Raw genomic sequence first — 57671 nt, 5'->3', positions numbered from 1 at the left:
CGTAGTAGTCGCGGCCCCAGCCGACACCAGCCCGTTGATGCGCTTACAAGGTGCCGCCTATGCCACAACTATAGCCGAATATTTTCGTGGTCAGGGCAAGCATGTATTGCTAATTATGGATTCGCTCACCCGTTATGCCATGGCGCAACGTGAAATTGCACTGGCTATTGGCGAGCCACCCGCTACCAAGGGTTACCCGCCATCGGTATTTGCCAAGCTGCCGCAGTTAGTAGAGCGTGCCGGTAACGGCGCAGAAGGCGGTGGCTCTATCACAGCATTTTATACTGTACTAACCGAAGGCGATGACCAACAAGATCCAATCGCCGATAGCGCACGCGCCATATTGGATGGCCATATCGTGTTATCGCGCCGCTTGGCTGAGCAAGGTCATTACCCAGCCATAGACATTGAAGCATCTATTAGTCGAGCTATGAGTAGCCTTGTTTCAGAACAGCATTTCACTCTGGTACACCGTTTCAAACATCTGTATGCACATTACCAACGTAACCATGATTTGATCAGCGTCGGCGCATATGTCAGTGGCAGTGATCCGTTATTGGATGAAGGGCTTGCGCTCTATCCTTATATGGAGGGCTTCCTTAAGCAAGGCATGTTTGAACGTGAATCATACTCTAGTGGCGTCGCCGCCTTTAGCCATCTATTTGAAAATAAGCACTGAGGCAATTAAACCATGACCAAAACATTTTCAATGCAACCGCTAGTACATTTAGCACATCAAAAAAACGATGATGCCACCCGAAAATTCGGCCAGATAATCCAGCAACAGCAGGCCGCACAAAACAAGCTGCAAACCTTGGAGCAATATCGCGACGACTATCAGACACGCTTGCAGCAAGCAGTAAAAGACGGCATTAATCAAATTAGTTTGCGAAATTTTCAAGATTTTATACGTCGTTTAGACGAAGCAGTTGCACAGCAACGCCTTGCCATTGAACAAATACACCTCTCTATGCGCGCTGGACGGAACGCACTGGTAGATACACAGCGAAAAATGAAATCCTTCGATACGTTGGCACAACGTCATCTAGAAGGCGAAAGAAAATTGGAAGAAAAACTAGAACAGCGGCAACAGGACGAACACACAGGTCGCTACTCTGCACTCAAAGCCATGGCCGCAAAAGACGAAAGCTAACCTCAGGAGACATCATGCAAAATATAGTCATCCCAGTGTCTGCGCCTACTGTGTCGGCACCTACGGCCGCTGTAGCGGGCAAAAATTCAGCACCAACAAAGCCTTTCGGTGACATGTTAGCGCGTCAGCTTGCAGATAGTGCTCCACCTGATGAAACCAATGCTACCGACGGCGGCTTGTCGATCACTTTCACCACGGACGACAAACTGGCAGCACCTGTTACCAATGAACAGCCTGTTGAACTGCAAGTACCCAAATCGGATGATGCCAGTGCATTACCCAATAATATGCTCGCAGCTTTATTGCCAAATAACCTAGCCGAACAAATAGCAACCAACCGCTCGCAGGCTACACAATCAGACGCCGCCTCACACAATCGTACACAATCACTCACCACGAATGATTTACTCTTAAGTTACGACGAATCAGCCACTACAGCAGAAATGTTGAATGCTGGTAATAACAGCAAAAGTAAGGTGATATTGACTGAGGCACAACTCACACCCGAATTCTCCTCACAGCTCAGCGCATCACAATCAAATACAACGCCCCTGACTGCACAACAAGCTTCAGTGTCAAATTTTGCGAACGTGAATTCACCGATACCAGCTTCCATAAACACACCCGTGGCAAATCAGGCTTGGGCTGATGACTTTAGCCAGAAGATCGTGTGGGTGACATCCCAACACGGACAAAGTGCAGAACTTCGCCTGAATCCGCCTCAACTAGGCCCGCTGGAAGTATTGATAAAAGTGAGCGGTGACCAAGCCACTGCGATTTTCACTTCATCACATGCCGTTGTCCGCGATGCGATAGAACAAGCAATGCCTAAACTTCGTGAAATGCTGGCCGATAATGGGATTATGCTGGGCAATGCCACAGTAAGCGACCAATCTCCCAGAGAACAACAAACGAGACAGGCATCCCAACAGCAAATGAGGGAAGGCGGGCAAGCACAAATGGATCAGGATACCCTCGGAATCAGCACCCAAGTCAGGTATGGACACCATCATCAAGGATCAGTCGATACGTTTGCCTGATGGACAACGCATTAGTAGGGTAATTGTTCGAATACCTAATTTTAGAACGTTTGCAATTATTACGGTTTTGTCCCCGGTCTCAGAAAAAAGAGAACTGCGCTACCCAACGAGAGTGTTACTAAATGACAAGTTAGGGGGAATTCTCCGCCTTATTCCATTTATCACACAGATTGAATTTCACTGATAATTCAACTCATAAATTAAGGAATCGCAATGGCAAAACCAATATCAGCAAAAGAAGCAGCGGGTACCGCGCCAACTGAAGGAAATACAAAATCGAAAAGCAAAAAATTACTGCTTATTATCATTGGTGGTGTTTTGATGCTAGGGATAGCAGGCGGAGCAGGCTGGTATTTTAGCAAGGGCGAAAATCACAATGGCAAGGGCACCCAAAAATCTGCAAAATCAACCGCAAAGCCAATATTTATTCCATTAGAACCTTTCACGGTTAACCTGCAACGCGAGAGAACTGACCAATTTCTACAAATTGGCATCTCGCTTAAAATTTTTCAGGAAGAACTGCAAGAACAAATCAAGCAAAATTTACCCGAAATTCGTAGCCGCTTGTTGGTACTGCTGTCCGGTAAACGCCCTTCAGAATTGACTACGTCAAATGGCAAAAAAAGACTCGTCAATGAAATTATTGCTGAAACCGAATTCGTGCTTGGTCTGCGCAGAACGCCATTCCTGTCAAAATCGAATATTAATGCACATACCAAACCTAGAACTGGGTCAAGCGTGCAAGCAGAAAACCTCGCAGAAGCTGTTACAGAAGTTGAAGAAACTACACACGCACGACACCGAAATGAGGCGAAAGACAACGTCATAGGCGTTCTCTTTACCTCTTTCATCATCCAGTGATAAGACCATGAGCGATTTTCTCTCTCAGGAAGAAGTTGACTCACTACTCAAGGGAGTCAACTTTGAGCCGGATGAGGTCGCTGCGGTACCCGACCCAGCAGGCACTGTGCGCCCATATAACATGGGCTCGCAAGAACGCATTGTGCGTGGGCGCATGCCCGCGCTGGAAATCCTCAATGAGCGTTTTGCACGTTCATTCAGAATTACATTATTCAATTTAATCAGGCGCACTGCAGAAATTTCTGTGGGGCCTATTCGCGTCCAGAAATTCAGCGAATTTCTCCGTAATCTGCCTGTACCTGCCAACATCAACATCGTGCAAGCCAATCCTTTACGTGGCAATGGGCTATTTATTTTCGACCCTAACTTGATTTTTTTGGTAGTCGACAACATGTTTGGTGGTGATGGGCGCTTTCACAGCCGGGTCGAGGGACGCGAATTCACCCAAACCGAGCAGCGCATCATCCAACGATTACTGGCTGCTGTATTCGAATCGTATAACAAAGCTTGGCAAGCTATATATGCGTTGCAATTTGAGTTTGTACGTTCGGAAATGAACCCGCAATTTGCCACTATCGCCACACCAAACGAAATCGTTGTATCCACCACCTTCGACATTGAGTTTGGCGGCGTTGGCGGTGCTTTTCATGTCTTACTACCCTATTCCATGATTGAGCCCATCCGCGAGTTGCTCTGTAGCTCCATGCAAGGTGACCATACGGTTGTAGACAAACGCTGGTTACGCACGCTGTCCAAACAAGTGCAGTCCGCCGAAATTGAATTAACTGTCGTGCTTGGCCACGCTCAAATTAAATTTGAACAGGTGCTAGGAATGCGCAACGGCGATTTTATCCCGTTGGAAATAGCAGACAGCATTACGGCATTAGTGGATGAAGTGCCAGTAATACAATGCAAGTATGGCATTTTCAACAATCAGTATGCCCTTAAAGTGGAAAAAATATTGAGCGGTACAAGTGGCGATTTGGCAAATGGAGATAATGATGACTGATGAAGGTTCTGAGCAAATTAGCGCCGATGATTCGGGTTCTGCAGTAGCTGAACAGGCTGTCAGCACTCCATCCAAATCCGATAATTCGGGTGCTGCCAAGGCTGAACAGGCTATCAACACAACACCCGAAACCGATGATTGGGGTGCTGCCATGGCTGAACAGGCTGCCAGCACTACACCGGAAACCGATGATTGGGGTGCGACTGAGCCAGCTACCAGTTCACCGCCCAGCAAACCGAAACCCGCTGCTAAACCGCATACATTCGCGCAGTTTGCCGACGCAGCTGGCACAGCTGTAAACAATGATCTTGATATGATCATGGACATCCCAGTTCAACTAACGGTCGAGCTTGGACGCACCAAAATGCCAATCAAAAATCTGCTACAACTTGCACAAGGATCGGTAGTCGAACTAACTGGTCAAGCTGGCGAACCGCTCGATGTAATGATCAACGGCTTTCTGATCGCGCAAGGCGAAGTCGTCGTAGTGAACGACAAGGTCGGTATCCGCCTCACCGACGTTATCACTCCATCTGAACGTCTGCGTCGCCTCAGTCGCTAATATGAAAATTTTCGGCGACCTACTTACCAAGCCAAGATTCATCTACGCGCACCTCTGCGCCATCACCTGTTTTTTCAAACCGCTACTCGCAACAGCGCAAGATACTCGCCCTGCTTACACCCCTCCTCCACCTGTATCAATGTCGAGCGGCAGCATAATGCAAGTCATTTTCAGCTTGTTATTAGTATTGGCAGCAGTGGTTCTGGTTGCATGGATTTTAAAACGCATCAATCTGCCTCAACATGCTGCAGGTAACCTGATTAAAGTTCAAGCTACGGTAGCGGTAGGCCAACGTGAACGTATCGTATTAGTTGAAGTTAACGACACCTGGCTGGTAGTAGGTGTTGCTCCTGGACAGGTTCGAACCCTGCATAGCATGGCAAAAGCCGAATTACCTGCATCACAAGTCAATATGGATAACAGTGCAAATGGAAAATTTCAGGCCTGGCTTAAACAAATGATGGAAAAACGAAATGCATCTTAGTAATGACAAAATAACCGATGCTTCGTTTTGCAGGCTGATGGGGGGATGTAATGCCAAGTGTTTAGAGTTCAGTCTGGCTAGGCACAATACTCCCAACAGCACACCGAAATATAGAATATTTCACGTTCCCACATACCTTAGCACGCTTTTACTGACAATTCTGATATTTAGCCTGATTCCAGCAGCTTATGCGGCCGATCCAGGGCTGGCCGCATTTACCAGCACTGCAACACCAGATGGGGGACAGACCTACTCGCTTAGCTTGCAAACGTTACTGTTGCTCACTTCGTTAAGTTTCTTACCCGCCGTAGTACTGTTAATGAGCAGCTTCACCCGCATTATCATCGTGCTATCGCTGTTACGCTCCGCTCTCGGCACGCAATCATCACCGCCCAATCAGGTACTAATCGGGCTAGCCTTGTTTCTCACTTTTTTTGTTATGTCTCCAGTGCTGGATAAAATTTATACTGACGCCTACCTGCCATTCAGCGAAGATAAACTGACGCTGATACAAGCTTTCGATACTGGCAGCGTACCATTAAAGGCATTTATGCTGCGACAAACACGGGAAAAGGATCTTGCCCTCTTTGTTCAAATTTCCAATAGTGAGCCGTTGCAAAGCGCGGATCAGGTACCACTAAAAATTCTGGTGCCGGCCTATGTCATCAGCGAGCTAAAAACCGCCTTTCAGATTGGTTTCGTCATATTTATTCCGTTCCTTATTATCGACATGGTGGTGGCCAGCGTATTAATGTCCTTGGGTATGATGATGGTCTCACCAGCATTGATTTCATTACCATTCAAGATCATGCTATTCGTGTTAGCAGATGGTTGGAATCTTCTTATTGGATCGCTAGTACATAGTTTTTACACCTGAGGCAAACGACAATGACTCCAGAAACAGTAATGACACTTGGTCGCCAGGCACTGGAGTTGACTCTGGTGGTATCGGCTCCGATGCTGCTGACAGCTCTATTGATTGGACTTCTAATCAGTATTTTCCAAGCTGCTACCCAAATCAACGAAATGACCCTGTCATTCATTCCAAAATTGATCGGCATGTTCAGTGTGTTGGTCATCATTGGCCCATGGATGGTGAGCATGATGCTGGATTATATCCAGAGCCTGTTTAGTAGTATTCCTTGGTTGGTAGGGTGATGATGCTCAAAATAAGTGCATATATCTGCTTTGTAATTCGTAGTGTTTAACTATTGAAAAGACAATAGAAACAAGAATAATTAGTCAGAAAAGTATCTGTTCATCCTGAGTGTCAAAGGATAGCTTATCGAAGGATTGACGAATTTTCATCATCAGTGAGAAGTTATGAGGGGCGTTAAAAATTCAGCTCTAGACCGATCAGGGCGCGAGTAAAAAATTGATTGTCTTCACGAATTTCACATAAAGCCATTTTAATTACGATTTAAGCAATTAAATAATCATAATGATTACCATCACTAGCGCCCAGTTGTCCACTTGGCTAGCACTGTTTATCTTCCCTTTCGTGCGCATCCTGGCCATGATCGCCAGTGCTCCTATACTGGGAAATAGACAAGTTCCGGTGCGTATAAAGATCGGCCTGTCTATCATGTTAACCATAATCATTGCACCGACATTGACTATACAGCCTAATGTCGACCCAGCCACTGCACTTGGCTTTTTAATTATGTTTCAACAGATTCTCGCCGGGTTAGCAATAGGATTTACCATGCGCTTGATTTTCACCTCGATAGAAATGGCTGGAGATATTATCGGCGTTCAAATGGGTCTGGGTTTCGCTATTTTCTTTGATCCAAAGAACTCTTCCTATGTGCCAGTGGTAGCTCAATTTTTAGGTACCATCGCCCTGCTCATTTTTCTCAGCATGAATGGGCATCTCCTCATGCTGGAAGCGTTAGCAGACAGTTTCCACATTTTTCCGGTTAATAGCACAACCTCTTCGGCAATCGCGTTGCATACTCTGGTCTCATGGGGCAGTAGCATTTTCTCTAACGCATTACAACTAAGTATGCCAGTGATCGGCACGCTGTTAATTGTCAACACGGCACTTGGCATCCTAACACGTAGCGCGCCACAACTTAACATCTTAGCGGTCGGCTTCCCTATTACTCTGATAATCGGTTTTGCAATGGTGATGCTGACACTACCCTACATCGTACCGCTATTAGAAAATATCACCCGCGCCAGCCTGAACACTGTACTGCACATCATGCAATTACTTAACAAATCATAATAAGGGCTCAGGGTGCCTAAAGCAAATTCAAGTTTCAGGGTAAGACACGATAAACAAGTGCGAACGCGGCATGTAGTCGATTGAGCATGCTCTAATTTTTTAGATTTTAGCAGTATTGTGACGAAACTGGGTAAGAAGGACATTCACAAAGCGGCTGCTCGCAAATTGCCCTTCTAGAAGTGCCCTACATTCCTTTCCCCAAAATAGCCAAGTACATTTCATGCAAAGGCACTATTTTTTGTACAGCGCCCAGCTTAATGGCTTCCTTGGGCATACCAAACACAACACACGTAGCTTCATCCTGCGCCACCGTGGGAGCACCGGCATTCAGCATTTCCTTTAAGCCGCGTGCACCATCGTCACCCATGCCCGTCATGATAATGCCAGTGGCATTTTTTCCTGCACACTTGGCCACCGAACGAAACAGCACATCCACTGACGGACGGTGGCGGTTAACCAAAGGGCCATCTACCACTTCAACATGGTAGTAAGCGCCGCTGCGTTTAAGAAGCATATGTTTGCCGCCGGGCGCAATCAGAGCGAGACCTGGGATAACGCGATCGTCATTTATTGCCTCTCTCACTTCAATTCGACACAGACCGGTGAGGCGTTTGGCGAACAAAGCAGTGAATTTTTCCGGCATATGCTGCACGATAACAATGCCAGGGCAAACTCGCGGCAATACTGACAGCACAGCTTCCAGAGCCTGGGTGCCGCCGGTCGACGTGCCGATGGCAACAATACGTTCTGTGATTCGCGCCATGGAGTGCGCAGTGGCTGCAGAAAGAATAGCATCGGCATTTAGTTTTCCGGCTACTTTCGGTCGAGGTGTTACTGCTCTGACTTCGTTACTAACATTGGCTTGGGATTTGGCTTGGGCTGCGGCTCTGACTGCAGTCGCTAGATCATTAGATGATTCCTGCAAAATATTTTTCAAACTTACTTCAGGCTTGGTAATAATTTCAACTGCGCCAGCGATAAGCGCCTGCATGGTGATTTCTGCACCTTTTTCCGTTATGGCAGAACAAATCACCATCGGCGTGGGTCGTTCAGCCATAACTTTTTTAAAAAAGATAATGCCGTCCCTGCGCGGCATGTCTATGTTTAGCACGATCACATCCGGCCATTCTTTATCCAGTTTTTGCATGGCAAGAATAGGGGTGGACGCTGTTCCAATTACATAGATGTCCGGCTCTCGATCCAATCTCGCCTGTATCGTCTGCCTTACAACAGCCGAGTCATCAACTAATAAGACTTTGATTTTTGTCATTTAGGGTAGCCTATAAATCATGCCCTGGTTGTACCGAGCTTGCACACCTAGACATAACCTGTATTGATATCAAATACAATCTGCCGATGGCTATACCTGCTTATTCCATTTTTCAATGAATAAATTTGCATCGAATTGTGTATGACATCTCAAATGGCTAAGGAGCATAAAATGCACCATAAAGCTATTATCGCTTTAGAAAAAAGAACAAATCTTTGGCTGCAAACACAAATCCTTGCGAAGGAAAAAACGATCAATGGATATGCTTTACATAGATAAACTTTTGCATACACCAGCATTATTTTCACAGCCGATTAAGTCACACCTACTATTTTTTTAACACAAAGAAACATTTTGCATGGCTTCATTTACGTAACGATCATCCAGAGACGACATTGACGTCCTTTTTCGGGAGGGTTGTTGGTAGTGACAGAGGCCACCTGTCACTTTTTTAGATGCCACATAGTTATAGGAACGCCATCCGAGAAAGGGACGAATGCGAGTATTTATATCACCGAAAAATTCCTCAGCTGTAAATATATCTCAATGACATTTTTAGACTGTTTCATGGCTTGCGATATATAGATGGGGAAACCAATTTAAGAATATCGGTAATTCCATTAAGGCTTTCAGAATGGCTGACAATAAAGTAACCACCCGATTTCAAAAATGGCAATATGCGTGCAACAACTTGGCGTTTTGTCTCTCTATCGAAGTAGATCATGACATTACGTAAAAAAATAACATCAAATTCACCCATATTAGGTAACGTTGTATTTAGGTTGATACGCATGAACTGCATGTGACTACGAAGGTTGCGCTCAACCATGAACGTACCTTCTTCAGTACCGGTTCCCTTCAGGCAATGCTTAGCGAGTAACGACTGTGGAATATTGTGCGCCCGATCTATGTCATACTGCCCAGTGCGGGCTTTGTTGAGCACGCGAGTACTGATATCGGACGCGACTATTTCCCAAGACGTGCAACACAAGCCGTCGGCAAGTGTCATGGCGAGACTGTAAGGTTCCTCACCGGTCGAGCTGGCAGCACTCCACAAACGAAATTTTTTACCTGCTTGTACCTTGGGCAAAATTTGTCCTCGCAGAAAATCGAAATGTTTGGGCTCGCGAAAAAAATAGGTCTCGTTCGTGGTAAGCAGATCCAGTGCAATCTGAAATTCAGCTGCGTCGGTACGCCGAGTAATCAACCGAAAATACTCACTATAGCTGGACAATCCATGATGCTTCAGCCGTTTGGACAAGCGTCCTGCGAGCAACGCTTTCTTTGAGTCGGAGAGACTAATCCCGGTAGTAAGATGTAACCATGTGCGGAACTGGTTAAACTCATCATCGCTTAGCACTGCGGCATGCATAAATTTATGTCTACCCTTTTTTTGGAATCTTAGATCGACCAAGAGTGGAGGAATGCCGGGGTAGAGGAACTTAAGTATAGCCGACTAACGATACACCTATAAAGTAACGCAAAGCCATACCCATTCCTAATTCAGCACTGGATTGCTTTCGACAAATATTACAAACTCTTCAGCTGGCAACGGACGGCTATAATAATAACCTTGAACCTCATCACAGCCTCTTACACGCAAAAAATCCAGTTGCTCCACCGTTTCCACTCCTTCCGCGATGACCTTTAATTTGAACTGGTGGCCTAAACTAATTATGGAACGCACGATAGCCGCATCACTTGTAATGAGAAAATCTTTACCTCATTGATGAAGGTAATCCCATCTATGTCAGGCATACTCACATCGCTGATCATGAGGTAAATTTTTGCCGCTTCAGTTATGTCACTATATCCTTGTCATCGCACCGTTCAATCACGTCTTAATGCACTGCTTACGACCTGCCATACGTTGGCGGAGACGTCAATCACCCATATTTTCATCTAAAAAAATATGCAATTTGATATTTAACAGCCGAGCTGGATTTTGTTCCTCGAAAATGTGCATTTGGTCCTAGTTAGCATAGAGTGTCTTCATCTCCGTCTCTTTGACGGTCATATTTCTCAGTTCACCGGCGTAATTATTGAGGCTTCTAACTTGTTCCAACATATCGTTGCAGCTATTCATTGGCTCCCTGAGGGAATCAATTACGATGTTTAGAGATGACTCGCTTTGCGAAATTAACGCCGTTGCTTCGCCCTTTGTACTACCTACGAATTCGTTAACAGCGCTATATAAAACACTTACCGACGCTTCCAGTTTTGCGTTTATACAAACAAAACGTTTGGTCAAGTCCATGATGGCTGTTTCGGTCTGATTACAAGCGGTCTTCACTTGCCTGGAGCAGATTGGCATCACCTCTGTGCATACTTCTTCCAAACCACCTGGAATAGAATTCGCAAGCTCAATTTCAAATCTAGCATTCGCATTACCCATCTCTTTTGCTACGTCTAGCTTTAGCAAAGTACGATGGCGGCTAGCATCCCACTTTCCAACGGCCACTGATACTCCAATCAGGATTACAGCAGATACAATGTTGGCCCAATCCATCCCGCCCAGAAATAGCAACAATAAAGAGCCGACAGTGCCAATGCCCAATGCAATACCCCAACAGAATATGGCTGTCACTTTGTGTGCTTCCGCATTAAATTTGTGATCTGCTATCATTTTGCTTAATCCCCCACGTTCTATTAAGGTTTTATCTAAAATGAAATCATCAAATAGTTAGCGGATATATTTCAAAAGTCTTGAATGCTAATACGGATTTATATAACATTTAGTGACAGATAATATTATATGCAATTGATATTATTTAATTAAGTTACATTAAATATTCGTTAATCCTGAGTGTGATACTTGCTAGCAGATAGAAAGCGCTGGCAAGAAGCAGCAGGCCAGTAATATGTTAGCGTTCGTAGTGTTATTTTCGAACAATGGTCTGCCGATCACTGGCACCTTTGAGATCCATCTTGTAAATATGGATGAGACATCGTCAACGAGTATGGTGAATTCTCAGACGCGTTTTTGCTTAGCACCGGCAGAACTGTCCGATATCCCAATCTGGACAAACTCATGAGCCAACAAAAAGTGAAACGCGCCCAGATATTGGAGCTGAAGAATAAGAATAAAATCTAAACAATAGCCGTCGAAGCAAAAGGTTGTAATTACTTGCCATGTGCACCCTCTGAGTAAACGTTACAAGACGACGGCATGTTACCCTCCAAATACTGGTATGGTAATGCGCCGCAATGGTTGCATCAGTAAACTTTTGCTGCAACGTGCTAAGAGTCACCAGAAATCCATCCAGTTATTGAAAAATAAGATACGGAAAACCAGATTTATTCGTTAATTCCCATAAACAGGCTGGATTTGAGAGGATATTTTCTCCAATTAATCTATAGCTTGAACCGTAAATGCCGTAACAAGTAAAATTGGAATTGTTCTGCTACAATCGTCAACAACGAAAGTAACTGTACATATTTATAATATATTTTGTACTTACCGTTGAGCATGACTTACAGAATTAATTTTAAATTTACTTTAAATAACATATAATTAGCGACTAAACATTAGTATGCCATTTACTTGACATGTTAATAGTGGATGATTTCGAACAGCGTTGTATTCTGACGAAGTGGAATAGGCATACAAGCCACAAAGCGACTGTTCACAAAATTAGGATTTTTAGAGGGCTTTTAATTCAAAGCGTTTGAATATTTTAAATTCAAGCTCTCTGAAATGTGCTTGTCAGTTTTAATCTGCCATTATATTAGCAGCGATATATTGAAAACCTGTATCAATAGCTTGCCACTGCAATCATTATGATACCAATCATTACTACCAGCCAGAGTAACGATCCAAGTCCCAGCTTACAAGATCAAATCATGAATTCAACTGAGTTCAAAACAGAGATAAAATGTTGTATCGAATAGGCCATAGTCAGCGGGAGCTACCACTTTCAACACGCCTGATCCTAGGGCACCGTGTATGGTGACATTTCATGTCGTTGCACCAAGGTATATCAAGAAACACCTTGGCTGACACAGAATGATCGATCGACTCAGCCAAGATTTGCGCTACTGCTTTTTTAATTTAATTTATTGATTAAAAGACAGCTTTAACAGCTAAATGCGACACAGCCAAATACATCCCCATATGACAAATAATCACAATTCCTCGTACGAAGACACTGCACATCAATCGATCGAGAAAGATCCACATTATGTGACAGCTATCACAGAAATGGCGGATCATAAGGAAGTTATTGCCTCTGAGGATATATACACGTCCAATGGGGTCAAACTAATTACAAAAGATACGACTATTAATAGTAGTCAGCGTGAAGGGTTGATCAAGCACAAGCTGTGTAAACCAATTGATAAAAGCCTTATAGTCCAAGACGGTATCACGGTAGATTTCCTAGCAAAAGAAGTTACTCGTCTAATTAAGGAAAATGCCAGTCTGCAATATTTGGCTGTCTTCAATGGAGATTTACGGGCACTGCCTCAAGAGCTCGTACTTTTAGTACTATCACCGCATATGGCGTTCAAGCTTACCGTTGCCAAAGAGCAGCGTCCACATTTGTTCCAACGTCTACTGCTTGTGACCGTGATTGCTCATTACCTGGCAGTACGTAAACAACTGTCAGAAAAGGATATGAAAAATTTGCTGTGTGCGGCCCTATTTCTTGATTTGGGCGAACTTCATATCGACCCTGAATTGCTGAATTCAACAGGTAACCTCAGTGAAACCGAGCGTTGCCACATCTATGCACATCCAATTACAGGCTCACTTATTGTTCGTGAAGTGGGAGGCATTGATCCTGCCGTATCGGCCGCGATTCAACAGCACCATGAGAGGTTGGACGGCAGTGGTTATCCCCATGGGTTGCGTGACGAACAAATCGGCACTTTAGCCCGTATCGTCAGTGTTGCCGATGTCAGCGCTTCCATTTTTGCTCGTTTCGGCAGCAACGAGCGGTTGAGCACCTTTATGCGACTTAATGCAAATAAGTACGACCGTGAACTACTTTCTTTTGTTCTTGAAGGGTTTAGCCATATGGCTCATTGCACTGTTGCCAACAACAATGTCCAGCTAGCTCGACTTGAAGCGATTTCCCAACTATTTGAAACATGGGGTAAGTTTCGCGCTTCACTTAGCCTGTCGGCTACTGACAGTAGCAGCCCGACTGGAGCGCTGGATTTCATGTTCGAACGTATGGGTAATTTACGTTCATTACTATTTCAATTCGGCTTCGACTCTGGCAGTCTGGAGCTGATGGTCGAAATCGCAATGGCTGACCCTCAGATTGCCAACGAGCTGTCTGCAGTACTAGACGAAATAGATTGGCAATTCCAAGATCTCGAACGGGAAACTTGCCGCCACAGAGAGACCATCCGTGCGGCCTTGAACGAAGGTGATAATCATCAACTCGATAGCTGGACTAAAGATCTGCTTGCTTACCTCGCATCACAATGACTTTGCGACAATATATCGCGTAAATTTAACAGTTAGATCTTCTCTATCACTTCAATAATAGTCATATTTTTTATCTTTGGCCTACAACCAAGCAGAGCAAGTTAAAGCGCTTCAATGGTCTACATCAGCGGATTAGCAGCCTGTAAATCTTATACATATTTCGCTTATGCGTTGCTTCTATCGCTGCTTCTGTGCTCCTATTACCAGGTCACCTAAGTGGTTCCAATATTCACGCAGCTCGCCACCTGAATTTGCCTGCAAAAGTTGCACTTCAGAGTTGTATCCGCCATGCTAAACTGCCAATGCAGGAACATAAGTACAATTTTTTACATAAAGTCAAAAAGCGATAACCCTGACACCGCTAGAAAAGATTTCTGCGCTGCTTCAAGAGTAATTTTTTGCTGGGTTAAATCGCTAATCGCCTTGTTCAAATCCACATCCTGCAGTTGCGATAGCGTCTGCTTGAACTGCACTCCCATATTTTCACCTGAAATTTGCAACGAATCCAACTCACGTAGGCGAGACCCCAACGAGGCGCGCACTGTCGTAACATTATCGATGCCGCGATCCAAATTATTTAACGCCTGATTGTTACTATTGGTAAAGTCTGCTGCTGCAACCGCCCCTCCCAAGGGATTAGGTGTTCTCAGGGCAGTAATTAAATTGGAGATAGTCTCGAATAAACTTTCGTTGGTGCTGGGCGCTGCGGTGAATACATCACCGTCCGCTGGCGCCCCTGTAATATCAAACTGCATGCCATCAAAACTAATTACCTGCCCGCTGACATAAGGAGTACCCGGTGCTACGGGCACCGGCACTGCTGCTCCCGGCGTAACATTTGTTACACCATAAGTTGTCACACCCGCAGCCACGCTGAACGTCACTTGATAATTATTTCCAGTAAGTAACGCCGGATCAGTAACCACTCCTTGGCTGACAATGCCACTCCCGGTATTCGCGGTTGCTGCTTGGGCAATAAACTTTCCATTGCCATTTTTGACGCGCATAAAAATGTCTGCACCGGAATCGCTCGCCGCCATTTGTCTGGAACTATCGACCTGAATAAGGCGCTGACCATCATCAGTCTGATACTGGACACCAGCAATGCCGTTAGAAAAAGGTTGAGTTCTGCCCTGGAAGCCAGAAAATAGATAATTACCTACTCCATCTGTGCTGTTTGCCAACGACAGTAATTCATCCAAACGTCCACTTAAATCCGTCGCAAGCGTTTGCCTGTCAGAGCTATTTAATCCCCCATTACCAGCGTTAACCGCTATCGTTCTGACGTCTTGCAGCAAATTAGTCACGCTTTGCAAAACGCTTTCAGCCAACGAGGCGGAATGCTGCACAGCATTCCGGTTGATCGCATACTGTGAATTAGTAGCATCTGCTTGCGATATCTGTAATGCGCGCGCTGAAGCTATCGGATCATCTGCTGGCGTGAGGAGGCGCCGCTGAGTGGCGATCTGCTGCTGGGTGTGCAACAGCTTGGACTGATGCTGATTAAGCAAATTTACGTTGGCATTGTAAATACTGCTAGTGCTAATACGCATGGCCCGTTACCCCCTATAAACTTAATAAAGTATCGAACATGGTGTTGGCAACTTGAATCACTCTGCCCGCCGCTTGATAGGCACGTTGGTAACGCAGCAGGTTGGCCGCCTCCTCATCCAGGTTCACTCCGGAGATTGATTGTTGAGATTGAATAACCTGATTAACCATACTGGTTTGAGCTAGGCTAGTCATTTCCAGTTCGCGAGTTTTATTACCAATTTGACTGACCAATTGCGCATAAGCACCCTGATAAGAAGCAGTTCCGCCCGCCACTGTATTTTGGGTTTGCAAATTTGCCAATAGCAGCGCATTACGATTGTCAGCTGTAGCGTTTGTATTACTGGTAACCGCAAAAGTATCCCCAGCAGCTGGGCTACCGTCAATCTGCACGGTAAAGCCATTGTAGGTGATAGGGGCACCCTCGGTATAAGCCACGCCAGCAACCGGAGAGCCTGGAATACCGGTGCCCGTTACAGTAAATGTGGTCGGTGGACTATCGAAAACAATACTGACTGGTTGCTGCAAATTAGCATCAACAGGGAAAACAGAATTGACCGTGCCCGCGCTAATATGGCCTGAGCCTACATTTGCCAATGATGAAGTTGTCCGAATTGGCGCTGCTGCTGCGATTTTGGAGGTGTCACTGATGGCAACAGCAATATCACGTGCTCCATTTACAGTCGGACGTATCATGTAGCGATCACCCGTCACTGCTCCCCCGGTGGTGGCGATCGTAAGTCCGTCCACTGTTTGTGGCAAAGTTGCAAAGGAGGTAACTGTATTATCTGAAAGGCGCGTCAGTGTATAGGCGGTCCCTCCGTCAAATCGTAATGAATAATCACTGCCGGTCAACGCTGAAGAACTGGCAATGCTAGCATTAATGGTAGCGGAACCTGTATTTCCGGAATTGCTATTAACTAATGGCACAGATTGAGTAAAGAAATTACCGCCCAAATCGCCATTCAGATCCTGCCCTAGCTGATGCTGTTGATTAAATGTATCTGCCAATACTATGGCAACCCGGCCCAAAGCATTTTGTGCAGCATCCAGCGACTCATTGCGGAAGTCTAATAGCCCTCCCAAATTACCACCCTGAAAACTATTTTGCTGCGCACGAATAATGCTTGAACCTGAATCATACGCAATTTCAAGTCTGGAGGGATCACTGAGCGACTGAACAGCCTTCAAAACAATGGGCTTCTCCCCCACCACCAATGATTGCCCCGCGCCTATGAAAACATTGAGAGTACCATTGCTTTGCTTGACTACATTGGTCTTGACTTCTTGATTTAACAGTGAAATCAGCTGATCACGCTGATCCAGTAAATCATTTGGCGTATGTCCTGCCGCTTGTACCTGTACGATATTCTTATTCATCGACGCAATCTGCTGCGCATAGCTATTAATGGATGTTACGCTGCTGCTAATCTGTCCATTTATGCTGCTATCAATGTTGGTCATACGCTGATTCAACGACTGAAATCTCGACGCCAAAAACTGTGCGCTACTCAGCATGGCTTGCCGCGCAGCTTGCGACTCAGGCGAACTGCTAACATTGTTTATTGCGCTGAAAAGATCCTGTATTGCAGGCGACAGACCGGCATCAGAATCGGCTAGCATATTGTTGATCTGTCCGATCTGCTGAAAATTGGTTTCTAATTGACTGGCCTGTGCCTGACCTTGCAAAACCTGAGTAGACAGAAACTCGTTATATATTCGTTTGACAGTACTGACATCGACCCCCTGGCCAATAAATCCTGCGCCTGTATCCAGAGATATGCGTGCGGTCTGTACGATCTGCTGTCTATTAAAACCGGGCGTATTTGCATTGGCAATATTGTGTTCAACTGTCGACAACCCAATTTGGGCTGCATTTAATGCACTGATCCCACTTCCAAAAATTCCGATTCCCATAAATTCCTTGCCACACTTTACGTGTTTAAACTTATCGTATGTACTCAGCGCAAAATGAAAGAATATGATAGATCACTATTCTTCCTTTGTTTATAAGGCAAAAGTCATTCAACTAACCTTAATGCTCAGGACGTTATACAACTTATCGGCACCCTGAAAAATTTCTTAAGTTAACGACGTCATTAACTTATTGTATCTATCCGATTCATAACTGATATCAATTTGTCCGCATAATTTGGATCAGTCGCATAACCTGCTCGCTGTAAGGCATGGGCCACTTCATGGCTTCCCTGCCCTGGCTGTAGTACTTGTGCGTAGCGTGAATTGTCTCGTAATAGACGAGCATAGTCGCTGAATGCTTCGGTATAAGATGAATAAGCACGGAATTTTTCTACTTGCTTACTTGCAACTCCATTGTGGTACTCAGTAGTCAAAACTTCCGCTACCTTTCCATCCCAGTTAGCACCAGCTTTGATACCAAACAGATTGAAACTGGTACTGCCATCAGAATGTCGAATTTCCCGTTTGCCCCAACCACTTTCCAGTGCAGCCTGCCCCAGTACCAGATGCGTCGGCACACCGGTTTCCTGACTCGCTTGCATTGCATGAGGTGTCATATTACTTACAAAGATTTGCTGTAGAGAGGGCGGTTGGGAAGGACTGCTATTAATCTCATTCGCAACGCGATCTCCATATGGCACAGGCATCGCACTAGCAGAGTTTGCTGGTGCTGGCGCAGCCAATACAGATTCTGCCCGTGTCTGAGCAATATCAGAGCTGGATGGTCGGCTCAACTGCTTGATCATGATGTCAGCCAAACCTATTCCTCGACTGGATATGTTCTGAACCAATTGTTGATCCAGCATCCCAGTAAACATTTTGGTCTGTTCGCTATCGAATATGCCGTCTTGCGGAGTAGCATCACGCATGGATTTCAACATCATGCCCATAAATACTGTTTCAAACTGCTGCGCCACCAGTTTTAGTGCCTGATCTGGCGACTGTTTGGCCTGTAATCGTAACTTGTCCAAGCTTTGTGCACTGACCGCCAAGCTTCCGGTTAAATCGGTATTGCCAGAAATGTCGATTGGGTTAATCATTATCAGTATCTCAATGAATTAAAGTATCTAAATTTAGGTTGACAATTGATGCAGAACAGAGGGATGTTATTACATTTAATGGCGTGCTTATTAAATGATATCGAGTTCAGCACGCAACGCCCCAGCAGACTTCATCGCCTGCAAGATAGCTAGCAGATCTTGGGGAGTTGCGCCTATCGAATTCAGCGCCTTCACCACTTCGCCTAACGATACGCCTTTATCCAACATAACTAACCGTCCCTCGTCGGACTTAATGTCGATCGTATTTTTTTCCGTTTGTACCGTTTTACCGTCGGATAAGGGGTTAGGTTGACTCACCGTAATATCAGAATCAATCACTACCGTCAGGTTGCCGTGTGATATCGCAAAATTCTGCAACGTCACCATCTGATTCATAGCGACCGTACCGGTGCGTGCATTTACGATCACGCGCGCCCTTCCCCGAGAGGGGTCAACCTGTAAATTTTCAATCTGCGAAACGAAAGCCACGCGCGCGGTGCCTATTGGCGCACGCACCTGAATTGTGCGTCCATCCAATGCAGCAGCAATTTCCGTAGATGGCGAGAGATTAGAATTAATTGCAGCGACAAGGCGTGTTGCAGTAGTGAAATCCATGGACTTTAATTCCAGATGGATAAAATCACCCTGTCCCAATACTGTCGGCACGGATCGTTCTATTGTTGCACCACCGGGAATGCGTCCGACACCTAAGTGATTAACCTGTACCTTGGCATTGCCGATAGCCGCCCCCACACCGCCAACTAGTAAATTGCCCTGCGACATCGCATATACCTGACCGTCTGCACCTTTGAGGGGCGTCATTAAAAGTGTTCCTCCGCGCAAGCTTTTTGCATTACCCATCGAAGACACTGTAACGTCTATCGTCTGTCCGGGACGTGCGAAAGGGGGAAGCATTGCTGTCACCATTACCGCTGCCACATTTTTCAATTGCAAGGTAATATTAGGCGGCAGACTGACCCCCATTTGCGTCAGCATACTGACCACGCTTTGAACAGTGAATGGTGTTTGAGTTGTCAAATCACCGCTATTATCCAGACCAACAACCAAGCCATAACCAAGCAACTGGTTTTCTCGCACACCCTGAATGCTGGCGAGATCCTTGATTCGCTCAGCATACGAGGTAGTAGGCACAGAAACTATAAATGCCAGTATTAATATTTTGAAAATATTAATACTGTGTTGGAATATAGTCATCACACTAGCCTTTTTCAAAACGGCAACACTGACATGAATACACGTCCGAGCATGCTCGTAATTACCGACATATCAATGCCACTGGCACCCTTGTATTCAATGTGAGCATCCGCTACTTGAGTAGATTGCACGGTATTACTGCCCGTAATAGTGTACGGATTGACTACGCCGGAAAAACGGATGAACTCATTAGCTTGATTAATCGCTACCTGTTTTTCACCGCTGACTAATAAATTGCCATTGGAGAACACTTCAACCACAGTCACTGTGACGGTGCCGGTAAATGTGTTATTACCCGCAGTATCATTTTTGTTCGCCAAACTGCCGTTTGTGGTACTTCCAATGCTTATTCCTTTCATCTTTAGCTGATCTCCCGGAATTTGCGTAATGATCGGCGTTTGCACAGAAATACTTCCTTCGTGTTCCGCACCGGTACTCGATTGACCGGCAGCTGAAGTGGTTTCAGAAATAATAATAGTGAGGATGTCACCCACGTTACGTGCACGTTTGCCTTCATACAATGGTCGCTCGCTCTGCCCAGCTTTAAAAATGGCGCCGTTATAGCTATCAGCCCCTATTTTTTTATCGGGCGAACGTGCAGTCATAGGCTGATGAATATCAGTCGATGGGGTAACCGCGCAACCCACAAGAACCAACATTGCTCCACATGTAATCCAGCTAGATAAATTCAACATTACGCATCTCACTCCACTTACAACTGCGCTAATCTTTGTAACATTTGATCCGAAGTCGAAATTGCTTTCGAGTTGATTTCATAAGCACGTTGTGTCTGTATCATGTTAACCAGCTCTTCAACTACGTTCACATTGGACGTTTCCACATAGCCCTGAATCAACGTTCCGGCACCATTTGTCCCCGGTGCATTGGTGTTGGGCGATCCAGACGATGCAGTTTCTACAAATAAGTTTTCGCCTTGACTTTGCAGGCCCACTGGATTAATAAAAACAGCCAATTGCAAACTGCCTACCTGCACTGGTGTCACAGTCCCGGCCTGCGTCACCGACACTGTACCGTCTCGGCCTATAGTGACATTGGTAGAATTGATAGGAATAGTTAAAGCAGGTTGCACTACAAAGCCGCTAGAAGTCACCAACTGCCCCTGCCTATCAGACTGAAATGACCCATCTCGTGTATAGGCCGTTGTACCATCCGGCATTAGTACCTGAAAAAACCCCGCACCTTGTATCCCCACATCAAACTGATTACTCGTTTGCTGCAGACTACCTTGGGTTTGAATGCGCTCAGTGGCAATTGGCCGCACGCCGGTGCCGATTTGCAAACCGGACGGAATCTGAGTTTGTTGCGAAGATTGCGCGCCAGGCTGACGTATAGTTTGATATAGCAAATCCTCGAATACCGCACGCGAACGTTTAAATCCGGTGGTGCTAACGTTCGCAAGATTATTTGCGATGACGTCCATTTGAGTTTGCTGCGCTTCCAGTCCCGTTTTAGAAATCCATAAGGAACGTATCATGACCACTATCCTTTCAAAATTTGAGGCGCGCAATAAATTGCGCCAAAATCAAGCGTTCATATTCAGTAACTGGCTCGCTTGTCTGGAATTTTCGTCAGCGCTCTGCAACACTTTCATCTGCATATCGAATTGCCGTGCCAGTGAAATCATCGTAACCATTCCTTCTACAACATTCACATTGCTGCTTTCCAGATTGCCGGAGGCTATAGTCACCCCTATATCAGCAACGACAGGCTTGTCACCCTTAGTGCGAAACAAGCCATCGTCTCCACGCACCATTTGATCTTCCGGCGGATTTACAAGTTTAATCCGCCCAATTACTTCAACCTGATTAGGTATCTGTCCACGAAGAATGGTTGAAATGGTGCCGTCTTTGGCTACGGTAACTTCGGTATTGGGTGGGATAGTAATAAAACCGGTATCACCTGCCACATTCAAACCGTTGAGTGTCTGCAGAATACCTACGGGTGATATCTGGAAACTACCATTACGCGTATATGCCTCACCGCCATTTTCCAGTTGGACGGCAATCCAGCCTTTACCCAGTACCGCCATATCCAGATTACGCCCAGTTGCCTGCATTGGTCCTTGTGAAAAATCGGCTCCGGTTGTGGAATCCACAACGAAAGCACGTGTAGGCAACCCTTCGCCAACCAGCGGTACTGCGCGAAATGCATTAACGGCAGCGCGATAACCAGGGGTATTAACACTGGCTAAATTTTGCGCCACCGTCGCCTGCTGTTTCAACGTATGCGATGCCCCGCTCATTGCGGTATAAATAAGCCTGTCCATCGTCTTCTCCTCAGTTAACCAATCATCTGGTAACTAATTAGCGCAGATTGGTAATCGTTTGTAGCACTGAATCCTGAGCCTTGATCGTTTGAGCGTTAGCCTGATATACGCGCTGCGCCACAATCAGGTTCACTAATTCGGCGGTCAAATCCACATTGGAGTCTTCCACTGCGCTTGACTGCACCACACCAAAACTTGAGCTGCCTGGTGTTCCTACCAATGGTGGACCAGAGCTTGCAGAGGAACCCCATTCATTGTTGCCCAATGGATGCAAACCCTGCGGATTAGCAAAATTAGCAAGTAAAATCTGCCCCAATGCTTGGGATTGCCCGTTGGTATATCGCCCCAAAATGGTACCGTCTGCACTAGTACTAAAACCACTCAACTGACCGGATGTAAAACCATTTTGAGTCAGCTTATTCACGCCAAAAGTCGCACCAAATTGCGTAGAAGAAAGAAAATTGAATGTCAAAGGTTGAGGTGTAGCCGAGCCTGTCGCATAAACAATGCCGCCAGCAGGTACCGTTACTTCACCCGTCGCTGGTGTAGTTAAAGTACCATTTGAGTTAAAGGTTAAGGTCGGAGATGTCCCTAACAGGGTGTTTGCAGCAGTCGCAGCCGTTCCATCCAGTCCTAGGTCATCTACGGTCATATGGACATCCCAAGAATTTGCAGTCGCATTTTTCACGAAATACTGAGTTGCAATATGGCTATTGCCCAAACTGTCATATATCTCTAATGCGGTAGAGCTATTGAAAGAGGTTGAGTCAGTCGGGTCAAAAACAGCCGTAGTAGGCACTAACAATCGGGAATCCAAATTAACGCCAATTGAAGACGTAGATGTAGGCTGGGGAGTAAGAGACTGCGTAGGGATTTGCAATGGCGCTGAACTTCCGAGTGAAATGGCTCCTGTCAACGGATTAGCCGCGTAACCAGTTAATTTATGACCCTGCACGTTCACAACAAAACCGTTCTTGTCCAATTGAAACTGTCCATTCCGGCTGTAAGTTATTGCGCCATTGTTGTCCATTTGATAAAAGCCTTGGCCGTTAATCGCAATATCCAGCGGATTGTTGGTTGTACTGACATTTCCTTGCCCAAATTGCTGAGCCACTGTCGCTACTTTAGTGCCAATCCCAACAGCCGTATTTGAGCCGCCTACAAGACTGGCGTACACATCCGCAAATTGTGCTTGCGATTGCTTAAAACCAACTGTACTCGCGTTAGCAACGTTATTGCCGATTACGTCCAGACTCTTGGCCGCAGCATTTAATCCGCTTAACCCTTGTTGAAATCCCATATCACTCTCCTTACGTTAGATTATTTGCTTTACTGCAGACATTGAAACGCTACCTGCCTTACCCACATCCAAAGTAGCGCCATTAACGCCTGGAGTTACAGCATTGACCATGCCAAAAGTTAATGCTGTAGCATCAATTTGATTACTATCCAGCTTTGCTTCAACCGAAAATTTGTAGGTTCCATCTACAGCAGGTGTACCCTCATCTGTCTGACCATCCCATGCCAGTGGTATCACACCAGCTTTCTGGGGCCCCATTTGCAATGAACTAACAGTGTTACCCGCAGCATCCTGTATCAGCACCTTTAAGCTGTCAGCGGGCTGAGTCAGTTCTATCCCGCCAATTGCTTTGCCATCGTTCAGAGTAATTGAAGAGCCTGGAATCAAAACTCCACGTCCAATCATGCTGGTTGCTGATAACGACTGCCCAATGGACATATTGTCACTTAAGGCCTGTAACGTGGCATTCAACTTGTCAATACCGGTTACTGTGCTAAGTTGCGCCAGCTGCGATGTCACCTGCGCGTTATCCATGGGATTCAGTGGATCTTGATTTTTCATTTGAGTAACCAACAACTTCAAAAATCTATCCTCTGTATCAGCGTTGTTAGTTTCAGTTTTCCCTGCCGAATTGCTATTAGCATTTAGCGAAGAAATGAGTGCGGCAGTAGGGTTGCTATCTTCAGTTGCGCTAATCATGGCTTATCCTTTCTTTACCGACCTATGGACAGAGTATTAATCAACAAACTTCTAGAGGTATTCATCACCTCCACATTATTTTGATAGGAACGCGAAGATGAAATCATATTCACCATCTCTTCCACCACATTGACATTGGGCATGGTGACATAGCCTTTTTCATTGGCCATAGGATGCTTGGGGTCGTAAAGCACTTGCATTGGTGCAGTACTTTCAACCACACCCGACACCTTCACACCGACACCACCTTCCATTGGCGTAGCGCTAAACATTACTTCCTTGGCACGATAGGGTTGGCCATTTGCACTGGTCGCACTGTCGGCATTGGCCAGATTGCTTGCCACCACATTTAGACGCTGCGACTGCGCCGCCATTGCAGAACCAGAAATATTGAAAATATTAAATAACGACATAATGATTATCCTTGTATCGCGGCTAAGATACTTTTGACTCTACCGTCTGCGAAGTTCACACTGGCTTGATAGCGCAAAGAATTATCAGCAAACTGCGCACGCTCAACATCCATGTCTACCGTGTTCCCGTCCGCGCTAGGCTGCACGACAGTACGATACATTACCGGCACACCCATAACGGCTTTACCTGAGTTCCCGCTTAAATGCTGGGGCGCGGTACCTGCCATCTGCAACTGAGTCGTGTTACCTGAAATTGCACCTTGCAATGCCTTGGCGAAATCAATATCTTTTGCCTTATAATTGGGTGTATCTGCATTAGCGATATTGGAAGCAATGAGTTCCTGACGCGCCGAATGCAGGCCTAGTACGGTTCGACTAAACTGAAATGCATTGTCAATTTTACTGTTCATGATATTTATCTCCTTCATGGCTTTTCTACTTTTTCCATGAAGCACATACTAAACACCAATGCACTATGACTATTGAACGAATAAGCATGAGAAACCACCTTAGTTTCTGCGTTATAAATGCAAAAGTAATTAAAGTCCCTGCAGTTATTTATCAAGAACTAATTGGATTGGAGCATCTACAAAATCAGGCTAATCGTTTCTATATCAATGACATTACTTAGATGCTAAGCACTATGAATGAAGGATGCTTTGCCTTCTCAATACCCATGTGGATCTCGTCTCCTTACCCTTTATCAGTTTTGCTACCTTCCATTTATAAGCGTGGCAAAATAAGTTATGGGAAAAACATCTGAATCCAAACATCAGGATGATCGTGCCAATAGTATTGAATTGTGCTGAGATAAAAAAACGGTTCAAATAGCCAGACAAGAGTGTGTTGTAATGGAAACACACTGGAACATTGACGATGCTCTGACCAAGCATGTCTATAAATCCTGCACTAACGAACGGGTAACCGCATTCCCCATGAAGGGTATTGGGAGCTTTCTCATCTATGGCAAAGGGCAAGAACTCGTAGCTAGTGCGAGTGCCCATTCCACAGATCAGAAAAATTTGAAATATAGAAGCAAAAATAGTATTGCTGCAGCTCTAAGTACCTCTACAGTATTTATCTGTAGTATCAGAATTTACTACGAGTAAACTAGAACTAACCAGCGCCACATTTGCGTCTATAGCGGCCGGAGGGAGCAAGGTGGATCACTGAATGAGAAAGTTTCATTGGTAGGTTTTACCTTGGTGTTCTAGCCACCCAGATGGATGAGATCCATTGGGATCTCGATGCGTCCAATGCAAAACACCGCCTTTTGCATTCCACTCGTACTGACCACTAAACATAATCGAATCGCCTTCACTTAACCCGCTTACTCTGGCGGCAAGATCAATATTGTGTGCGATCAGTATGGTGTGACCATTAGTCAACTTAACTATAAATTTTTGATGCCTGCTACCTTTGATGTCATCAGGCAGTAACTTGAGGACAACACCTTGACCAGAGACCTGTTGTCCACTAATTTGGTTTGCAAAAGCATTCGAAATTACCGCATCAGAACTATTTGGATGCTGGCTCTGCGTAACTGACGCTGCATTGTTAGGCGTAGCATCAGGTTGGCTGCTGAAGTAGGAATACCCTGCAAACAGAATCGCTACAATAAACACTAGATGCTTCATAACATGTGCCTTATGCCGAATAACGTTTATCTGTCGCCCGTCCAAACTGTTTACCCACATTTTTTATTGGCAGCAGATAAATCTCGTTGGACTGAACGTCATGAAGAGCGTACCCATGGGGATTCTAAGGTTTTGCCGCGGGTCGTCAATTTCATGACTTGGGAGCTTCACAAGTAAAAAATAACAGTTCAAGTTACTTGATTAATAACGAATTCACATACATCGTTTATTTCAATCATCAATTCAGTATCCTTGCTTATATATAATGATCAAGTGATTTGACCCGTTATTTATTACAGCGACAATACTTGTGATAGCAAGGTATTCGTCCACAACAAAGGAACGGCTCTATTGCACGATGCTATGCGAGGAATGGCTTTGTGCGGCTACATTTACTGCAGCACTGCCGAAGGAAGGATGGCGCTTCATGAATTGATTAGACACTATTCAAGATACGGCCTGATACAGACAAGCTAGGCTGGCCATCAGGGCCATATAAACCATTGGCGCTATGTGTGGCATTGTGCAGCATTGTTAATGTCTGTTGGTTATGCCGCATTTTTAATTGAATTAATTCACCATTTGTGTGATTCATATTCTGCGCTTGAGTAGCCAGTTGTTGAATTTCGTGCCACGCTGGCAAATTACTTGCAGTGTGGGCTTGCAACCAGACTTCCATACTACCAGGTTCAATTTCAATACCCCGCATTAGCATGCCATTCTTCCGCGCATTCACCAGCTTGCTCAACTCCTGCACCATTTTGGTCTTGTTGTCAGCCAAAGTTTGTATTTGTTCAGTATGTTCGTTGAGTAACGCCACTTGTTCAGTTTCTAGCAGGCGAATGAAAGCCTGTAAAGCAACACTCTCTTCATGCATCTGAGAGATAAATTCTGCCATCTCAGCAGCAGTTGTATCATTAACCATATTACGTCAAGTCTTGTGCGAACTAATCAAAGCCTTCACCGTTTGGATCAGACCATCAGCCACTGCACCGGAATTGACCTGAAAACGACCTTCACTAATGGCCTGCTTAATATCTGCGACTTTAGCTGCGTCCACTAGCGGTGCGTTGGCCATACTGCTTTCCATTTTTTGAAGTTGTGCGGTAGTTGCACCCAGATGTACGTTGGTAGCGGTGGATTGTGCGTTACCTGCAGAGCCAGCGGTGGGCGCTCGTGCTCGTGCTTCTCCCGGCGCCGCAGTAGGCAACGGTTTACTATTTTTTCCGATTTTCATGGTGACCTCTTTTTCCAATGCACATTAAGCTTACCTATCGGTAGCCAAATGCAAAACTTTATAGCGCCCCATTTATACACTATCAAAACTTTCTGCACAATATGTGCTTGCAGGATAAACATGCAAGCATTTTGATGGAGCAAGCCCAGCCATTGGATGCGAATGTTACATAATCTTTAATTTATCGACAGCGAGCTAGGGACTGACATTAACCGCTCCATCCGGCTGAACAATACCACTTACAACTTGACTGGATGATGTTCTTACCTTTACGGTTTGCCCTTCTGCTGCGTTATTTAATGCTTGACCATCAGCGTAAACTTTGAAGCCTTGCTTTTCAACTTGAATTTGTACAGTCTGCCCCTGCTTCACGGCGTAGGGTGCGCGCAACATACTCTGTTTTAACACTTGTCCTGCCCTAACGCTATATTTCAGTACTTTGCCAATGGCTTGCACAGGATCAGTGAGTATATCTGTTTGGATCAGTTCACCTTCCTGATTTCCGATATCTTCTGCGCGTATTACATGCCCCTGTTGCAGTGAGCTATTAACAATGAGCAGGCTAGCTATCACTTTAATATGTACTGACACGAACAGCTTCCAATTTTTCATCTTACTATTACAGCGTATGCCGACAGTACTGTTACCCAGCAACTGCCCGCCAGAAGGACGAAATGCTTCTAACTCTGAGCAAGCTGGGAGCGAGATGCGCCGGTCAATTTCATTAACCTTGACAGAAACTGTCCCCGGCAGGGTACGTGTTTGCTCGTGCACGAAAGCGGTAATGGTTTTGTGTATTTCGGCATGGCTTTGTTGCGGCACTGCCCATGCGGACATTGTGCAAAGTAGTGCACCTAGCAATGTCCATTGCAAAATAGTTTTCATATTTGTATTTGTATTGTTTGCTTACAGTAGATATTAAGGGAGATTTTTGCGTCAATAAATTTGACAGATTTCAACACATAACGTTCGCTATTAAATGATCAACAGGCAATTGCGACATAATTTTGATTATGTGGTATTTAATATACTAAAATAGCTGTCTGAGCAAGCTGTACAGTCGTAATACATTATCAGATTACTCTTGGATCAATTATTATGCCTTTATCAACCAGCCCTCCCCCGCAACAATGTCGTTGGCAAAATTTCAATACAACCGCCGAATTAGAGCAGGCTGCAACACAAGCAATATTGCAGACGGCACTGCAGGCCATTAGCCTACGCGGAACATTCCATATCGTGCTGGCAGGCGGCACAACGCCGCGCCGTGTATATGAGTTGCTGCGCAAAGCCGATGCAGACTGGGCTGCCTGGCATGTTTATTTCGGAGATGAGCGATGTCTGCCAGCTGACCATGTAGAACGCAACAGCTCGATGGCCGCGAATGCGTGGCTGAACCATGTCGCCATCCCGCTTACCCATATCCATAATATTCCCGCAGAACAAGGTGCTCAAATGGCTGCCAGCGCTTATGTGCAGACACTGGCAAGCATTGAGTTATTTGATTTGGTTTTACTGGGATTGGGAGAAGATGGGCACACCGCCAGCCTGTTTCCAGGTTACGAGCTGGGTAACACGGCCACTGATCCAACTGTTATCGCAGTGGAGAATGCGCCGAAATATCCACCACAGCGGGTATCGCTTAGCGCACATCGCCTGAGTGCTGCACGTAAAGTTATGTTTATGGTGAGCGGTGATACGAAGCAGCAGGCAGTAAAAGATTGGCGCAATGGTATCGCTATTCCTGCTGCAGCCATAAGTCCGAAAAATGGTATAGATGTATATCTTGAAACGGCACTCTTAGTGTGAGTTGCCTATCCGGCATTTAAGCACTGACACGCCTGAATCAATATATTATTCCACACAAATTAATCACAACATATTGATTATTAATTAATATAGTTTTTAAGAACGTGTTGACCCTGTAATTTTAAACATCTCGAAGTTGGTTGCGAGTATGACTTGTGCTACAGACGTAGTATGATGCTTCACGAGCAAAGCAAGTACCGCTCGCAAACGGTACTAAGTCGAATTAGCTATTTTTCCACGTACAGTATGAAATGTTTATGAATTATCATGACTGCATCTCGTTACCCGGTTTTATGGTCAATTTAATGCTCATCTCACTTTGAGAAAGTGGCCATTGCAGGGTTAGCATTACAGCCTGCATAATCTTTTCGAATCCGGCTTCGGATTGCGAAACTGTAAAATATGGCATGCCATGTAACTGGATCGGGTAATTGTTATTCAGCACTAAATTTCCACCTAATATACCGTCATCCAGCACTAAGCCATCCAAATCGGTCAATTCGAGCACACTTCCAAAACCGCTGAGAATTTTTTCATTTTGGATATAGCGTCCGGAATAACCATCACAACTCGGCATCGCCAGTGCTACACGAGTGAGGAAACTTCCTTGTAATGCGCTAGCAAAAGTGTAACTAACGCATAAACAATTAGCGTTAAGCCTAATGTGTTTTTTTATAACCTTGCCATCAAGCTCGGTGCGAAATACCATTTCTTCGTTGTTCGTTTTGACCAGTTCATAAGCAAGCTCAACTTCTTCACCATTCTGACGTAAGTAATCACGAAATATGGTCAGTGCATGGCTATCTGCCATCAAATTTTCCGCAGTAATTTCATGCTTGAAAGCCACGCGATCATGCGCTGAAACGATACCACTACCATTATGCGGCTGCATAGCATGGCTGGATTCAATTTTGCGGAAATAATGCTCTGATTGGCGGCGCAGGGTATCGCCAAAGTTGTGATGCAATTGATACGCATCGAGTTCGGATATGCTGGCGCTGCCGTCAAGTTTCACAATAGCTTGCAACATTGCGTTATGCAGGAAAATTTCATCGTGACCGTCACTGTCGGCATCGGTGCAAATACAAGCTGCACGTGGGAGGATTTGATCTAGTAAAAATTCCAGCTTGACGATGGCACCGTATACCGCACGACGCAGGTGTGGCAGATACAACCCGCCAAACAAGCCATGCCAGTATGCGTCGTTGGCTTGTGCAATATAGAGTTGATCAAGCAGCTCAAGTGAGCGCTTCTCTTCCGGCAATGCATGCAAACGCTCAGATAATCCCAACATGCGCTTGTGCATCCAATTTGACTCGGGATAACGGGTGAAAAAATTCTTCCAGATGCCACCGCGCAGAAATGCCTTACGCTCTTCGTAATGACCACCCGATTTTTCTGTATTAACCAAATCGGCATAAGTATGGGCCGCAGCCATCGGCAAAGTCCACTCGTTCATTTCGATGTAAGAGGTGGTGGGCAGATATACAATGCCGCGCGTTTTTTCACCTGCGTGATAGTCGTAATAGGTCTGTGAGGCAATTTTCGATGAAGCTAGCACCCCACGAATAAAATTTTCCAGCCAGCCCTGTTCATAAACCCACTGGTAAGTTTCCGGCCAGATACCAAATTTTTCGATATCGTCGAAATACACGGCTGATGCTTGCTGGTCGTTACGCGTCAGGCTTTCCAAATACGCGACTACTTCATGCGCCGGAGAAAACGGCATGCGATAGCGTAACGCCTCAGAGATCGGAAATAAATCAAGTTTGCGACCGTCCTCTTCTGTGGTGAAATAGCCATTCAATTCTTCAGTGCGCTTGCCACTACACAAGAAGTGATAGTCATCTACTGTGACGTATTCAATTTTGGAATCTGATAAGGCAGGTACTACTGTTGCCTCCCACACACGTTCGGTTAACCATGCACCTTGTGCCCTTGTGCCCATTCTGGCTTCCAGTTTGTCAGATAACCTGACAATCTGTCCGATGCGATCGCGGTTGGGAATGACCGCGAGAACCGGTTCGGTATCTCCGCCACCAAACATCTCGACCTGACCCCGTTTTACCATTTCAGTAAGTAAAGCCATATCTTGCGGATATTTATTAAATAGGTAGTCGAGTAACCAGCCGCTGAAATGTACGGCAAAACGAAAATCAGGATAGCGATGTAATATATGCAGAAAGGGCTTATAGCAACGTTGATGCGCGTCGTCCACCACTTCAGGGAAATTGCCCACCGGCTGGTGAGCATGAACGCCAAAAAGTAAGGAGACTGTTTCGCCTGTTTTCATTTTCGGATCCTATGTTAGTTGCAATCAGGCTGATACCTGTAGGAACCAAAAATACTTGATATTCAATGGCCCTCACATCACCCATTACAAAATTGATGCACTACAACCAATCTTAATTGATAAAACTTTATAGATATCAGTTATATTGAAATGAGCCACAAATAGAGATTCTAAATCGGTAGTCGGTCAATGTTTTTTGTGCGGCGGATCCAAGTTCGACGTACAACTACTCATGTGAACTAGTCTCAATCTGATCTGATATCGAGCTTATCGGCACTAGTAGCGTTACCTTTAGCACTGTTTTAAGCTTTTACAGTGTGTTGAATTGCCAAACAAATGCAATCACAATATCAAGATCCACGACGCATCGTGCCACCTGATTCAGGTAAACCACCACCTTGGCTGATTGGAGAATTCAAGATGACTGGGACAGGTAATTTTAAGTAACCATATAACTGCATTAGATTACTACGATAAAGGCGATCAAAACTCTCCACTGCATGAGCAGGATTGTAATCACCAAACCACCAGAACCAGTCGGAACTTTCGCACGAAGCTAATTGTTTTTCTGCAACCAAGCACTCTGCCTCGTTCAAGCGGGCGCTTGCCATCACCAAGTCATAACTTTGTTTCGCTATACACAACAAATCCCAAGCGCGGTTTTTATCGGGCGAGCCAATCCAAGTCGAGAAATTACCGTACACCCAACTACCGGCAACAAGGTGCGGCAGCTCCCTTTCCTTCGCAAGCTGGTGGTTTGCTTCAACAGCATCAAGCCGATCCAGATATTCGCTATAGGTCGTGGTACTAATTGTAGAATGCACTTGTAACTCAGAATATAAATCAGCAAAGAAATGATAGCCATTATAGGGATAATATTCCCAAGCATTTTCACCATCCAGGATAACGCTAACCACTGGCACTTCCCCCTCAGGCGCCTGTTGTGCGATCGATTCCAACTGGGAAACAAAATGCAGTGCGGCATCTTTGCCATTCCAACTCGAATATTCAAAACCGATCAGATCTGATAGGTGATCATCTCGAAAAAAACAGCGCACTCCACTTGCAACGCCTTGCAAATGATAGGGGCGATAAAGATATTGGGCACGCTCAGGCAATTTATGCTCTGCGGTGCGCAAGCTGTTTGCCAATACACCTTCTCCAGTCGCCGTCCATCGGTATCCTTGCTCCGCCAATACTTCCAGCAAAGCGGTTGAAACAGCGCCTTCCGCTGGCCAGATGCCATTTGGAGTAGAGCCAAAGCGTGCATGGTGGCTTTGTTTGGCGGAAATAAGATGTGCTTGGACGCGTGATTTTCCCCCAGGATAGCATTTAGATTGCGGCAGGCTGATTTCCGGTAAGCTTTCTGTTGCACTATTGAGGTCCAGCAATAACGGTGCAAGCGGATGATAGTGAGGTGTCGTGGAAAGTTCAATTTGACCGCTTTCAGCCAATTTTCGATAGCGCGGAATAATGCCGCCAATGACTTGTCCGATTAGATCAAATAACAACTTGCGATCGGCATAATTAAAACCTTCGTTCTTACCCATTAGGCGAATGACCAAGTCGTGTTCGCGCCGTACACTTTCTCCACACCACGCCAAGTGATACCAAGTCAGCAAGTCGGAGAAGTATTGTCCAGACAGATAGTCAAGCTCTATATCGCCGCCGGGTTCAAGCATTTTGTATAAATCAGACAGGCGCTTGTAAGCATGATACGGCTCAACCATGCTATAGTGATTGCTGCGGAAACAACTTGTTAAAGCCAAATCGCGCTCTGCCTTGTTCAAATCACTGAGATTCTCGCGAGCCAGCAGTCGCAACAACGGATCGCGTATCTGGCCGGTGGCAAACTGCTGTTCGTAATCTTCAAGTTGATCCAGCAAAACAGGCACGAAATTTACTGTTCCCTTCACCTGAGGATGTTGCTCCAAGTGAAAAGCCATATCGGCGTAATCTTTGATTGCATGCAGATAAACCCATGGCAACAAGAAGTCGCCACTGGCATAATCGCGATAATCTGGCTGATGCATATGCCAGAGAAAAATTAAATCGAGGGGCCTGGACATTATTACTCCATTTATTTAAATCTTGGCAGACCTGAATTTAACGCACGCGGTGCAATTCCTGGCCCAACATGTCAGATGTAATCAGAGTAATACCGTTATCACTTACAAAAAAACGTCTCTCATCTTCTTCACGGTTAAACCCGGCGGTCATGCCCTCTGGAATCACGCAACCTTTGTCCACTACTACTCGCTTAAGCTTTACATTGCGTGAAACTTTTACGTTGGGCAAAATTACTGAGTCTTCGACATTACTGTAACTATGTACGTGCACGTTAGAAAATAGCAGCGAATTACGTACGAGAGCGCCGCTTATGATGCAGCCTCCTGATACTAAAGAATCCACAGCCATGCCACGGCGAGCAGTTTCATCGAAGACAAATTTGGCCGGTGGCAATTGTTCCTGATACGTCCAAATTGGCCATTCCCGATCATACATATTTAGGGCGGGGGTGACTTTGGTAAGTTCCATGTTAGCTTCCCAGTAAGCATCTACAGTTCCCACATCTCGCCAATAGGGTACTTCGCCATTCAGATGTACGCAGCTATTTTCAAAGCTATGCGCAAACACGCGGTAGTTCTCGGACAACAGATACGGGATAATGTCCTTACCAAAATCATGGTTGGAGTCCTTGTCTTCTGCGTCCCGAATCAGTTGCTCGTACAGAAAGCGAGTGTTAAACACATACACACCCATACTAGCCAATACTAGATCAGGGTTGCCAGGGGTCGGAGTTGGATGGTCGGGCTTCTCGTTAAAACTTAACACTCGTAACTCTTTATCCACGCCCATAACGCCGAAAGCACTAGCATCGCTGATTGGCACCTCGACACACGCAACAGTTATGTCGGCCTGCCTTTCTACATGGGCGGCAATGAGCTTGCCGTAGTCCATCTTGTAAACGTGATCGCCCGCCAATATCAGCACGTGGTCTGGATTAGTATCACTCATGATATCCATATTTTGGAATACCGCATCGGCCGTGCCCCGATACCACATTTCCTCTATTCTTTGCTGTGCCGGCAGCACATCAACGAATTCACCAAACTGGCCATTCAGAAAACTCCAGCCGCGCTGAATATGCTGAATAAGGCTATGTGATTTGTATTGCGTCGCCACACCTATCCGCCTGATTCCAGAATTCACACAATTTGACAACACAAAATCGATGATTCGAAATTTCCCACCAAATGGCACTGCAGGTTTTGCTCGCCAGTCTGTTAGTTGATGCAGGCGAGTCCCACGCCCTCCAGCCAAAATCATGGCATAAGTACTTTTAGTTAACGCACTTACAAAACGCAATTTTTCAGATGACGACATAATTACCTCCATAGTCATTGATTTAGAATCATGTTCATAACTGTATCAGATTGTAAGTATAGACGCGCCTTAATTATGGTTATAATCACCTCACTATGATATTAGACCTTCACCTCAAACTTGATCCGCGTGCTGAATTGCTGATTCAAGAGCGACTGCATAATCCCTTCGCTTATCTTGGTCCACACCACGAAAATGGAAGGTATGTAGTGCGGGTATTCAATCCTCACGCCAGTGAAGTTTGGCTGAAAACTCAACATGGCAGCGAGGCGCTAATACGCCTTCATTCAGATGGTTTATTCGAATGGCATGGCAGTAAAGAACCACGCCATCCCTATATCCTGCGCATTAAGGAAAATAGACCAGGGCCCAACTACGGCGTGGAGAGCTTGGTGCATGATTGTTATGCTTTTGCACCACAAATTTCCGATTTCGATTTGCACCTTTTTAACGAAGGAAAGTTACATCAAGCCTATCGATTACTGGGCTCCCATGCAACACAAATTGACGGCATCCCCGGTGTGCGTTTTGCTGTGTGGGCACCCAATGCCGAGCGGATTAGCGTGATAGGCGAATTTAACAGTTGGGATGGACGGGTTCATCCCATGGCTGCGCATGGTTCCAGCGGCGTATGGGAGTTATTTATCCCAGAGATTAAACAAGGCTTGCTATACAAATTCGAGATCCGCAACCACGCCGGCAGCTTGTTTGTCAAAACCGACCCCTACGCCAACGCATTTGAATTGAGGCCTGGTACTGCTGCTCGCACTGCCTCTGCTATCCATCACACATGGCAAGATGAAGAATGGATGGAGCAGCGCAGTAACTGGGACTGGTTGCACGCCCCCCTTAACATCTATGAAGTTCATGCGGGATCATGGAAACGTCATCCTGACGGGCGCTTTTATACCTATCGCGAACTTGCTGATAACCTTGTTCCCTATCTCAAAGATATGGGTTATACCCATGTTGAGCTCATGCCAATTTCTGAACACCCGCTTGACGAATCATGGGGTTATCAAGCAACAGGCTATTTCGCTGCGACCAGTCGTTTCGGATCCCCTGATGATTTATGCCACTTCATAGACAGTTGCCATCAAGCGGGAATTGGCGTGCTGCTCGATTGGGTGCCAGCACATTTCCCTCAGGACGCGTTTGCGCTGGCGTATTTTGATGGCACAGCGCTTTACGAGCACGAAGACCCGCGCCTTGGCTTGCATCAGGACTGGGGCACGCACATTTTTAACTATGGCCGTAACGAGGTGAAAAGCTTTTTGTTGTCGAGTGCGCATTACTGGTTGTCTCAATTTCATTTCGATGGCCTGCGCGTGGATGCGGTAGCTTCCATGCTGTATCTTGATTATTCACGTAAATCAGGCGAATGGCTGCCTAACAAACATGGTGGCCGAGAGAATCTCGAAGCCATAGAATTCCTGCGTGAACTTAACATCATGGTACATGAAGTATTCCCGGGTGCATTGACGCTAGCCGAGGAATCCACTTCATGGCCGGGAATTTCGCGCCCAGTGTATCTTAGCGGACTCGGCTTTTCCATGAAGTGGAACATGGGCTGGATGAATGACACACTTAGCTTTATGCTGCTAGATCCAATTTACCGCTGCTACAACCATAATCAACTGACATTTAGTCAGCTTTATACTTATAGCGAAAATTTCATGCTGCCGTTTTCACATGATGAGGTAGTACATGGCAAGGGTTCGCTACTCGACAAAATGCCCGGCGATAGCTGGCAGAAGTTTGCCAATCTACGCTTATTACTCACTTTTCAAATGACGAGTCCAGGCAAAAAGCTTAACTTTATGGGCAATGAATTTGGCCAAGGACGTGAATGGAGATCGAGTTGGGAGCTCGAATGGTGGCAACTAAGCTTGGAGCCACATCAAGGCATACAAAACATAGCACGCGATTTGAATCATCTATACCGTAACTTGCCGGCTTTATATGAACAGGATTTTGACCAAGGTGGCTTTTCCTGGATTGATTGTCAGGACGCCGAACGTTCGCTTCTTTCTTTCTTGCGCCATGGTCGAAATGGCGAGACAGTTGTGATTGCCTTTAATTTCACGCCAGTCCCAAGGCACAGCTACCGCATCGGCGTTCCGTTCAATTGCATATATCGGGAATTTTTCAATAGCGATTCACACTATTATGGTGGCGGAAATCTCGGAAACTCTTGTGAAATTCAAGCTGAGTTATTACCTTGGATGGGGCAACCTTATTCCCTTGAAATAGTTTTACCCCCGCTCGCAGGCATTATGCTAACGCCGGTAAAAACATAAAACCCAAAATACATACACCTTCTCGCCTTTTATCGGCCTTTGTAATTTATTGAAATAAATGCATGATTCATAATCTTTGAAAAAATCATGCAGAAAACTGGCAATAAAATATATATTTAACAACAATATTTAAGATAACCCATGTCGACTCTAGTCCATTCGCCAGCTTGGCAAGCTTTAACAGCTCATCAAACAGAAATAAGCCAGCGGACCATGCGCGAAATGTTTTGCGATGACCCGAAGCGTTTCGATAAATTCTCATTGCAATTAGATGGTTTATTACTGGATTATTCGAAAAATCTCCTTACCGAGGAAACGCTCGAACTGTTGCTGAACCTTGCACGTCAATCAAATCTAGATGATTGGATTGCTCGCATGTTTAATGGCGACAAGATCAATACTAGCGAACAGCGTGCAGTATTGCACACTGCATTGCGCGCGCCACGAAACACTTCGGTGTATGTAGACGGCAAAGATGTTGTGCCGGACGTGCATCGCGTGTTGGATCAAATCCGCGTTTTCTCTGAAGCGGTGCGTAATGGTACGTTGTGTGGGCATACCGGGAAATCGTTTCGAGACGTGGTAAATATCGGCATCGGTGGTTCGGCCTTAGGGCCGCTTATGGTCAGCGAGGCGCTCAAATCTTACGGAAGCGCGAAATTGAACGTGCATTTCGTTTCTAATGTGGATGCTACGGACCTGACAGAAATATTGAAATGTCTTGATCCAGAGACCACTCTTTTTATAATTAGCTCAAAAACATTTACCACGCTAGAAACACTTACCAATGCCCAGTCCGCGCGCGATTGGTTAGTTAACCTTCTGGGCACTAACGAGAGTGTCGGCAAGCATTTCGTTGCAATCTCGACCAACATCGCTGCAACATCCAAATTTGGTATTAATCCAGATAATGTGTTCGAATTTTGGGATTGGGTTGGCGGCCGTTACTCATTATGGTCGGCTATCGGTTTGCCCATTGCGCTTTATATTGGTATAAATAATTTTGAACGCCTGCTAGCGGGTGCTCATGCCATGGACGAGCACTTTCGTGAAACGCCACTGGAACAAAATATACCGGCAATACTGGGGATGCTCGGCGTCTGGTACGCCAATTTCTTTGGTACAACTTCGTATGCCATTCTGCCCTACGATCAATATCTGCAACACCTTCCTGCTTATCTGCAACAGCTCGAAATGGAAAGCAATGGTAAGTGCGTAGACCACAATGGGCAGGTAGTGGACTACGACACAGGCATGGTAATTTGGGGTGAACCCGGCACTAACGGCCAACACTCCTTCTATCAACTTATACACCAAGGCACGCACATGGTGCCTGCAGATTTCCTCGCACCTATTAACAGCCACAACCCGTTAGGCGAACACCACGCCATATTGCTGGCAAATTGCTTTGCGCAGACTGAGGCTCTAATGCTAGGTAAAACTTCAGCAGAGGCACGTACTGAACTTGAACAGCAAGGCTTAAGTGGTGCATCACTGGAAACATTGTTGCCATACAAAGTATTCCCGGGTAACCGCCCAACTAACACTTTGCTATTTGATCAGCTGGATCCATACACGTTGGGCATGCTGGTAGCTCTTTACGAACATAAAGTGTTTGTGCAAAGCGTGGTCTGGGATACCAATGCTTTTGACCAGTGGGGCGTCGAATTCGGCAAACAACTTGCCAGTAAATTGCTGCCTGAACTTCAAAGAAAAGAACGTGTTTTTGTGCATGACTCTTCAACTAATGGCTTGATTAATCACTTTCTCGCACGTCGAATTTAAAAATTAAAGTGTGGGATTTAACAGCTATTAATTAAGTCATGCTCAAAAAAATTAAAGTGAGTGACGTCCGCGTAGGCATGTATATCCAAGAAATCTGTAGTAAGTGGATAGATCATCCTTTTTGGAAAAAATCGTTCAAACTTATCGAAAACAAAGATTTAAATACTCTCAGAAACTGTGGAGTGAAAGAAGTATGGATAGACACTGATCTGGGTTTGGATGTAGTTGCCAATATGGCAACTCTTTCACCAGAAGAGGACGAAGAAGAACTTAAAGGTGAGGATGAGAGTGAACTGAAGAAGGTCATGCGATGCGCACCAGAAGCTGAAACTGAAACGTGTGTGTCTTTGCAAATTGAGTTAGTTACAGCTAAAAAAGTACTCACCGAAGCTAAGGAAACGGTTGTTTCCTTATTCAATGAGGTACGTTTGGGTAATGCAATCAAACTTGATGATGTGGCATCACTGACAAACGAAATAAACAAATCGGTAATACGCAATTCCTCTGCATTAATCAGTTTGACCAGACTCAAAAATGCAGACGACTATACCTATTTACATTCAATCGCCGTTTGCGCTCTGATGATTGCACTGGGGCGGCAACTAGGTCTTGAACGCGAGGTGTTAAAGCAAGCTGGCATTGCCGGATTACTGCATGATATTGGGAAGATTTTTATCCCTCCCAAGGTGCTCAACAAGCCAGGGAAATTAACGGATGAAGAGTTCAATATAGTCAAGACGCATCCGCTTAAAGGTTGGGAATTCCTCAAAAAATCTGATGGAATATGCGATGTGACGCTAGATGTCTGTCGACATCATCACGAGCGCGTAGACGGCACGGGCTATCCAGACAAGTTATCCGGTGAGGCTTTAACATTATTTGCGCGTATGGGTGCGATATGTGACATATATGATGCAATCACTTCAAATCGCTGCTATAAAAAAGGATGGGATCCTGCAGAATCCATTCGCAAGATGGCAGAATGGCAGAGTGGCCATTTAGACGAAGTCATCTTCCATGCTTTCGTTAAAACGGTCGGCATTTATCCAATCGGCACCTTGCTGAAGCTCAAATCCGGGCGTCTGGGCGTAGTGACTGACCAATCGAAGAGCAGTTTGACCACGCCCTTAGTGAAAGTGTTCTACTCAACCCATTCTAACGAGCATATCCTGCAGGAAGTAATCGACCTGTCGAAATCGAAAGACAGTATTATTAACTTGGAAAACCCACTGCAATGGGGATTCGATTTAAACGAAATGATTGGTGTTTAGCGCCAGAGATTTATCAATACAACATACTAATTTGGCTGCAATTGAAAGAAAGCCTTTAAGAATTCAATTCTTGCTGGCAGCCGTTTTGCGGCATGGCTGAATACTTATATATAACTTAATATGTATCAGCGATACATAAAAAACTTGAAATGGGGCGCTTGCAACATAACGTTGTACATTCGCGCAAATCTATGTGGTTGAATTTCTGACGTCTACCTTGGATTCTATACGGGACCACAACCTGTTTCATGCGCCGCGCCTTGAAAAATCTTTAAGCCGAAAACCGAGCAGCCCCAGCACGACGAAATACATCGTCATGCCCATTACGACCAATCCAGTTAACCGCCAGATACGTGTCCAGCCGCTGCTGCTGAGCCAACTTTGCTCACTCCCCATACCAAACCAGAGTGTTAACCCCAGCACCAGCATTGCCGCTCCCAGTTTGGCGAGAAATTTGCCCCAGCCAGGTTCTGGTTGATAGATATCTCGCTTGCGCAGCAGGTAGTACAAGATAGCAGAGTTAAGACAGGACCCAAGACCAATGGCCAACGCCAATCCTGCATGTTGCAGCCAGCCGACAAATAACAGATTCATCGCTTGGGTAGCAAGCAAGGTGATGATGCCGATTTTTACAGGAGTTTTGATATCTTGACGCGCATAAAAAGCCGGTGCCAGCACCTTCACTGAAAGAATACCTATCAGGCCGACGCTATAGCCGACCAGCGCGTTTCGCGTCATAAGCACATCGTGCGCAGTAAACGCGCCATGCTGAAAGAATGTTGCCAAAAGTGGTACTCCAATCATTCCTAATGCAAGTGCCGCAGGTAAGGTAAGCATAAAGACCAGGCGTAAACCCCAGTCGAGTAGCTTGGAATACTCACCCAAATCACCATTGGCGTGATGTTTGGATAGCGATGGCAAGAGAATAGTCGCAATTGCCGCCCCCAGAACGCCGGATGGGAACTCCATCAGACGGTCGGCGAAATAAAGCCAGGATACGCTGCCCGCCACCAGAAATGATGCAAAAATGGTATTAATGATGAGACTGATCTGGCTAATCGACACACCAAATACCGCAGGTCCCATCAGTTTGATGATTCGCCATACGCCCGCATCTTTCAGGTTGAGACGCAAGGTCGGCAGCATGCCAATTTTCTTCAAAAATGGTAACTGAAATGCTAGCTGTACAAATCCAGCTAAAAACACCGCCCATGCCAGTGCCATGATAGGCGGATCAAAATATGGAGCCAGCCATAGCGCAGCGCCGATAAAACACAGGTTAAGCAGAATGGGGGTGAATGCAGGCACCCAAAATTTATTGTAAGTATTGAGTATCCCGGACGCCATGGCGACTAGAGAAATGAAGAATATGTAGGGTGATGAAATGCGCAGCAGCTGGACAGTAAGATCAAACTTCTCCGGCGTCGAAGCAAAACCCGGCGCACTAATATAGATCAAAATCGGTGCTGCAATAATGCCGATTAGCGTAACAATGAACAGGATGATTGCCAGCAATGTGGATACATGATCGACCAATAGCTTGGTTTCCTCATGCCCACGGCGGTTTTTATATTCACCCAAAATTGGCACGAAGGCTTGAGAGAATGCGCCTTCCGCGAATAAACGGCGCAACAGATTAGGCAGCTTGAAAGCGACAAAAAAAGCATCGGTCGCCATGCCTGCACCAAAGACACGCGCAATCAATATATCGCGGATGATGCCAAGTATGCGCGAAGCTAGCGTAAAGCTGCTTATGGTACCAAGAGCTTTAAGCAGATTCATTTATAGTCCGTTTGGAGTGCGCATGAGTCTTGAATCACCGTGTTCTTTGCACAAAACCAGAATTTTCTAGTTGCATAGGTATCACGAGTGGTGTGGCTATCTGAAATTGCCGTAAAGAGCATATTTTTATGCTCAGCCTGAGCGCTATTGAAATCGCTTGATGAACGTATAGAACTTTGCAAGCTTGACAAAATAATTGTAGCAGGGATATTGCATAGCAATAACAAGTTAAATTCACTGACATCATGAAATAGCCTGAAATGGGTATCCACTGCACTCACGTAACAGATCGATTCACCAAAATTGACAAGCCCCCGTTCGGCCCGAGCTTGTCGAAGGCCATTGCTGGCGTGGAACTATCGGTTCGATAAGCTCACCGTGAACGTTAACTAATTTTCTGAACCGTAATACTACGTGCGTCAAGGAGCTCTCCATTTTGGCTGAATGAAATTTCAAATTTTCTCCTTCAGCATTTTCCATGCTTGACCATGCTCAACGCTATCGCCTCAGCGACCTGTATACCGTCCACTGCAGCGGAAAGTATGCCGCCAGCATAACCCGCGCCTTCTCCTGCCGGATAGAGCCCTGATACATTCAGACTTTGAAAATCTTCACGGCGCTTGATGCGTATAGGGGAAGAGGTTCGTGTTTCCACGCCAGTGAGCACAGCATCAAACATGGCAAACCCTTTAAGCTGTTTATCAAATGCGGGGATGGCCTCTCTAATCGCTGTGATAGCGTAATCTGGCAGCGACGTAGACAGATCACACAGGTGCACTCCGGGTGCGTAAGACGGCACAACAGACCCAAGCGTGGTGGAAGGTCGGCTTGCGAGAAAATCACCAATTTTTTGAGCTGGCGCATGGTAATTGCTGCCGCCCAACTCGAAAGCGCGCGTTTCCCAATGACGTTGTAACTCGATGCCGGCTAATGGACCTCCCGGATAATCACTAGGGGTAATGCCCACAACTATCCCACTATTGGCGTTACGCTCGTTGCGCGAATACTGGCTCATGCCGTTGGTAACGACGCGACCTTCCTCGGAAGCTGCAGCAACCACGGTGCCACCTGGACACATGCAGAAGCTATAGACTGAACGGCCATTGTTACAGTGATGAACCAGCTTGTAATCGGCCGCGCCCAGCAAGGGGTTACCAGCGTTCTTACCAAATCGGCCGCGATCGATCAGAGCTTGCGGATGCTCGACGCGGAAACCTATGGAAAAAGCTTTGGCCTCCATATATACGCCGCGCTGATGTAACATGTGGAAAGTGTCGCGTGCGCTATGTCCAACAGCAAGCACGACATGATCACAGGCAATGAGTTCGCCACTAGCGAGCACAACTCCCCTGACTTGCTCGTTGTCTATAACAATATCTTCAACCTTGCTCTGAAAACGAATTTCTCCACCCAAGGCTTCGATGCTTGCACGCATTTCTTCCACCATTCCCACCAGCCGAAACGTGCCGATATGTGGCTTGCTCACATAAAGAATTTCATCTGGCGCACCTGCCTTGACGAATTCCGTAAGCACCTTGCGACCGTAGTGTTTGGGATCTTTAATTTGGCTGTGCAGCTTACCGTCAGAAAATGTTCCCGCACCACCTTCGCCAAACTGCACGTTTGATTCCGGATTGAGTTTGCTTTGCCTCCACAGACCGAAAGTGTCTTTAGTACGCTCGCGCACAGCTTTGCCGCGTTCCAGAACAATCGGACAAAAACCCATTTGCGCCAGAATCAGAGCCGCGAATATTCCACAGGGACCGGTACCAATTACGATTGGACGAGAAGCCAGTTTGGTCGATGCATTTGTTACAAAATGGTAGCTTGTATCCGGTGTGAGTGCGATATGTTTATCGCCTTGTAAGCGCTGAAGCAGTGCAGCTTCGTTCTTGACCTCCACATCCAGCGTATAAGTAAAAATGATGGCGGAGGGCTTGCGGGCATCATAGCTGCGGCGAAATATTGTGTAGCCAATCAGCTCATCCGCGCTAATGTCCAGCCGTTTTAGAAGCGCATTTTTAAGTTCATCATCAGAGTGGTTTAATGGAAGCTTAACTTCAGTCAATCGCAACATGCACAGTATTCCGGATATATTTTGTCAAGGGGTAACAAGAAGCTCATAAATGGCAAAACTACCATTTTACCGCAAGTGGCTTTAATAAGAGGGCGCGTCGAAAAATTCAATCTGTTTTCAGGCGCTGAAAAATTGCTCGATCTGATCAATCGTACAAAGCCGTGCTTCGTCCATATTGGTTATCATCATTGCGATGATCAACCCACTTCTTCAGTTCGACCTCTGCCTTATTAACCGCAAGCCCATCCATCTTTGGAAATACAGATCTCGTACAGGCACACGCCATATTGTATGAGGCTGCAAGTTGACATTTCGTGTGGATATATGTAATCTGCGCGGTCTTTAGGAGAGATGGCCGAGTGGTCGAAGGTACTCCCCTGCTAAGGGAGCGTAGGGTTTATAGCCTTACCGAGGGTTCGAATCCCTCTCTCTCCGCCAAAGCAATAATTTTAAAAACAGTTTTGCGCCCGTAGCTCAGATGGATAGAGTACTTGGCTACGAACCAAGGGGTCGGGCGTTCGAATCGCTCCGGGCGCACCAGTAAATCAAAGGGTTAGGCAGAAATGCATAACCCTTTTTCTTTGTAGATACAGATTGGTGACACTTCTGGTGACACCTTTGCACGACCAGCAAAATAATCACGGGTAGTTGTTTCTTCCCACTTTCTGATGAAGTAGGAGTCTGGCTAAGTCCTGATACCCTGAACGGTATGGAAGAGTTCTGGCTTCAAAACGACAAATCGTTTTCTGCTCCGCATGCTTGCAGAAGAAAATAATCAGTGTATGGATTCACCGCCGGGCTATGAACCTGATACAGAACGGCAGGAAGAAGAAAAGGATGGCTGCCGAGAATGCTAGCAAATCGACTTGTTCTACTTGTCCAGCTACATTTCTGCATTGTCAAGCATCTAGACATCTGGAGTAGGAGCATATTCTTAACGAGACTATGCCAATCCTTCCGCCTTAAGCGCTACTTGAACTGTGGGACGCGCTGCTACACGAGCCACATATTTCGTGGCGCACCGATGTATACACCGGCCGCGGCACCCTCTTAACGCTGATGGAAAGCATAGAACTGAACGAGCGGCTAGGCGTCAAGCACACCCCCGAACTGAAGGAAAGCGTGGTTGACGACCCCGTCACCGGCCACAAGCGCATCAATGACGTTTTCAAGTATCCGACCTGCAGGACCCCGCAGCAGAACTATGCGCAGGCGTTTGCCGACGTACTTAGCGGCGAAGGTGTGAATCAGCGCGACGCGTGGCCCCAGTCGTTCAACGTTGAAGACGTGCTCTATTGGATCGATCACACACGGTACGGCAAACAGGCGGTCTATTTACTCGATTTCAATGCCACCGACCCGGTGAACGAAATCATCATCCAGCCGCCATACAGCAGCATGGACCGGATGGCTTACTTTAAGATGCTAAAGCAGCGCGGTGTGCAAATCATCGCCCCGGCGATGCCGGCGCTGCTTGCGGTCGATGCAAATAACCGCGTGGTACCGTCCAAGCTCGCGAAGGACCTCAATGGCATGGGATTCGATATCATCACATGGACCTTCGAACGGGCCGACCTGCGCGAAGGCGCGTCGAAGGCGGGCTTCTACTACGACTTCGACCCTACGGGCGCGTCGATCAAGAAGGACAGCGATATGTACAAGGCGCTCGACGTGCTTGCGCACGAAGTCAAGATACTCGGGATATTCTCCGACTGGCCGGCGACCATCACCTACTTTGCCAACTGCATGGACCTGAAGTAGCAATGCCTAGGCGGGCCATGGTGCCCGCCCGGCGAACACGGGGAGTTATAAATACATTAACCCGAAGCCTAATAGCAAAATCTCCATAATACGAACGACTAATGGAAATCATGCTGAACATAGAGAAGAAACGTATCAAGGATTAATTTTTTGCTAGCAGAGCAGTAATTAGGCTGCCAGAATCATAAAGTGAAAGTGATAGAGCATTGTAATAATGCGTGGCCGCTTCGCTCTATGGTGGAAGTTGTGGATGGCTACCTCCTCGGCACCTTCATGCTTATTTTTACGCTTGGCATGTATGAATTGTTTGTCAGCGACATTGACGAAGCACATGGTAGCGAGACTTCCAGCAAGATCTTTATGATCGTGATCTAGACGACCTTAAGGGGTGGCTGGCCAAGGTAATCTTGGTGATCCTGGATCATCACCCTGTTCAAAAGAAGCACTGAACTTGAAGATATCGACTTCGCTCGATTTGCTTTATCTCGGCGGCGTTATCGCCCTAATCGGCGCATCTTTGTTTCTGAATATAAGGCAGAAGACCACGAATAAGATAGTCATAACTCGTCAACAAAAAGAAATTATTCCGGCCTTTCACAAAGAGATTAATGCCGCGATGTTGCTAAACAAATGTGATATGTTATTACTGTTAACAGAAAGAAGATTAAATTCGTGTCTACTACGTTTGAAGCTCCACGTTGGTTACGTGACCTAACCAGATTTTTGCCGCTGAAAAGCCAATTTGTCCTGTCCGGAAATATTCGTGACTTGCAGGTGACCGAGGTTGCGCCAAGCTCTATTACGCCGCAAAACTTTAATCAGGCCTTAGGTGACGCGTTACAACGTTCTGGGTATGCCCATATCTTTCTGTTCGATGTGATAGCTGGATTTCAGGTAGTCAATACTCCGGGCGTGGATGTTCAACATTCAGAGGAGGTTCTTAGAACCTTGGGCCTTACGGTAACTAACGGTCGGGCTTCGGCCTCGATTGACTTGCTTAGTGCGACTCTAGAAAGGGTAGTCGGTTATCAGCAAGAGCCAATTGTTCTAATGGTCGATTTTGCGTCGCGACTTGTCACTCGCCCAGCGTCTCTGAGCCTGGCCGAGCACCAGTTGTTTACTCGGGCGCTCGTGCTTTCGCACCAGGCTAGGAGCAGACCGGCAGGCGATCCCCCAAAACCCTTTTTCAATACCGTTATTTGGGTAGTCGACAAAGAGGGGGACCTACCGGATTGGTTGCTGGTTGACAATCCTAGAATGCGCCATATTCCAGTCCCGAAGCCAGACCACATCGCACGTCGCGCACTGGCGCCGGCTTTGCTACGGCCATTGGCCGGTTCCCTTGATGCAACGGATGATAGCCGGATCAAGGCGATTGACGCCTTCGTGGTAGGCACGGAAGGGATGTTACTCATTGACCTGAACGCCATCGCAGTTCTTGCAAAGGTCGAAAAAGTGCCCCTCGCTAAAATTGCTGATGCGGTTCGCCGGTACAAGGTTGGCGTCACTGAGGATCCATGGCTGCGCATCGATCGCGACAAAATTCGCTTTGCTGAGTCGTCTATCAGGCTCCGGGTGAAGGGACAGTCTAAAGCGATCGTTCACATGCTGGACATTGTTAAGCGGGCAATGACCGGTGTCGGCGGGAACCGCCGGGGCAACAGGCCCCGTGGCGTCGCTTTCCTCGCTGGCCCAACAGGAGTAGGGAAAACTGAGCTAGCCAAGACGCTTACCAGCCTGCTTTTCGGTGATGAAAATGCCTATATTAGGTTTGATATGTCGGAATTTAGCGCAGAGCATTCGGACCAAAGGCTCATTGGAGCGCCGCCGGGCTATATCGGTTATGACGTTGGTGGTGAGTTGACCAATGCGGTCCGTGAGAAGCCATTCAGCGTTTTGCTATTCGACGAAATTGAGAAGGCGCATCCGCGAGTGCTCGATAAATTCCTTCAGATCCTTGATGACGGGGTTCTTACCTCCGGGCGAGGAGATCGGGTGTATTTTTCCGAGGCGCTGATAGTGTTCACCTCGAATTTGGGTATCTACCGAACCACAGAGGCAGGCGAGCGGGTACCAAACGTTGAGGCGACAGAGCCCTACGAGGTAGTCCAGAGCAAAATCATCGCAGAGATCAGCCGACATTTCAAACTTGTCCTCAACAGGCCGGAAATTCTCAATCGCATTGGTGAGAATGTCATTGTTTTTGATTTCATTCGAGAGGACATAGCGATTCAAATATTCGACCAGATGGTTGAAAACACGCTTGCAGACCTTGAAGAACAAGGCTTCCACGTCAGCGTCACTAGCGAGTCGATGGATACGCTGCGGCAGATTTCCCTGAAGAATCTTTCAAACGGCGGCCGAGGCATTCGCAATCAAGTTGAAGCACGTCTGCTCAATCCGCTGGCACGCAAGCTGTTCGATATCGGGGCGAAACCAGGAGATCGCTTTGAGATTTGTGTCCTTGAATCGTCGAACCTCGTACTCGAAAAGGTTTAACGTTGCGATCCGAGCGAATCAGCATCTCCAGAGTCCACTTCCCAATTACAACGCTCGGACCGGGGCGCCGGATTGGCATTTGGTTTCAGGGCTGTTCAATTCGATGTACAGGTTGTATTTCTGCGGATACATGGGCGGACGATCGCGGTTTAACCGACGTAGCGAATCTACTTGCGGAGATCTCACCTTGGGTAGCTGAGGCAGATGGTGTGACGATCACCGGCGGTGAACCTTTCAATCAGCAGGCTGCGCTCCTTGAAGTTCTCAGGGGGCTGAACCTTCGCGATGATCAGGACTTACTACTCTTCAGCGGCTACGCGGTCGAGCGTCTCAGTGAAACATTGGCGCTCGCCTCAGGTTTGATTGATGCACTGATTTCCGATCCCTTCGATCTTTCCGCATCTCAAACGCTTGCATTGCGGGGTAGCGACAATCAGCGACTGCACCTTCTCACGGACCTCGGTCGCGTAAGGTTCGAAACGTATAACAGGCAGTTGGTAGACGCCGACCGTTCGTTGGACGTCATGTTCGACGATAGCGGTACGGTCTGGTTGGCAGGGATCCCGAGGCGCGGAGACATGTTGCGCTTACGTCATTTGTTGTCCATACAGGGTGACGACATTAGAACGACTGACGCGACTCGCCATTTACCATGACTTCGATTGTTCGATTTTGCCCAAATTGTAAGACTGAGCGTTCGCTTGAGGAGCTTTTCTGCGACGGGGAAATCAACGACCGGCGCTGCCATTGGAATCTTTCAGACGAGCCAATACGACAAAAGGGGTGGCGCCCTGCGCCAATCGTCACTGCCGAGCAAGCCACACAGGTGATACAACCGTCGACATGCATTAACGGACATACGCTCGATCCCACTGACTTAATTTGCACCACCTGTGGCGGGGACCGTGCTCTGACAATCGAATTTGATCTCACACCGTCCCCACCAGCAAGCGCAGTAGAGCGGGATGCAACCGAGCCTTTGCACGAGACAGTGATCGATGGTTGGCGAATATTGCGCCAGATTGGAAGCACTGCTCGCATTCGAGATAGGTATGTCGTCGCACGAGTCGATGGAGACCAACAAGCAGTACTGACCCTCTACCATCACGGGTCCGAACCAGATCCATCGGTCTACGATGCTCTAAAACGGCTTCCTCGCGAGCACGTGCCCGAGATATTCGCTACGGGCCGATGGAACGACGGACACTATGAAGTTGCCGAACTGTTAACTGGCGGTTCGCTCAACGACCTTGGAATTGTGGCGACCGACACTGAAAGCATTCGAAGTATTGTATGCGAACTCGGAGAGGCCTTACACGCGTTTTCAGAAGTCGGTTTGCGTCACCGTAACCTGCGCCCCGATGCAGTGTTGGTCAGACACTCTGATCCGCTAGATCTGGTCATCGGGGGGTTTGAAGCGGCAAAATTCTCGGACTTCGACCTTGATATCGTAGCTCCCTTAGAACTTACGCGTTATACGGCGCCCGAAGCGGTAGCTGGCGCGGTTGCGGCAGCATCAGACTGGTGGAGCCTTGGGATGATCATCCTAGAGCAGATTACTCGCGGCGAATGCTTTAGGGGTATCAACGACCGGGCTTATCTGATCCACATTATCGCCAACGGCGTCAGCCTACCAGGCAATCTCGATTCGTCAATTAAGCTTTTACTCCGTGGGTTACTGGCGAGGGATCGCCACCAACGCTGGCGCTGGGAACAAGTTCAAGCTTGGCTTGATGGCGATCCAGTTACCGCCCCTCCGGAATCGGCACAAACCGAGGTCGATTCCACCGGCAGTTCGATTGGCCTCGGTGGGCAACATTACCGACAACCCGCGCTCTTTGCGCTGGCAGCGGCTGAAAGCCAACACTGGGAAGAAGCGAGAAACCATCTCGTGCGCGGTGTCATTGTGACCTGGGCCCAAGAAGTGCAATTGTCTCCCAAATTGCTGGCTGGCCTGCGGCGAGTCGGGCAGCATGAGTCCCTTGACGAAAACTTCCGCCTCATGCTGGCACTTAAGCTGTTAAACCCAGAGATGCCGCTGATACACAAAGGTGAAATTGTCACACCCAGATGGCTGCTAGATCATCCGATTGAAGGTTACGATCTGATTGCCGGCGCCGTTCCAGACCTGCTTGACGAGTTACATATGGAGACGTGGCTATCGCTGCTGAAGAGACGTGCCGAGGTAGTTAGGACGCGGGCAAAGTACCATGGCATCCAGCTTGACGAGGGGGCGCTACGAGTCAACATACTATGCACGTCACATGCTCGCCTCGCCGCTGTTTGGGAAGAGCGGCGTCGCTTGCTTCCCGATACAGCCGATCATGGGTTGCTGTCAATTGCTGAGCGGACGACAATCAGCGAAGAGGACCTAATTATTCTATTGAGTGCGCCGATCGGGTTGTTCCGGTCTTGTGACGCTGTTGTCCAAGAGGCCCAGGACTTGGCTAAATCGAATGGGCTAGACCTGTTTGACTCCACTGGCGCTCGAGCAAACGTTGAACTTCCTCGTATTGAATTGATGCGAGCGGTCGGTGACCGTATCACCGGCTTTGCCAGTTGTCCTTATGCCGCACTTAATGATTGGGCCGGCCAGTTTCGAATTGAACGACGTATCTCGCTTTCTCGCGCGCTTGTAATTCTCGCCGTGCCTTCGAATCAGTGGCAGGAACCACAGAAGCAGCAGTATGTATCCCAAATTCTTGATTTTTTCGAAAAGAAAATTTCCACGACCGTGATGCGTGGCCCGTTAGTCCGGATGACCATTGGCAAGACCACTGCAAGAGTTGACCTATGCGAGCTCGGCACTGAGCGGATTCCTGCTTCATCTATGTTGGAACACCTGCTCAAGCGAGATCAAAAGTCATTTTTGGTCGATCCTGCTGCATTCTCTATGATAGGAACGACTGAGGGTCGACTGCAAAGTCTTTCGCGTCACACCGCGCTCTATAAGCGAGACACAGGCATTGATGGACTGTATCTTGGTTTCCCATTTTTGTTGGTGCGTGATGCAAATGTGTCGACAAAGACACGCATAGCGCCCCTGTTGCTATGGCCTGTTAAGGTTCATCTGGAGATCGGACATCGAGGACAGGCGCTGTTATCTTTCGACAAAGACAGGGAGGAAGTTCGCGTCAATCCTGCGCTTGAAGGAATTGTTGGCGCGGACGACGTGAAGCTTTGGCGTAAGACGGCCGACGAGATGCTCAGCAGATCCTCGCTGAAAATTGCGGAGGTTATGGATGCGTTCGGAACTTCCGCGCAACTAAGGGCAAGAACGCTTGGGGCACTGCCTAGCCCGAGTACGGAGTTGCCACCTCGTACTCAAGAGTTGGACTGCTCTGCGGTGCTATTTCATGTCACGTTCATTGGGCAAGCTATCGGGGAAGACCTGCGTCAGCTTAAGAATAATTCGACAGCTGGCACGTCACTCGAAACCGCGTTGCGACTTAACGTAGTGTCTAAATATGCAGATGAACCCTTTAAGGAACCGCGCGAGTTAGAGCGCTTCTTCACGGTGTCTAGTGACCCATCGCAGGAAGCTGCAGTGCTTCAAGCTCGCTGTGCACCTGGCCTTCTTGTTGAAGGCCCTCCCGGAACAGGGAAGAGTCAGACCATCGTGAATATGGTTGGCGATGCAATTGGACGGCGAAAAAGCCTACTTATCGTGTGTCAGAAGCACGCCGCACTTGAGGTCGTGAGCAAGCGGTTAGTAGCCGAAGGGTTGGGCGATCGTATCATCATGGTCAATGACGTCAACAAAGACCGAAATCCAGTCATTAAAGCAATTCGAGAGCAGATTGAGAATTCGTCTCGTAGTGGAGATCCCTGTGCCGCCGTCCGGCGTAGCCGTGAAAGCGTTGCTGCTCACATTGAGGCATTGGAGTGTGAGTTAGATAGGCACCACGAGGCGTTACACAAAGTCGACGAGCACTTTGGAGTAAGTTATCGGAGCTTGCTTGGCGAGCTCATAGATCTTGAGCGACCGTCGGCCCCTCTTGATTTGCCTGCCTTGCGCCCTCTGTTGCAAAAGCGAAGCACGAGTAATTTGGCTACTCTGGAAGAAGAGGTTGCTCCTCTAGTGCGATATTGGCTTCCTGCCAACTTTGAAGGTAGCCCACTCGTTCAACTGCAACCGTTCGAGCCGGACCGAGCCACCCTTTCAGACTTCCAAGCTGCCTTTTCGCGCTTTGTCGAAGTTGAGCGAATTAGATGCGAAGTTCTCCTTAGCCGGCCGGCCTCTTTCGAGGTTGATGATCCCGTTTCACACCAAAATTGGCTAGGAACCCACGGTCATAGATTCTTGCAACTCTCGGACCCACAACGACTATTTCTCGCTCGGTGGCTACCAATTTTTCGTACTTCGAAACAAGAGGATACGCCAGGCAAAGAAGTGCTGAGTGGCCTTGCGGAGCTGATTCGTGAATTGGAGACTTGTGCCAGTCAATATTATGATCAACGACTCTCTCCGGTGCTTAGTAAGATGCAGCACAGCGAACTTAAGGCGTTGATGAAAAGGGCAGCATACGTGACCCGGGATGTTCCTTGGTTTTGTCGCCTCTATCCGATAAGGTTCTTGCGAAAAAAATGGTTGTTTAGTTTTTTGCGTAGGTACGGAGCAGAAACGCACGAACGAATTATTGCACTTCTGCATGCAGGGCGACTTGAAGAGCAATGGAGGCCATTGCGGGCTGATTTAGCCAAAATATATGAAGTACTTCAATTGCCTGCGATCTCGGCAGATGCCGGCCCGACCTTGCATCAAGATGCAAAGATGACTGCTGCAACGCTAGCCGAGGTTGCTCATCTCGCAGGATTGCTGGCTTCAGCACCATCGCGCGAGAGAATGGACGCGACAGCACTTGAGGGAAGTTGCGAGGCATTTCTGAAGCTTTTTGCTACCTTTGATGCGGCGTTTGCACGCTTTGAGGTTCGTCGTGCGAGTCTTTCGGCTTTGAATACCTTGGCTAGCTGGGCAGAGAAGACGTTGGTTGAACAATGTAGATCGTCTATTACGTCAAATCAGCCAAACCAGTCACGGATAGAGGAAATCGAAAGAGCTTTGCCGACCCTGGGCGCCTATCAACACTTCCGATGTCGTGCGCAGCGATTAAGTCCTGAAGCGCTGGCAACATTTTTGTTACTGCGTACTAAGGAGGAGCAGCTAAGGGATGTGGCGCAATCAAATCTTGAGAACGAAGTCCGGCGAATTCTTAACAGAGAAGCTCGGCTGGGGTGGAAGCGAGCTATGGAACACGCGGCTCCAGACTTGCAGTTAGAGCAAGCTGAACTCAAGGGTAAGGTGGCACGTCTCGCAGCTTGGGACGTTGAAATGCGTTCTCTGAATCGAAATTTCCTCAAGAACGACTTCGACCTCGCAAATATTTCTGGGCCTCGAGAGTGGGACGATTTCACCCGCTTGACCGGCCATCGAGCGAGACGGTTGCGTGAATTTATTGAGGGTACCGTCCCTTTGGGGCTGATGAAGCTTAGGCCGGTGTGGCTGATGAACCCGGATGTGGCCAGCCGCGTTTTGCCACTTAAATCTGCTTTATTTGACGTGGTTATTTATGACGAAGCATCGCAAATTCCGGTCGAACACGCGTTGCCGACGTTATTCCGTGGCCGCATCTGCGTAGTTAGCGGGGATGAAAAACAGATGCCACCAACGGCCTTCTTCGCCGGCAAGGTCGAGAATGATGAGGCTGAAGCGTTCGATGGTGAAACTCCAGATGACGAGGCCTCAGACGAAGAACGCGATGCCTTTGAGGAAACATGGAACCGGCGTGAGATCAAGGATTGCCCGGACCTTCTTCAGCTGGCTAGAACCAATCTACCTAATACGACGTTGCAAATCCATTATCGTTCCGATTACCGCGAACTCATTAGTTTCTCGAATGCTTGTTTCTACGGGAATCATCTTAGTGTCCCTGTGCGGCATCCCGAGTCGACGGTTCGTAGTGTTCGACCGATTGAAGTTATCCGAACGGACAGTGTCTATCAGGAGCAAACCAATCCAGGTGAGGCAGCCAAAGTGGTCGAAGTTCTTGCCAATTTATGGCTAAGGCCCTACCTCGAACGGCCATCTGTTGGCGTCGTTACCTTTAATCGAAAACAGGCAGACCTCATTGAGGACTTGTTGGAGCAGCAAGCTGAACGGGATAGCGGTTTCAGAGACGCATATTGTCAAGAACGCGAGCGTGTCGATCAGGGAGAGGATATGGCTGTTTTCGTAAAGAACGTCGAAAATGTTCAAGGTGATGAACGGGATTGGATCATCTTTTCATCTACCTTTGGGCGAAACAGCCAAGGAACTTTTCGGCGACTTTTCGGCGTGCTGGGGCAGAAAGGAGGTGAGCGCCGTCTGAACGTTGCCGTGACACGTGCTCGGAAAAAAATAATCATGGTGACGTCAATGCCGATCAGGGATATATCTGACGTGCTCAGTACGCATCAACCCCCGGCAACACCAAGAGATTTTCTCCAAGGCTACATGGAGTATGCCCGCACGATGTCAGGAGGTGAGTTTGAGACGTCCCGAGCTCTCCTGAAACGCATGGCTGTAATTCCTGATGGACGCAATGATGGTGGTCGCATTCGTTCGGATGATGGCTTCAGTAAGTCTGTGGCTGAATATTTAGAGGCTGTAACAGGGAACGTTATCGGCTCTCCAGAAGACGATGCATTTGGACTCGATTTTGCCATCGAGGATCCGGTAACCGGACTTTTTGCGATCGGCATTGAATGCGATGCTCCTCGCCATAAGTTACTTTCTCGGGCGCGTGCCCGCGAAGTTTGGAGACCTGGCGTGCTCTGTAAAACTGTTCCAATTATTCACCGTGTGTCGTCTCACGCTTGGTATCACTCACCGGAAGAAGAGCGTAATCGATTACGAACAGCTATCTTCGTGGCCATGAATCGTCCGGTGGCAGCATGAGCGGACCGAAGGTCGTTAGAGTTGTTACTCGAGAAGAGTTGGTTGCGACCTGTATTGCACTCCTTCGTCAGTTTGACAGGGCTGCTGAGCGTTGGAAACAAGAGTGTGAGCGGCTTGGAAATCTGGATCAGGCTGAGATGGCATCCTTCCAAAAGATACGGGAGAGCTTAGCCGCCTGTTTGGTTCAAAATCGATTTGCGGAGATACAGCAGCGGGTGCCTGCGGAGATTGCGTTTCTTTCCAGAGATATTCAGCAACGTTGTGATCGTGCTGCGGAAGCTGCAGCGAGCGCACTTCAGCAGGCAAGACAGCAGAGGGAGAATGCTGCATTCTTGGCGCGCGAACTCCGACGACAAGTCCCTGAGTGCGAGACGGCAATTCTTGCCATGCTTGACCGAATTGCCAAGGGTGCAAGTTTGAATAGCGATGCTGAGGCCATTCTTGCCAAGGGATTCATGATTTTGACGGACCGTGGCACTACGGCTGGCCTAACCGATACTCAGCGCAACTTAGCTAAACAACTGACACCAAGCGGAGACCGAGAGACTTTTGATGATTGGAAACGAGCGCGTGTGCGACAGCAGGATGCACGCCTAATTAGCGTTGAGTTGCGACTATCAGAGATTGAAGCATACCTAGGTACGGACGCAACCACTACCTTTGCGATCCGCCTTCGAGCGATTGAATCTGAGCCGCATGGTGTTAGCACAAACATGCGGATTGATGCGCTAATCCTTGATCTGGTTACTGCCGTTCGGGCGCTTAAAGAGGGGGCTGCCATAGTGATCAAAGCTCGGGAATTGGCAGATGATCTCGCCGCAACAGATGATGGTCTAAATAACGAAGCTATGGCTTTGCGTGTCGATATTGAGCGATTAATTGACACCAAGGATTTCGCGGGCCTGGCTATTTTGATGAAGACTGGCAGAGATTTCATGTCGGCTTTGTCTCGGCGCAATGCTGCAGCAGCCCGACGTCAGTCAATTCTGTCGGGGCTATCTGCTCTAGGATATGAACTCCGTGAGGGTATGGCAACTGCTTGGGCGGAAGGGGGACGCGTCGTGCTTCGAAAGCCCGCGTTGCCTGGATACGGGCTCGAACTTGCTGGCCCCACTGATGTGACGCGGCTTCAGGTGTGTGCCGTCGCTTTTCAGGTCGACCGAAATACCGCTCGTGACCGAGAAGTTGAGACGGAATGGTGCGGCGACTTCAGCAAACTACAGGGATTGTTTGTCGCCAAGGGTGGGTCCATAACGATCGAGAAAGCGCTAGGAATCGGTGAAACGCCGCTGAAACTGGTCGAGAATCCTGGACCTGCTGACGTACTGGATATGGAGCCTAAAATAAGTTCTGCTAAAACCGGTTATTTCCAGTAGACAGCTGCTTGTGTATCACTAATCATCGTTTCGCTGACGCCAGCAACAATGCCGCCGCGCGGACTCCACTAGGTCTTTCAATGGGCGGAGAGCCTCTGCTACGTGACGATTTAGAATGGCTGGTCGGGGGGACACACAAATTGGACTTCTATACAAACCTCATCACCAGCGGGATACCCCTTACAAGGCAAAGATTGATTCACCTACGGGATGCTTGGCACGATAGTGTATAGGTCTCGTTTCAAAGCGTGAATAAAACTGTGGCGAAGAGAATTTGTAAACGTCCTGCATTACATCAGAAATTGATCGTTGCTGAATGGATGAAAACGAGCCTGTCAAATGAGGAGTGGTATGGGTTCAATCAGCCCGGCGTCATCGCGTAATCCAACGCGATTGAGCTCACGAGAGACAGGCCAGGCCTGCATATCCTCCGCGTTATAGAGGCGAATCATCGAGAGCAGTTTATCGGTTTGGCGTTCTTGCGGTGACAGCCAAGCCTCCCATTGGCCGACGTCCAAGATAACTGGCATGCGATCATGAAGTCCGTCCATGAGCGAGTTTGCTGTGGTAGTGATAATGCAACAGCTTTCAACCGGCGCGCCATCTTCAGGCTGCCATGTTTCCCAAAGACCGGCGAAAGCCAAAGGATCGCCGGTCTTCAGATTGATATACCAGGGATGCTTGATGCGATTCTGCGTTTTCCATTCGTAGAAACCAGACGCAGGAATGATACATCGGCGATATTTGAAGGCAGACCTGAATGCCACTAAGTTAAGCCCTTTTAGCAAGGAAAAAGAGCTGAAAATTAATGAGTGAAATGGCATAATTCGCCATCCAAAATACAACGCTTTTATTCCCTGGTTTTCACCTCCCAACACTTCGTAAAACACCTCGCTCAGCGAGTCAGAAACTTGCCGATGAGATCGCAAAGTTAAAGCAAAAATCGTTTAGTCAACTAGGTGAATGTTTTCGAAATTTCATTCCCAATCAGT

The 57671-nt window shown here is 47.1% G+C and carries 46 protein-coding genes and 2 tRNA genes (1 of these 48 running past the window's edge); 23 read left to right on the top strand and 25 right to left on the bottom strand.

What is annotated here, in order from left to right:
• The 10 genes from fliI to fliR form a co-directional block, all read left to right on the top strand.
• Positions 1 to 679 carry the end of a flagellar protein export ATPase FliI gene (gene fliI / locus MJ770_RS12550; protein ID WP_445083161.1) on the top strand. The gene continues 767 nt to the left of window position 1, outside the view, so the window shows 679 of its 1446 coding nt (coding positions 768-1446); the start codon falls outside the window, past its left edge; the stop codon is at positions 677 to 679.
• A gap of 12 nt (positions 680 to 691) precedes the next feature.
• Entirely contained in the window at positions 692 to 1153 is a 462-nt protein-coding gene (gene fliJ, locus MJ770_RS12545) for a flagellar export protein FliJ (RefSeq protein WP_239254915.1), read from the top strand.
• A 14-nt stretch (positions 1154 to 1167) separates the two neighbouring features.
• Complete coding sequence (locus tag MJ770_RS12540) at positions 1168 to 2193, top strand: flagellar hook-length control protein FliK (RefSeq protein ID WP_239254914.1); 1026 nt, start codon at positions 1168 to 1170, stop codon at positions 2191 to 2193.
• 213 nt (positions 2194 to 2406) lie between these two features.
• Entirely contained in the window at positions 2407 to 3054 is a 648-nt protein-coding gene (fliL, locus tag MJ770_RS12535; protein WP_239254913.1) for a flagellar basal body-associated protein FliL, read from the top strand.
• A 7-nt stretch (positions 3055 to 3061) separates the two neighbouring features.
• Complete coding sequence (fliM, locus tag MJ770_RS12530) at positions 3062 to 4063, top strand: flagellar motor switch protein FliM (RefSeq protein ID WP_239254911.1); 1002 nt, start codon at positions 3062 to 3064, stop codon at positions 4061 to 4063.
• Positions 4053 to 4625, top strand: coding sequence for a flagellar motor switch protein FliN (gene fliN, locus MJ770_RS12525; protein WP_445083160.1), 573 nt, complete (start codon positions 4053 to 4055; stop codon positions 4623 to 4625). The genes fliM and fliN overlap by 11 nt, the downstream gene beginning before the upstream one ends.
• 1 nt (position 4626) lies before the next feature.
• Entirely contained in the window at positions 4627 to 5109 is a 483-nt protein-coding gene (fliO, locus tag MJ770_RS12520; protein WP_239254909.1) for a flagellar biosynthetic protein FliO, read from the top strand.
• Complete coding sequence (gene fliP, locus MJ770_RS12515) at positions 5099 to 5986, top strand: flagellar type III secretion system pore protein FliP (RefSeq protein ID WP_239254907.1); 888 nt, start codon at positions 5099 to 5101, stop codon at positions 5984 to 5986. The genes fliO and fliP overlap by 11 nt, the downstream gene beginning before the upstream one ends.
• A gap of 11 nt (positions 5987 to 5997) precedes the next feature.
• Positions 5998 to 6267, top strand: coding sequence for a flagellar biosynthesis protein FliQ (gene fliQ / locus MJ770_RS12510; RefSeq protein WP_239254901.1), 270 nt, complete (start codon positions 5998 to 6000; stop codon positions 6265 to 6267).
• 283 nt (positions 6268 to 6550) lie between these two features.
• Positions 6551 to 7339, top strand: coding sequence for a flagellar biosynthetic protein FliR (gene fliR / locus MJ770_RS12505; RefSeq protein WP_239254900.1), 789 nt, complete (start codon positions 6551 to 6553; stop codon positions 7337 to 7339).
• Between the two features lie 184 nt (positions 7340 to 7523).
• On the opposite strand, the gene MJ770_RS12500 is transcribed toward fliR, so the two are convergent.
• The 4 genes from MJ770_RS12500 to MJ770_RS12485 form a co-directional block, all read right to left on the bottom strand.
• Positions 7524 to 8609: a protein-glutamate methylesterase/protein-glutamine glutaminase gene (locus MJ770_RS12500; protein ID WP_239254899.1), complete on the bottom strand. Its 1086-nt coding sequence runs from the start codon at positions 8607 to 8609 to the stop codon at positions 7524 to 7526.
• A 565-nt stretch (positions 8610 to 9174) separates the two neighbouring features.
• A complete protein-coding gene (locus MJ770_RS12495) occupies positions 9175 to 9981 on the bottom strand; it encodes a CheR family methyltransferase (RefSeq protein WP_239254898.1) in 807 nt (268 codons plus the stop codon).
• A 126-nt stretch (positions 9982 to 10107) separates the two neighbouring features.
• Positions 10108 to 10299 carry an EAL domain-containing protein gene (locus MJ770_RS12490; protein ID WP_256448834.1) on the bottom strand — a complete coding sequence of 64 codons (192 nt, stop codon included), beginning with the start codon at positions 10297 to 10299 and terminating at the stop codon, positions 10108 to 10110.
• A 282-nt stretch (positions 10300 to 10581) separates the two neighbouring features.
• Positions 10582 to 11235 (bottom strand): hypothetical protein, encoded by a 654-nt coding sequence (locus tag MJ770_RS12485; RefSeq protein WP_239254896.1) that lies wholly within the window; start codon positions 11233 to 11235, stop codon positions 10582 to 10584.
• A gap of 1488 nt (positions 11236 to 12723) precedes the next feature.
• On the opposite strand from MJ770_RS12485, the gene MJ770_RS12480 reads away from it, so the two are divergent.
• Positions 12724 to 14046: an HD-GYP domain-containing protein gene (locus MJ770_RS12480; RefSeq protein WP_239254894.1), complete on the top strand. Its 1323-nt coding sequence runs from the start codon at positions 12724 to 12726 to the stop codon at positions 14044 to 14046.
• A gap of 326 nt (positions 14047 to 14372) precedes the next feature.
• On the opposite strand, the gene flgL is transcribed toward MJ770_RS12480, so the two are convergent.
• The 15 genes from flgL to flgA all read right to left on the bottom strand — a co-directional run bounded on the left by flgL (position 14373) and on the right by flgA (position 28287).
• Positions 14373 to 15599 carry a flagellar hook-associated protein FlgL gene (gene flgL, locus MJ770_RS12475; RefSeq protein ID WP_239254892.1) on the bottom strand — a complete coding sequence of 409 codons (1227 nt, stop codon included), beginning with the start codon at positions 15597 to 15599 and terminating at the stop codon, positions 14373 to 14375.
• 13 nt (positions 15600 to 15612) lie between these two features.
• On the bottom strand, positions 15613 to 17514 hold the full coding sequence (gene flgK / locus MJ770_RS12470) for a flagellar hook-associated protein FlgK (RefSeq protein WP_239254890.1): 1902 nt from the start codon (positions 17512 to 17514) through the stop codon (positions 15613 to 15615).
• Positions 17515 to 17696: 182 nt separating this feature from the next.
• The gene (gene flgJ / locus MJ770_RS12465) at positions 17697 to 18614 is read right to left on the bottom strand and encodes a flagellar assembly peptidoglycan hydrolase FlgJ (protein WP_239254888.1); all 918 of its coding nucleotides are present in this window, start codon (positions 18612 to 18614) and stop codon (positions 17697 to 17699) included.
• A gap of 90 nt (positions 18615 to 18704) precedes the next feature.
• The gene (locus MJ770_RS12460; protein WP_239254884.1) at positions 18705 to 19829 is read right to left on the bottom strand and encodes a flagellar basal body P-ring protein FlgI; all 1125 of its coding nucleotides are present in this window, start codon (positions 19827 to 19829) and stop codon (positions 18705 to 18707) included.
• Between the two features lie 14 nt (positions 19830 to 19843).
• Positions 19844 to 20524: a flagellar basal body L-ring protein FlgH gene (locus MJ770_RS12455; protein ID WP_239254883.1), complete on the bottom strand. Its 681-nt coding sequence runs from the start codon at positions 20522 to 20524 to the stop codon at positions 19844 to 19846.
• A 17-nt stretch (positions 20525 to 20541) separates the two neighbouring features.
• Positions 20542 to 21324, bottom strand: a complete 783-nt coding sequence (gene flgG / locus MJ770_RS12450; protein ID WP_239254882.1) for a flagellar basal-body rod protein FlgG — start codon at positions 21322 to 21324, stop codon at positions 20542 to 20544.
• Between the two features lie 48 nt (positions 21325 to 21372).
• Positions 21373 to 22116: a flagellar basal body rod protein FlgF gene (locus MJ770_RS12445; protein WP_239254881.1), complete on the bottom strand. Its 744-nt coding sequence runs from the start codon at positions 22114 to 22116 to the stop codon at positions 21373 to 21375.
• Positions 22117 to 22153: 37 nt separating this feature from the next.
• Complete coding sequence (gene flgE, locus MJ770_RS12440) at positions 22154 to 23416, bottom strand: flagellar hook protein FlgE (RefSeq protein WP_239254879.1); 1263 nt, start codon at positions 23414 to 23416, stop codon at positions 22154 to 22156.
• Positions 23417 to 23431: 15 nt separating this feature from the next.
• The gene (locus tag MJ770_RS12435) at positions 23432 to 24115 is read right to left on the bottom strand and encodes a flagellar hook assembly protein FlgD (RefSeq protein WP_239254877.1); all 684 of its coding nucleotides are present in this window, start codon (positions 24113 to 24115) and stop codon (positions 23432 to 23434) included.
• Positions 24116 to 24129: 14 nt separating this feature from the next.
• Positions 24130 to 24528: a flagellar basal body rod protein FlgC gene (flgC, locus tag MJ770_RS12430; RefSeq protein WP_239254876.1), complete on the bottom strand. Its 399-nt coding sequence runs from the start codon at positions 24526 to 24528 to the stop codon at positions 24130 to 24132.
• Between the two features lie 5 nt (positions 24529 to 24533).
• Positions 24534 to 24938: a flagellar basal body rod protein FlgB gene (flgB, locus tag MJ770_RS12425; protein ID WP_239254875.1), complete on the bottom strand. Its 405-nt coding sequence runs from the start codon at positions 24936 to 24938 to the stop codon at positions 24534 to 24536.
• Positions 24939 to 25712: 774 nt separating this feature from the next.
• Positions 25713 to 26165, bottom strand: coding sequence for a DUF3465 domain-containing protein (locus MJ770_RS12420; RefSeq protein WP_239254874.1), 453 nt, complete (start codon positions 26163 to 26165; stop codon positions 25713 to 25715).
• A gap of 436 nt (positions 26166 to 26601) precedes the next feature.
• Positions 26602 to 27090: a flagella synthesis protein FlgN gene (locus MJ770_RS12415; RefSeq protein WP_239254873.1), complete on the bottom strand. Its 489-nt coding sequence runs from the start codon at positions 27088 to 27090 to the stop codon at positions 26602 to 26604.
• A 6-nt stretch (positions 27091 to 27096) separates the two neighbouring features.
• The gene (gene flgM, locus MJ770_RS12410) at positions 27097 to 27402 is read right to left on the bottom strand and encodes a flagellar biosynthesis anti-sigma factor FlgM (RefSeq protein WP_239254872.1); all 306 of its coding nucleotides are present in this window, start codon (positions 27400 to 27402) and stop codon (positions 27097 to 27099) included.
• 195 nt (positions 27403 to 27597) lie between these two features.
• On the bottom strand, positions 27598 to 28287 hold the full coding sequence (gene flgA / locus MJ770_RS12405) for a flagellar basal body P-ring formation chaperone FlgA (protein WP_239254856.1): 690 nt from the start codon (positions 28285 to 28287) through the stop codon (positions 27598 to 27600).
• Positions 28288 to 28500: 213 nt separating this feature from the next.
• Between flgA and pgl the strand changes: the two genes are divergently transcribed.
• On the top strand, positions 28501 to 29211 hold the full coding sequence (gene pgl / locus MJ770_RS12400; RefSeq protein ID WP_239254854.1) for a 6-phosphogluconolactonase: 711 nt from the start codon (positions 28501 to 28503) through the stop codon (positions 29209 to 29211).
• Between the two features lie 265 nt (positions 29212 to 29476).
• Here the strand turns inward: pgl and MJ770_RS12395 are convergent, their stop codons facing one another.
• The 3 genes from MJ770_RS12395 to glgC form a co-directional block, all read right to left on the bottom strand.
• Positions 29477 to 31504 carry an alpha-amylase/4-alpha-glucanotransferase domain-containing protein gene (locus MJ770_RS12395; protein WP_239254844.1) on the bottom strand — a complete coding sequence of 676 codons (2028 nt, stop codon included), beginning with the start codon at positions 31502 to 31504 and terminating at the stop codon, positions 29477 to 29479.
• Between the two features lie 350 nt (positions 31505 to 31854).
• Entirely contained in the window at positions 31855 to 33573 is a 1719-nt protein-coding gene (locus MJ770_RS12390; RefSeq protein ID WP_239254839.1) for a glycoside hydrolase family 57 protein, read from the bottom strand.
• A gap of 37 nt (positions 33574 to 33610) precedes the next feature.
• Positions 33611 to 34891, bottom strand: a complete 1281-nt coding sequence (gene glgC, locus MJ770_RS12385) for a glucose-1-phosphate adenylyltransferase (RefSeq protein ID WP_239254838.1) — start codon at positions 34889 to 34891, stop codon at positions 33611 to 33613.
• Between the two features lie 95 nt (positions 34892 to 34986).
• On the opposite strand from glgC, the gene glgB reads away from it, so the two are divergent.
• The 3 genes from glgB (at position 34987) to MJ770_RS12370 (ending at position 40247) form a co-directional block, all read left to right on the top strand.
• Complete coding sequence (gene glgB / locus MJ770_RS12380) at positions 34987 to 37191, top strand: 1,4-alpha-glucan branching protein GlgB (RefSeq protein ID WP_239254837.1); 2205 nt, start codon at positions 34987 to 34989, stop codon at positions 37189 to 37191.
• A gap of 141 nt (positions 37192 to 37332) precedes the next feature.
• A complete protein-coding gene (gene pgi / locus MJ770_RS12375; protein ID WP_239254832.1) occupies positions 37333 to 38976 on the top strand; it encodes a glucose-6-phosphate isomerase in 1644 nt (547 codons plus the stop codon).
• Positions 38977 to 39014: 38 nt separating this feature from the next.
• On the top strand, positions 39015 to 40247 hold the full coding sequence (locus tag MJ770_RS12370; protein WP_239254831.1) for an HD-GYP domain-containing protein: 1233 nt from the start codon (positions 39015 to 39017) through the stop codon (positions 40245 to 40247).
• Between the two features lie 246 nt (positions 40248 to 40493).
• On the opposite strand, the gene murJ is transcribed toward MJ770_RS12370, so the two are convergent.
• Both murJ and MJ770_RS12360 read right to left on the bottom strand, forming a co-directional pair.
• On the bottom strand, positions 40494 to 42029 hold the full coding sequence (gene murJ / locus MJ770_RS12365) for a murein biosynthesis integral membrane protein MurJ (protein WP_239254830.1): 1536 nt from the start codon (positions 42027 to 42029) through the stop codon (positions 40494 to 40496).
• 466 nt (positions 42030 to 42495) lie between these two features.
• Positions 42496 to 44106, bottom strand: coding sequence for an NAD(P)/FAD-dependent oxidoreductase (locus MJ770_RS12360; RefSeq protein ID WP_239254821.1), 1611 nt, complete (start codon positions 44104 to 44106; stop codon positions 42496 to 42498).
• A 345-nt stretch (positions 44107 to 44451) separates the two neighbouring features.
• On the opposite strand from MJ770_RS12360, the gene MJ770_RS12355 reads away from it, so the two are divergent.
• The 8 genes from MJ770_RS12355 to MJ770_RS12320 all read left to right on the top strand — a co-directional run bounded on the left by MJ770_RS12355 (position 44452) and on the right by MJ770_RS12320 (position 56679).
• Positions 44452 to 44544, top strand: a tRNA-Ser gene (locus MJ770_RS12355).
• Between the two features lie 25 nt (positions 44545 to 44569).
• Positions 44570 to 44646: transfer RNA gene (locus tag MJ770_RS12350), tRNA-Arg, on the top strand.
• Positions 44647 to 45165: 519 nt separating this feature from the next.
• Positions 45166 to 45867 carry a hypothetical protein gene (locus MJ770_RS12345; protein WP_239254819.1) on the top strand — a complete coding sequence of 234 codons (702 nt, stop codon included), beginning with the start codon at positions 45166 to 45168 and terminating at the stop codon, positions 45865 to 45867.
• Between the two features lie 246 nt (positions 45868 to 46113).
• Complete coding sequence (locus tag MJ770_RS12340; RefSeq protein ID WP_239254817.1) at positions 46114 to 46242, top strand: YqhA family protein; 129 nt, start codon at positions 46114 to 46116, stop codon at positions 46240 to 46242.
• A gap of 297 nt (positions 46243 to 46539) precedes the next feature.
• A complete protein-coding gene (locus MJ770_RS12335) occupies positions 46540 to 48366 on the top strand; it encodes an AAA family ATPase (protein ID WP_239254815.1) in 1827 nt (608 codons plus the stop codon).
• 2 nt (positions 48367 to 48368) lie between these two features.
• Complete coding sequence (locus MJ770_RS12330; RefSeq protein ID WP_239254811.1) at positions 48369 to 49022, top strand: 4Fe-4S single cluster domain-containing protein; 654 nt, start codon at positions 48369 to 48371, stop codon at positions 49020 to 49022.
• Positions 49019 to 55303, top strand: coding sequence for an AAA domain-containing protein (locus MJ770_RS12325; RefSeq protein WP_239254810.1), 6285 nt, complete (start codon positions 49019 to 49021; stop codon positions 55301 to 55303). The genes MJ770_RS12330 and MJ770_RS12325 overlap by 4 nt, the downstream gene beginning before the upstream one ends.
• On the top strand, positions 55300 to 56679 hold the full coding sequence (locus tag MJ770_RS12320; protein WP_239254802.1) for a hypothetical protein: 1380 nt from the start codon (positions 55300 to 55302) through the stop codon (positions 56677 to 56679). Before MJ770_RS12325 ends, MJ770_RS12320 begins: the two co-directional genes overlap by 4 nt.
• A gap of 335 nt (positions 56680 to 57014) precedes the next feature.
• On the opposite strand, the gene MJ770_RS12315 is transcribed toward MJ770_RS12320, so the two are convergent.
• Positions 57015 to 57503 (bottom strand): SOS response-associated peptidase, encoded by a 489-nt coding sequence (locus tag MJ770_RS12315; RefSeq protein WP_239254800.1) that lies wholly within the window; start codon positions 57501 to 57503, stop codon positions 57015 to 57017.
• Positions 57504 to 57671 lie beyond the last annotated feature (168 nt).

Origin of the sequence: Candidatus Nitrotoga sp. M5 (assembly GCF_927904885.1) — a bacterium.
In the GTDB taxonomy this organism is placed as follows: Bacteria; Pseudomonadota; Gammaproteobacteria; order Burkholderiales; family Gallionellaceae; genus Nitrotoga.
The sequence above is the reverse complement of the archived record's forward strand: the minus strand, read 5'-3'. Positions and strand labels throughout refer to the sequence as shown.

Excerpts from the sequence above, each read along its gene's own strand:
- MJ770_RS12420 (WP_239254874.1), bottom strand. The coding sequence starts at position 26,165 with ATGAAGCATCTAGTGTTTATTGTAGCGATTCTGTTTGCAGGGTATTCC.
- glgB (WP_239254837.1), top strand. The coding sequence starts at position 34,987 with ATGATATTAGACCTTCACCTCAAACTTGATCCGCGTGCTGAATTGCTG.
- murJ (WP_239254830.1), bottom strand. The coding sequence starts at position 42,029 with ATGAATCTGCTTAAAGCTCTTGGTACCATAAGCAGCTTTACGCTAGCT.
- MJ770_RS12315 (WP_239254800.1), bottom strand. The coding sequence starts at position 57,503 with ATGCCATTTCACTCATTAATTTTCAGCTCTTTTTCCTTGCTAAAAGGG.
- pgl (WP_239254854.1), top strand. The coding sequence starts at position 28,501 with ATGCCTTTATCAACCAGCCCTCCCCCGCAACAATGTCGTTGGCAAAAT.
- MJ770_RS12455 (WP_239254883.1), bottom strand. The coding sequence starts at position 20,524 with ATGTTGAATTTATCTAGCTGGATTACATGTGGAGCAATGTTGGTTCTT.
- MJ770_RS12390 (WP_239254839.1), bottom strand. The coding sequence starts at position 33,573 with ATGTCCAGGCCCCTCGATTTAATTTTTCTCTGGCATATGCATCAGCCA.
- flgA (WP_239254856.1), bottom strand. The coding sequence starts at position 28,287 with ATGAAAACTATTTTGCAATGGACATTGCTAGGTGCACTACTTTGCACA.
- MJ770_RS12435 (WP_239254877.1), bottom strand. The coding sequence starts at position 24,115 with ATGATTAGCGCAACTGAAGATAGCAACCCTACTGCCGCACTCATTTCT.
- MJ770_RS12540 (WP_239254914.1), top strand. The coding sequence starts at position 1,168 with ATGCAAAATATAGTCATCCCAGTGTCTGCGCCTACTGTGTCGGCACCT.
- MJ770_RS12345 (WP_239254819.1), top strand. The coding sequence starts at position 45,166 with ATGGAAAGCATAGAACTGAACGAGCGGCTAGGCGTCAAGCACACCCCC.
- pgi (WP_239254832.1), top strand. The coding sequence starts at position 37,333 with ATGTCGACTCTAGTCCATTCGCCAGCTTGGCAAGCTTTAACAGCTCAT.
- glgC (WP_239254838.1), bottom strand. The coding sequence starts at position 34,891 with ATGTCGTCATCTGAAAAATTGCGTTTTGTAAGTGCGTTAACTAAAAGT.
- flgB (WP_239254875.1), bottom strand. The coding sequence starts at position 24,938 with ATGAACAGTAAAATTGACAATGCATTTCAGTTTAGTCGAACCGTACTA.
- flgJ (WP_239254888.1), bottom strand. The coding sequence starts at position 18,614 with ATGATTAACCCAATCGACATTTCTGGCAATACCGATTTAACCGGAAGC.
- flgC (WP_239254876.1), bottom strand. The coding sequence starts at position 24,528 with ATGTCGTTATTTAATATTTTCAATATTTCTGGTTCTGCAATGGCGGCG.
- MJ770_RS12320 (WP_239254802.1), top strand. The coding sequence starts at position 55,300 with ATGAGCGGACCGAAGGTCGTTAGAGTTGTTACTCGAGAAGAGTTGGTT.
- fliN (WP_445083160.1), top strand. The coding sequence starts at position 4,053 with ATGATGACTGATGAAGGTTCTGAGCAAATTAGCGCCGATGATTCGGGT.
- MJ770_RS12460 (WP_239254884.1), bottom strand. The coding sequence starts at position 19,829 with ATGACTATATTCCAACACAGTATTAATATTTTCAAAATATTAATACTG.
- MJ770_RS12415 (WP_239254873.1), bottom strand. The coding sequence starts at position 27,090 with ATGGTTAATGATACAACTGCTGCTGAGATGGCAGAATTTATCTCTCAG.
- fliP (WP_239254907.1), top strand. The coding sequence starts at position 5,099 with ATGCATCTTAGTAATGACAAAATAACCGATGCTTCGTTTTGCAGGCTG.
- MJ770_RS12485 (WP_239254896.1), bottom strand. The coding sequence starts at position 11,235 with ATGATAGCAGATCACAAATTTAATGCGGAAGCACACAAAGTGACAGCC.
- fliR (WP_239254900.1), top strand. The coding sequence starts at position 6,551 with ATGATTACCATCACTAGCGCCCAGTTGTCCACTTGGCTAGCACTGTTT.
- fliL (WP_239254913.1), top strand. The coding sequence starts at position 2,407 with ATGGCAAAACCAATATCAGCAAAAGAAGCAGCGGGTACCGCGCCAACT.
- fliM (WP_239254911.1), top strand. The coding sequence starts at position 3,062 with ATGAGCGATTTTCTCTCTCAGGAAGAAGTTGACTCACTACTCAAGGGA.
- MJ770_RS12480 (WP_239254894.1), top strand. The coding sequence starts at position 12,724 with ATGACAAATAATCACAATTCCTCGTACGAAGACACTGCACATCAATCG.
- MJ770_RS12325 (WP_239254810.1), top strand. The coding sequence starts at position 49,019 with ATGACTTCGATTGTTCGATTTTGCCCAAATTGTAAGACTGAGCGTTCG.
- MJ770_RS12395 (WP_239254844.1), bottom strand. The coding sequence starts at position 31,504 with ATGAAAACAGGCGAAACAGTCTCCTTACTTTTTGGCGTTCATGCTCAC.
- MJ770_RS12500 (WP_239254899.1), bottom strand. The coding sequence starts at position 8,609 with ATGACAAAAATCAAAGTCTTATTAGTTGATGACTCGGCTGTTGTAAGG.
- flgK (WP_239254890.1), bottom strand. The coding sequence starts at position 17,514 with ATGGGAATCGGAATTTTTGGAAGTGGGATCAGTGCATTAAATGCAGCC.
- MJ770_RS12495 (WP_239254898.1), bottom strand. The coding sequence starts at position 9,981 with ATGCATGCCGCAGTGCTAAGCGATGATGAGTTTAACCAGTTCCGCACA.
- fliQ (WP_239254901.1), top strand. The coding sequence starts at position 5,998 with ATGACTCCAGAAACAGTAATGACACTTGGTCGCCAGGCACTGGAGTTG.
- flgL (WP_239254892.1), bottom strand. The coding sequence starts at position 15,599 with ATGCGTATTAGCACTAGCAGTATTTACAATGCCAACGTAAATTTGCTT.
- MJ770_RS12445 (WP_239254881.1), bottom strand. The coding sequence starts at position 22,116 with ATGGACAGGCTTATTTATACCGCAATGAGCGGGGCATCGCATACGTTG.
- flgE (WP_239254879.1), bottom strand. The coding sequence starts at position 23,416 with ATGGGATTTCAACAAGGGTTAAGCGGATTAAATGCTGCGGCCAAGAGT.
- MJ770_RS12360 (WP_239254821.1), bottom strand. The coding sequence starts at position 44,106 with ATGTTGCGATTGACTGAAGTTAAGCTTCCATTAAACCACTCTGATGAT.
- fliJ (WP_239254915.1), top strand. The coding sequence starts at position 692 with ATGACCAAAACATTTTCAATGCAACCGCTAGTACATTTAGCACATCAA.
- flgG (WP_239254882.1), bottom strand. The coding sequence starts at position 21,324 with ATGATACGTTCCTTATGGATTTCTAAAACGGGACTGGAAGCGCAGCAA.
- flgM (WP_239254872.1), bottom strand. The coding sequence starts at position 27,402 with ATGAAAATCGGAAAAAATAGTAAACCGTTGCCTACTGCGGCGCCGGGA.
- fliO (WP_239254909.1), top strand. The coding sequence starts at position 4,627 with ATGAAAATTTTCGGCGACCTACTTACCAAGCCAAGATTCATCTACGCG.
- MJ770_RS12370 (WP_239254831.1), top strand. The coding sequence starts at position 39,015 with ATGCTCAAAAAAATTAAAGTGAGTGACGTCCGCGTAGGCATGTATATC.